The 56,270-nt window shown below is 71.7% G+C and carries 52 protein-coding genes (2 of these 52 cut by a window edge); 33 read left to right on the forward strand and 19 right to left on the reverse strand.

The genetic code is table 11. From position 1 onward, the window contains the following. The 4 genes in view from pgfA to EUA94_RS11675 are tightly spaced (at most 18 nt apart) and all read left to right on the forward strand, a layout consistent with a single transcriptional unit that may run on beyond the window. On the forward strand, positions 1-187 hold the 3' portion of the coding sequence (gene pgfA, locus EUA94_RS11660; RefSeq protein WP_165356869.1) for a cell envelope lipid trafficking protein PgfA. Its footprint begins 713 nt before the window's first position; 187 of the gene's 900 nt are visible here — the last part of the coding sequence; its start codon lies off the left edge, out of view; the stop codon is at positions 185-187. A gap of 18 nt (positions 188-205) precedes the next feature. Then, complete coding sequence (locus EUA94_RS11665; protein WP_129427049.1) at positions 206-1,174, forward strand: AAA family ATPase; 969 nt, start codon at positions 206-208, stop codon at positions 1,172-1,174. Continuing rightward, positions 1,171-2,370 carry a DUF58 domain-containing protein gene (locus tag EUA94_RS11670; protein WP_129427050.1) on the forward strand — a complete coding sequence of 400 codons (1,200 nt, stop codon included), beginning with the start codon at positions 1,171-1,173 and terminating at the stop codon, positions 2,368-2,370. Before EUA94_RS11665 ends, EUA94_RS11670 begins: the two co-directional genes overlap by 4 nt. Continuing rightward, positions 2,370-4,604, forward strand: coding sequence for a transglutaminase TgpA family protein (locus EUA94_RS11675; RefSeq protein WP_129427051.1), 2,235 nt, complete (start codon positions 2,370-2,372; stop codon positions 4,602-4,604). The genes EUA94_RS11670 and EUA94_RS11675 overlap by 1 nt, the downstream gene beginning before the upstream one ends. Here EUA94_RS11675 and EUA94_RS11680 read toward each other — a convergent pair. Together EUA94_RS11680 and EUA94_RS11685 are read right to left on the reverse strand one after the other, a co-directional pair. After that, the gene (locus EUA94_RS11680; RefSeq protein WP_242494816.1) at positions 4,539-5,360 is read right to left on the reverse strand and encodes a class I SAM-dependent methyltransferase; all 822 of its coding nucleotides are present in this window, start codon (positions 5,358-5,360) and stop codon (positions 4,539-4,541) included. The two genes, EUA94_RS11675 and EUA94_RS11680, sit on opposite strands and share 66 nt — an antisense overlap. A 93-nt stretch (positions 5,361-5,453) precedes the next feature. Further along, positions 5,454-7,361 carry an Ig-like domain-containing protein gene (locus tag EUA94_RS11685; RefSeq protein ID WP_129427053.1) on the reverse strand — a complete coding sequence of 636 codons (1,908 nt, stop codon included), beginning with the start codon at positions 7,359-7,361 and terminating at the stop codon, positions 5,454-5,456. A gap of 303 nt (positions 7,362-7,664) precedes the next feature. Between EUA94_RS11685 and EUA94_RS11690 the strand changes: the two genes are divergently transcribed. The 3 genes from EUA94_RS11690 to EUA94_RS11700 all read left to right on the forward strand — a co-directional run bounded on the left by EUA94_RS11690 (position 7,665) and on the right by EUA94_RS11700 (position 11,195). Next, positions 7,665-8,555, forward strand: coding sequence for a phosphotransferase family protein (locus EUA94_RS11690; protein WP_129427054.1), 891 nt, complete (start codon positions 7,665-7,667; stop codon positions 8,553-8,555). Positions 8,556-8,751: 196 nt separating this feature from the next. After that, positions 8,752-10,242 (forward strand): 30S ribosomal protein S1, encoded by a 1,491-nt coding sequence (gene rpsA / locus EUA94_RS11695; protein ID WP_129427055.1) that lies wholly within the window; start codon positions 8,752-8,754, stop codon positions 10,240-10,242. Between the two features lie 110 nt (positions 10,243-10,352). Further along, a complete protein-coding gene (locus EUA94_RS11700; RefSeq protein WP_129427056.1) occupies positions 10,353-11,195 on the forward strand; it encodes a patatin-like phospholipase family protein in 843 nt (280 codons plus the stop codon). An 84-nt stretch (positions 11,196-11,279) separates the two neighbouring features. Here EUA94_RS11700 and EUA94_RS22150 read toward each other — a convergent pair whose 3' ends face one another. Further along, entirely contained in the window at positions 11,280-11,438 is a 159-nt protein-coding gene (locus tag EUA94_RS22150) for a hypothetical protein (protein ID WP_165356870.1), read from the reverse strand. Positions 11,439-11,531: 93 nt separating this feature from the next. Here EUA94_RS22150 and EUA94_RS11705 point away from each other — a divergent pair, with 93 nt between their 5' ends. Both EUA94_RS11705 and EUA94_RS11710 read left to right on the forward strand, forming a co-directional pair. Next, on the forward strand, positions 11,532-12,482 hold the full coding sequence (locus EUA94_RS11705; protein ID WP_129427057.1) for a GlxA family transcriptional regulator: 951 nt from the start codon (positions 11,532-11,534) through the stop codon (positions 12,480-12,482). A gap of 80 nt (positions 12,483-12,562) precedes the next feature. Further along, positions 12,563-13,840 carry an aspartate aminotransferase type Ic gene (locus tag EUA94_RS11710; protein WP_129427058.1) on the forward strand — a complete coding sequence of 426 codons (1,278 nt, stop codon included), beginning with the start codon at positions 12,563-12,565 and terminating at the stop codon, positions 13,838-13,840. A 1-nt stretch (position 13,841) separates the two neighbouring features. Here EUA94_RS11710 and EUA94_RS11715 read toward each other — a convergent pair whose 3' ends face one another. Beyond that, positions 13,842-15,689, reverse strand: coding sequence for an ABC transporter ATP-binding protein (locus EUA94_RS11715; protein ID WP_129427059.1), 1,848 nt, complete (start codon positions 15,687-15,689; stop codon positions 13,842-13,844). A gap of 88 nt (positions 15,690-15,777) precedes the next feature. Here EUA94_RS11715 and EUA94_RS11720 point away from each other — a divergent pair, with 88 nt between their 5' ends. Genes EUA94_RS11720 through EUA94_RS11730 form a run of 3 tightly spaced genes read left to right on the forward strand, consistent with a single transcriptional unit; the run spans position 15,778 to position 18,148 of the window. Beyond that, positions 15,778-16,197: a MarR family winged helix-turn-helix transcriptional regulator gene (locus tag EUA94_RS11720; protein WP_207210511.1), complete on the forward strand. Its 420-nt coding sequence runs from the start codon at positions 15,778-15,780 to the stop codon at positions 16,195-16,197. Beyond that, positions 16,194-16,790: a dephospho-CoA kinase gene (gene coaE / locus EUA94_RS11725; protein ID WP_340640859.1), complete on the forward strand. Its 597-nt coding sequence runs from the start codon at positions 16,194-16,196 to the stop codon at positions 16,788-16,790. The genes EUA94_RS11720 and coaE overlap by 4 nt, the downstream gene beginning before the upstream one ends. 41 nt (positions 16,791-16,831) lie before the next feature. After that, on the forward strand, positions 16,832-18,148 hold the full coding sequence (locus EUA94_RS11730; RefSeq protein WP_129427060.1) for a glycoside hydrolase family 3 N-terminal domain-containing protein: 1,317 nt from the start codon (positions 16,832-16,834) through the stop codon (positions 18,146-18,148). Positions 18,149-18,236: 88 nt separating this feature from the next. Here EUA94_RS11730 and EUA94_RS11735 read toward each other — a convergent pair whose 3' ends face one another. Then, on the reverse strand, positions 18,237-19,199 hold the full coding sequence (locus tag EUA94_RS11735) for a sigma-70 family RNA polymerase sigma factor (protein WP_129427061.1): 963 nt from the start codon (positions 19,197-19,199) through the stop codon (positions 18,237-18,239). A gap of 217 nt (positions 19,200-19,416) precedes the next feature. On the opposite strand from EUA94_RS11735, the gene EUA94_RS11740 reads away from it, so the two are divergent. From EUA94_RS11740 to EUA94_RS11750, 3 genes are all read left to right on the forward strand, one after another. After that, on the forward strand, positions 19,417-20,109 hold the full coding sequence (locus tag EUA94_RS11740) for a 5-oxoprolinase subunit PxpA (protein WP_129427117.1): 693 nt from the start codon (positions 19,417-19,419) through the stop codon (positions 20,107-20,109). A 416-nt stretch (positions 20,110-20,525) separates the two neighbouring features. Continuing rightward, the gene (locus EUA94_RS11745; RefSeq protein WP_129427062.1) at positions 20,526-21,116 is read left to right on the forward strand and encodes a 5-oxoprolinase subunit B family protein; all 591 of its coding nucleotides are present in this window, start codon (positions 20,526-20,528) and stop codon (positions 21,114-21,116) included. After that, positions 21,116-21,958: a 5-oxoprolinase subunit C family protein gene (locus EUA94_RS11750; RefSeq protein ID WP_129427063.1), complete on the forward strand. Its 843-nt coding sequence runs from the start codon at positions 21,116-21,118 to the stop codon at positions 21,956-21,958. The genes EUA94_RS11745 and EUA94_RS11750 overlap by 1 nt, the downstream gene beginning before the upstream one ends. 3 nt (positions 21,959-21,961) lie before the next feature. On the opposite strand, the gene EUA94_RS11755 is transcribed toward EUA94_RS11750, so the two are convergent. Then, positions 21,962-23,266 carry a DNA polymerase IV gene (locus EUA94_RS11755; RefSeq protein ID WP_129427064.1) on the reverse strand — a complete coding sequence of 435 codons (1,305 nt, stop codon included), beginning with the start codon at positions 23,264-23,266 and terminating at the stop codon, positions 21,962-21,964. Positions 23,267-23,431: 165 nt separating this feature from the next. Between EUA94_RS11755 and EUA94_RS11760 the strand changes: the two genes are divergently transcribed. Then, complete coding sequence (locus tag EUA94_RS11760; protein WP_165356871.1) at positions 23,432-24,364, forward strand: DUF4192 domain-containing protein; 933 nt, start codon at positions 23,432-23,434, stop codon at positions 24,362-24,364. Positions 24,365-24,417: 53 nt separating this feature from the next. Beyond that, the gene (locus EUA94_RS11765; RefSeq protein WP_129427066.1) at positions 24,418-25,881 is read left to right on the forward strand and encodes a glutamate-cysteine ligase family protein; all 1,464 of its coding nucleotides are present in this window, start codon (positions 24,418-24,420) and stop codon (positions 25,879-25,881) included. 18 nt (positions 25,882-25,899) lie between these two features. Here the strand turns inward: EUA94_RS11765 and EUA94_RS11770 are convergent, their stop codons facing one another. Continuing rightward, positions 25,900-26,367, reverse strand: a complete 468-nt coding sequence (locus tag EUA94_RS11770; RefSeq protein WP_129427067.1) for a hypothetical protein — start codon at positions 26,365-26,367, stop codon at positions 25,900-25,902. Between the two features lie 125 nt (positions 26,368-26,492). Between EUA94_RS11770 and EUA94_RS11775 the strand changes: the two genes are divergently transcribed. From EUA94_RS11775 to EUA94_RS11790, 4 genes are all read left to right on the forward strand, one after another. Beyond that, complete coding sequence (locus EUA94_RS11775) at positions 26,493-26,894, forward strand: universal stress protein (RefSeq protein WP_129427068.1); 402 nt, start codon at positions 26,493-26,495, stop codon at positions 26,892-26,894. A 29-nt stretch (positions 26,895-26,923) separates the two neighbouring features. After that, entirely contained in the window at positions 26,924-27,490 is a 567-nt protein-coding gene (locus tag EUA94_RS11780; RefSeq protein WP_129427069.1) for an HhH-GPD-type base excision DNA repair protein, read from the forward strand. A 114-nt stretch (positions 27,491-27,604) separates the two neighbouring features. Further along, positions 27,605-29,128, forward strand: coding sequence for an RNA polymerase sigma factor (locus tag EUA94_RS11785; RefSeq protein ID WP_422879897.1), 1,524 nt, complete (start codon positions 27,605-27,607; stop codon positions 29,126-29,128). A gap of 394 nt (positions 29,129-29,522) precedes the next feature. Then, the gene (locus tag EUA94_RS11790) at positions 29,523-30,530 is read left to right on the forward strand and encodes a M28 family metallopeptidase (RefSeq protein ID WP_129427071.1); all 1,008 of its coding nucleotides are present in this window, start codon (positions 29,523-29,525) and stop codon (positions 30,528-30,530) included. A 6-nt stretch (positions 30,531-30,536) separates the two neighbouring features. Here EUA94_RS11790 and EUA94_RS11795 read toward each other — a convergent pair whose 3' ends face one another. Further along, the gene (locus EUA94_RS11795) at positions 30,537-31,694 is read right to left on the reverse strand and encodes a CapA family protein (RefSeq protein ID WP_129427072.1); all 1,158 of its coding nucleotides are present in this window, start codon (positions 31,692-31,694) and stop codon (positions 30,537-30,539) included. Between the two features lie 81 nt (positions 31,695-31,775). On the opposite strand from EUA94_RS11795, the gene EUA94_RS11800 reads away from it, so the two are divergent. Next, the gene (locus EUA94_RS11800; protein ID WP_129427073.1) at positions 31,776-32,318 is read left to right on the forward strand and encodes a hypothetical protein; all 543 of its coding nucleotides are present in this window, start codon (positions 31,776-31,778) and stop codon (positions 32,316-32,318) included. 2 nt (positions 32,319-32,320) lie between these two features. Here EUA94_RS11800 and EUA94_RS11805 read toward each other — a convergent pair whose 3' ends face one another. The 3 genes from EUA94_RS11805 to EUA94_RS11815 form a co-directional block, all read right to left on the reverse strand. Beyond that, positions 32,321-33,148: a DMT family transporter gene (locus EUA94_RS11805; protein WP_129427074.1), complete on the reverse strand. Its 828-nt coding sequence runs from the start codon at positions 33,146-33,148 to the stop codon at positions 32,321-32,323. Then, entirely contained in the window at positions 33,148-33,624 is a 477-nt protein-coding gene (locus EUA94_RS11810; protein ID WP_129427075.1) for a DUF456 domain-containing protein, read from the reverse strand. Before EUA94_RS11810 ends, EUA94_RS11805 begins: the two co-directional genes overlap by 1 nt. Before the next feature lie 100 nt (positions 33,625-33,724). Further along, positions 33,725-33,913 carry a DUF7455 domain-containing protein gene (locus EUA94_RS11815; protein WP_242494826.1) on the reverse strand — a complete coding sequence of 63 codons (189 nt, stop codon included), beginning with the start codon at positions 33,911-33,913 and terminating at the stop codon, positions 33,725-33,727. Positions 33,914-34,191: 278 nt separating this feature from the next. On the opposite strand from EUA94_RS11815, the gene EUA94_RS11820 reads away from it, so the two are divergent. The 5 genes from EUA94_RS11820 (at position 34,192) to EUA94_RS11835 (ending at position 40,083) form a co-directional block, all read left to right on the forward strand. Next, the gene (locus EUA94_RS11820) at positions 34,192-36,288 is read left to right on the forward strand and encodes a DNA gyrase/topoisomerase IV subunit B (protein ID WP_129427118.1); all 2,097 of its coding nucleotides are present in this window, start codon (positions 34,192-34,194) and stop codon (positions 36,286-36,288) included. Beyond that, the gene (locus EUA94_RS11825) at positions 36,288-36,689 is read left to right on the forward strand and encodes a GNAT family N-acetyltransferase (protein ID WP_129427077.1); all 402 of its coding nucleotides are present in this window, start codon (positions 36,288-36,290) and stop codon (positions 36,687-36,689) included. Before EUA94_RS11820 ends, EUA94_RS11825 begins: the two co-directional genes overlap by 1 nt. Beyond that, on the forward strand, positions 36,689-36,814 hold the full coding sequence (locus tag EUA94_RS22935; RefSeq protein WP_277986103.1) for a hypothetical protein: 126 nt from the start codon (positions 36,689-36,691) through the stop codon (positions 36,812-36,814). Before EUA94_RS11825 ends, EUA94_RS22935 begins: the two co-directional genes overlap by 1 nt. 174 nt (positions 36,815-36,988) lie before the next feature. Next, complete coding sequence (locus tag EUA94_RS11830; protein WP_129427078.1) at positions 36,989-38,572, forward strand: GMC family oxidoreductase; 1,584 nt, start codon at positions 36,989-36,991, stop codon at positions 38,570-38,572. Beyond that, a complete protein-coding gene (locus EUA94_RS11835) occupies positions 38,569-40,083 on the forward strand; it encodes an aldehyde dehydrogenase family protein (protein ID WP_129427079.1) in 1,515 nt (504 codons plus the stop codon). Before EUA94_RS11830 ends, EUA94_RS11835 begins: the two co-directional genes overlap by 4 nt. Position 40,084: 1 nt before the next feature. Here EUA94_RS11835 and EUA94_RS11840 read toward each other — a convergent pair whose 3' ends face one another. After that, entirely contained in the window at positions 40,085-40,336 is a 252-nt protein-coding gene (locus EUA94_RS11840; RefSeq protein ID WP_129427080.1) for a DUF4242 domain-containing protein, read from the reverse strand. Between the two features lie 158 nt (positions 40,337-40,494). On the opposite strand from EUA94_RS11840, the gene EUA94_RS11845 reads away from it, so the two are divergent. Next, positions 40,495-40,701 (forward strand): hypothetical protein, encoded by a 207-nt coding sequence (locus EUA94_RS11845; protein ID WP_129427081.1) that lies wholly within the window; start codon positions 40,495-40,497, stop codon positions 40,699-40,701. Positions 40,702-40,779: 78 nt separating this feature from the next. Here EUA94_RS11845 and EUA94_RS11850 read toward each other — a convergent pair whose 3' ends face one another. Further along, on the reverse strand, positions 40,780-41,274 hold the full coding sequence (locus EUA94_RS11850; RefSeq protein WP_129427082.1) for a beta-class carbonic anhydrase: 495 nt from the start codon (positions 41,272-41,274) through the stop codon (positions 40,780-40,782). Positions 41,275-41,329: 55 nt separating this feature from the next. After that, positions 41,330-42,637: a GAF domain-containing protein gene (locus tag EUA94_RS11855; protein WP_207210513.1), complete on the reverse strand. Its 1,308-nt coding sequence runs from the start codon at positions 42,635-42,637 to the stop codon at positions 41,330-41,332. Here EUA94_RS11855 and EUA94_RS11860 point away from each other — a divergent pair. Continuing rightward, positions 42,636-44,471 carry an NAD(P)/FAD-dependent oxidoreductase gene (locus EUA94_RS11860; protein ID WP_129427083.1) on the forward strand — a complete coding sequence of 612 codons (1,836 nt, stop codon included), beginning with the start codon at positions 42,636-42,638 and terminating at the stop codon, positions 44,469-44,471. The genes EUA94_RS11855 and EUA94_RS11860 overlap by 2 nt on opposite strands. Before the next feature lie 27 nt (positions 44,472-44,498). Here EUA94_RS11860 and EUA94_RS11865 read toward each other — a convergent pair whose 3' ends face one another. From EUA94_RS11865 to EUA94_RS11875, 3 genes are read right to left on the reverse strand one after another with little or no spacing between them, the layout of a single operon-like run. Continuing rightward, positions 44,499-46,286 carry an MFS transporter gene (locus EUA94_RS11865; protein ID WP_129427084.1) on the reverse strand — a complete coding sequence of 596 codons (1,788 nt, stop codon included), beginning with the start codon at positions 46,284-46,286 and terminating at the stop codon, positions 44,499-44,501. Continuing rightward, the gene (locus EUA94_RS11870) at positions 46,283-47,005 is read right to left on the reverse strand and encodes an LppX_LprAFG lipoprotein (RefSeq protein WP_129427085.1); all 723 of its coding nucleotides are present in this window, start codon (positions 47,003-47,005) and stop codon (positions 46,283-46,285) included. Before EUA94_RS11870 ends, EUA94_RS11865 begins: the two co-directional genes overlap by 4 nt. Before the next feature lie 4 nt (positions 47,006-47,009). Beyond that, the gene (locus tag EUA94_RS11875; RefSeq protein WP_129427086.1) at positions 47,010-49,496 is read right to left on the reverse strand and encodes a DNA gyrase/topoisomerase IV subunit A; all 2,487 of its coding nucleotides are present in this window, start codon (positions 49,494-49,496) and stop codon (positions 47,010-47,012) included. A 103-nt stretch (positions 49,497-49,599) separates the two neighbouring features. Here EUA94_RS11875 and EUA94_RS11880 point away from each other — a divergent pair, with 103 nt between their 5' ends. From EUA94_RS11880 to EUA94_RS11890, 3 genes are read left to right on the forward strand one after another with little or no spacing between them, the layout of a single operon-like run. Next, on the forward strand, positions 49,600-52,308 hold the full coding sequence (locus EUA94_RS11880) for a bifunctional acetate--CoA ligase family protein/GNAT family N-acetyltransferase (protein ID WP_242494818.1): 2,709 nt from the start codon (positions 49,600-49,602) through the stop codon (positions 52,306-52,308). Positions 52,309-52,346: 38 nt separating this feature from the next. Beyond that, the gene (locus tag EUA94_RS11885; RefSeq protein WP_129427087.1) at positions 52,347-52,928 is read left to right on the forward strand and encodes a DUF5998 family protein; all 582 of its coding nucleotides are present in this window, start codon (positions 52,347-52,349) and stop codon (positions 52,926-52,928) included. After that, positions 52,925-54,052, forward strand: coding sequence for an alkaline phosphatase family protein (locus EUA94_RS11890; RefSeq protein ID WP_242494819.1), 1,128 nt, complete (start codon positions 52,925-52,927; stop codon positions 54,050-54,052). Before EUA94_RS11885 ends, EUA94_RS11890 begins: the two co-directional genes overlap by 4 nt. A 56-nt stretch (positions 54,053-54,108) precedes the next feature. Here the strand turns inward: EUA94_RS11890 and EUA94_RS11895 are convergent, their stop codons facing one another. Beyond that, complete coding sequence (locus EUA94_RS11895) at positions 54,109-54,762, reverse strand: thymidine kinase (protein WP_129427088.1); 654 nt, start codon at positions 54,760-54,762, stop codon at positions 54,109-54,111. A gap of 54 nt (positions 54,763-54,816) precedes the next feature. Here EUA94_RS11895 and EUA94_RS11900 point away from each other — a divergent pair, with 54 nt between their 5' ends. Continuing rightward, positions 54,817-55,968, forward strand: a complete 1,152-nt coding sequence (locus EUA94_RS11900; RefSeq protein WP_340640860.1) for a sulfurtransferase — start codon at positions 54,817-54,819, stop codon at positions 55,966-55,968. Between the two features lie 3 nt (positions 55,969-55,971). On the opposite strand, the gene EUA94_RS11905 is transcribed toward EUA94_RS11900, so the two are convergent. Then, on the reverse strand, positions 55,972-56,270 hold the end of the coding sequence (locus tag EUA94_RS11905) for an MOSC domain-containing protein (RefSeq protein WP_207210514.1). It continues 538 nt past the right edge of the window; only the last 299 of its 837 coding nucleotides appear in the window; its start codon lies off the right edge, out of view; its stop codon occupies positions 55,972-55,974.

Below are 56,270 nucleotides of genomic sequence, written 5' to 3' on the forward strand. Positions count from 1 at the left end.
GCTCGCCTTCACCGACGACCAGGTCGCTGCCAACGCAGCGGACGCCAAGGACAACGGTCGCCTGCTGGGCATGCTGACCACCACGCTGCCGCTCGTGGGCTTCATCGGTGGTGCGATCGCACTCCTGGCCGGCCTGTTCCTGATGCTCGCGTCGCGTCGTCAGCGGGAGCCCGCGACCGCGGAGTGACCGCACCGCATGTCTGACATGACGACCGTCCACGCCGACGACGTCCGGTGGTACGCCGACACGTTGGCCCGGATCGCGGACAACGTCGAGACGGCCGTGCTGGGCAAGCGGCACGTCGTCCGGCTGGCGCTGACGTGCCTGGTCTCGGGTGGCCACCTGCTGCTGGAGGACCTGCCGGGCACCGGCAAGACGATGCTCGCCCGGGCCGTGGCCAGGAGCGTGGACTGCAGCTTCGCCCGCATCCAGTTCACCCCCGACCTCCTTCCCTCCGACGTCACCGGCGTCACGGTCTACGACCAGGGGAGTGGTGAGTTCACCTTCCACCGAGGCCCCATCTTCCACAGCCTCGTGCTGGCCGACGAGATCAACCGTGCGTCGCCGAAGACGCAGTCCGCCCTCCTGGAGGTCATGGAGGAGGGGCACGTCACCGTCGACGGGCACACGCACGGGGTCGGCAGGCCGTTCATGGTGATCGCCACGCAGAACCCGATCGAGCAGGCCGGCACCTACCAGCTCCCCGAGGCGCAGCTGGACCGGTTCCTCATGCGCACCAGCCTGGGTCATCCCGACGCCGCGTCGACCGAGGCGCTGCTCGCGGAGTCCCGGGTGCGCGACCGCGCCGCCGGGCTCGTGCCGGTCGTGAAGGCAGCGGACATCGAGCAGATGGGGCGGATCGCCGATGCGGTCCACGTCGATCCCGCGGTCATCACCTACGTACGCCGTCTCGCCGAGGCGTCGCGCGACGTCCCCGACGTGAGGATCGGAGCGTCCACCCGCGGCTGCTTGGCCTGGATCCGTGCCGCGAAGGCCTGGGCGTTGTCCGAGGGACGCGGTCACGTCGTGCCGGAGGACGTGTCCACGCTGGCGCACCCCGTCCTCGGGCACCGGCTGCTGATGGCGTCGGGCGCGGCGTACGGAGGGACGACGGCCGACGACGTCATCGACACGCTCCTGGCCGACGTGCCGGCCCCCCGCGACCGCGCGTGAGCGACCCGCGCCGCCGGATGTCGTCCGCCGTGCGGACGCTGCTGGCACCCGCGCGGCTGCTGACCCCGCTCGGGCGCGGGCTGGTCGTGACGGCCGTGGCGTCAGCCGTACTGGCTTCGAGGCTCCACTGGCAGGAGTTCACCCAGCTCGCCGGCGTGGCCGTCGGCCTGCTGGTGCTCGGCCTCCTCTGGCAGCTCCTGCCCGGTGCCCCGACGGCGCAGGTGACGCTGCAGCAGCAGCGGATCGCCCAGGGCAGCCGGTCGCCCCGGGCACGCCTCGACGTCCAGGCCGGCGCGGCACCCATGCTGTTCCCCAAGCTCCTCCTGCCGGTCGGTCGGCTGTCGGTGCAGGTGCGGCTGCCCTCGCTCGGCCCGTACGCCCGTCACCACACGCCCGAGCTGCTCCTCCCCGACCTGCCGCGGGGAGTGCACCTGGTGGGGCCGGTGACCTACGAGAAGACCGACCCGGTGGGGGCGATCTCCCGGCGGTTCGAGACCGGTCGGGCCGTCGAGCTGATGGTGACCCCGCAGGTGACGGACCTGCCCGTGTTCGCGGGCGGCGTCTCCAACGACCTCGACGGGGCACCCAGCCAGCAGCTCTCCATGAGCGACCTGGCCTTCCACGCCCTGCGCGAGTACGTCCCGGGTGACGACCTGCGCCACGTCCACTGGAGGTCGTCGGCCAAGGCCGGCGAGCTGCTGGTCCGTCAGTTCAACGAGACCCGACGGGGTCACGTGACGATCCTGCTCGACCCCGCCCGGTCGTCGTACCCGCGCGCACGGGACTTCGAGCTGGCGGTCTCGGTGGCCGCCTCCATCGCGCTGCGGGCCGTGCGGGACGACCTCGACACCTACTTCCGGTGCGGACCGCACCTCGTCCGCAGCCGCGAGCCCGTCGCGATGACCGACATCGCCTGCCGCTTCGCGACCGAGGCCGACGACCACCACACGACGTACGCGGCCTCTGCGGCCGGGGCCGTCGGGGGCACGGGACTCGTCGTCCAGGTCACCGGCGCGGCGCGCGAGGTCGCGCAGCTCGACGAGGCCGCGGTCCAGTTCGGTGCCGGCGCGGAGCGCCTCGTCGTCCGCGCGGACAGCGCGGGTCAGGCGCGGGTGGTGGACCACCGTGCCATGCGGGAGATCCAGGTCCCGGACCTGCCGAGCCTCCAGCAGCTGCTCGAACGGGGGGTGCGGTGATGCGCGCGCGACAGGCGTCGGTCGACGCGCTGGCCGTCGTCGTGCTGATGGGGATCATCCTGTCGATCTTCGACGACACCTTCGCCGACCGCTCCTACCTCGTCGCGGGCATGACGCCCGTCGTGCTCCTGGTGCTGATGGCGCTGTGGGCCAGCCGGCTCCACGAGGGTGGCTGGGTATACACGTTGGGCTGCCTCCTGATCTTCGCGCCCCTGGGCTCGCTCGCCGCGTTGCACGAACCCGGGCCGTACGGCCTGCCCACCGTCAGGACCATGACTCGCCTGCTGGCGTCGACGGTCGATGCTCCCGTCACGCTCGTGAGCACCGTGCCGCCGGTCGAGCCGTCCGGCACCGTGCTGCTGGTCCCGTTCCTGATCGGCTTCCTCGCCACGATGCCCGCGGCGTGGCTCGCCTTCACGACGTCGCGGCCGCTCGCGCCCGCGATGCCGTTGGTGCTCGCCCTCGCCGCCACGATCCCGCTCGGCGTGCTCGAGCCGACCCTGCTGGTGCAGCGCGGAGTGGTGGTCGGTCTCCTCGTCATCGCCTGGATGGTCGTCCGCGACCGGCGCCGGGAGACGAGCACCGGCCCGGCTCGTGGTGCGGCGGGACCGGTGCTCACCGCTGTCGTGACGGTGGCGCTGATGTCCGGTGTGGTGGGCGTCCTCGTGCCCGACGGAAACCAGTCCGACCGCGTGCTGCTGCGGGGGCGGACCGAACCACTCCCGACCCTCGGCGCGGGGATGCCTCGCGTCACCGACGGCGAGACCCGCGAGGACGTCCGACTCCTCCGTGCCACCGGCGTCCCGGACGGAGCACGCCTCCGCTTCGCGGCGCTCGACCTGTACGACGGGAGCGGGTGGGTGCCGGCGGAGGAGTCACCCGGGTCGGGCGGCTACGGCACCTACAAGCGGATCGGTGAGGACGTACGTCCGCTGCACACCGGAGGGACCACGGTCGTCGAGGTGAGGATCCTGCCCGGCTACGACAGCGACTGGCTGCCGATGCTGGGCGAGCTCACGCGGATCGACCTCAAGTTCAACCCGGGGCGGACGGAGGTGTCCGCCGTCCGCTACAACCAGGCCACGTCGAGCGCGCTGGTCATCGGGGGAGTCGACGTCGAGGACGAGTACTCCTTCGAGTCGGTCACGGGGCAGGAGACGTTCAGCAGGCGCGACCGCACCCGGGAGCCCACCGACGAGCAGCGCCAGCCGAGCGGCGCGTTCCTCGACCCCTACCTCGAGCCGTTCGACCGGGACGAGCTGCTGCCGCTCGAACGTGTCCTGCTGCTGGCCCGGTACCTGCGCTCGAACGGCACGGTCCGGCTCGCCGACGGCTTCGACCAGTCGCCGGAGGTCCTGGGGCGACGGATGCTGGGTGCGCGGGGGATGGTGGCGACGCAGTTCCAGTACAGCGCCCTGATGGCGTTGGCGTCGTCCCGCCTCGGCGTGGCAGCCCGTGTCGTCACGGGGGCGGAGCCCGGGCCGCGCGGACTGGTCGACTACGGATCCGTGACGACCTGGGTCGAACTGCAGTTCGCCGATGGCACCTGGCGACCCCTCGACCCGTCGCGCTACGTCGGGTCGCGCATCGCGGCGGAGGGCGAGCCGGCCGCGCTGCCCGAGCCCGGTGACTTCGTCGCCGACCAGCTCGCGCGTGCGACCCGGGGCAAGGACCGCGAGATCCGTCCGCCGGACGGATCGACCAACCCGGACGGATCGCCGACGGTGCAGCAGAGCCCGTTGCGGACGGCGCTCGTCGCGGTGGCCTGGGTCGCCGGCCTGGTGCTGGTGGCGTTCCTGCTGGTGCCGCTGCTCAAGCGGGTGCGCCGCTGGCGTCGACGTCGTACGCCGTCGTGGTCAGGGATCTACGTCAACGCCTGGCAGGAGGTCCTCGACGCGGCGCGTGATCGCGGGACGCCCGTCCCGGACGGCTGGAGCCGGGTGGCCCAGGCGTCCGCCCTCGCCGCCGGCGTCGACCTGGCCCGTCGTGCCGACGCGGCGGTGTTCGCGCCGGGGCCGAGCGCCGACGCGAGCGATGGCCCTGCGTTCTGGGACGACTGCCTGGACCTGCGCCGCGCGCTCCTGCAGGACGCGGACCGGCGGCACCGGTGGTGGGCGCCGTTCAGCCCCGCCTCCCTGCTCGCGGGATGGGCCCGCGCGCGTCACGGCTCAGGCGTCGCGCAGGTGAGCCACGAAGATCGCCGTGCCGGGAGTCAGCAGCCCGCGCGCGCGTGACCAGCCGCCCCACACCCGGTCGTGGTGCTCGGGCCACTCGGGTTCGACGAGGTCGGTGAGCACGAAGCCGTGACCGGCCAACAGGCGCACCCAGTCGCCGAGCGTGCGGTGGTGCTCGACGTAGGCGACGACGCCGGTCGCGTCGTCGACCTCGACGTAGGGGGTGCGGTCCCAGTAGGACTGCGTGGCGGTCAGGCCGGCCTCGCCGGGGTCGTCGGGGAACATCCACCGGGTCGGGTGGGTGATCGAGAACGCGAAGCGTCCTGCGGGGCGCAGCACCCGGGCCACCTCGGCGAGCGCGTGGTCGATGTCGCGCACGAACTGGAGTGCCCCGAAGGAGCAGAAGACGACGTCGAAGCTCGCCGTACGGAACGGCAGGTCGGTCGCGGTGCCGCGCACCGACGGGACGGACACGCCGGTCTCCTCGTCGAGGCGCACCGAGTGCTGGAGCTGGCGGTGGGAGAGGTCGAGCCCGATGCCGCGCCCGCCGTGGGTGCGTACCCACCGCGAGCACTGGCCGGCGCCGCTGCCCACCTCGAGCACGTCGAGCCCGGACACGTCGCCGAGGATCGCGAGTTCGTCCTCGCGGTGGCCCTCGGGGCCCCAGACGAAGCCCGCATCGCCGAGGAAGGCTCCGTGCGTGGCCTGGTACTCGTCGGCGTACCGGTCCCAGTCGGGTCCGTTGGCGCGCCGTGACTCCCGCTCCGAGACGGGGCGCCGCTCGACACGGACGGACTGCGGCAGGTGGTCCTCCACGCACCGGAGCCTAGTGGTGCTCCGGGAACGGCAGGACCGGCGCACCGCGCAGCTCATGCTGCCCGGTGCGCCGGCCCATCAGGGGCGTGAGGTTCAGCCCAGGAAGCGACCGTTGCGCACACCCGGGTCACGCGGGCCCGAGCGCCAGTCGGCCGGGTTGGCCTTGGCGCGGACCTCCGCACCGTCGCGGACACCACCCTTGTCGGTGTCGCACTTGGTCGGGTCGGTCTTGGCCTTGTTGTACTTCTTGTTGGCCTTGCCGGTCACTTCAGCCTTGTCCTTCAGGCCGTCGCGGTCGGTGTCCGCCTTCTTCGGGTTCGAGCGGGTCTTGCCGATCACGAAGGAGCCCTTGCGGGTCTTCACCTTCTGCTTGATCTTGTAGCCCTTGACCTCCTTGCCGTCGCCCAGGCCGTCCTTGTCGGTGTCCTTGACGAGCGGGTTGGTGGTCACGGTGATGGAGTTCTTGACCTTCTTGCCGCAGATCTCGAAGCGCTCGCGGATCTTGACGCCCTTGACCTCCTGGCCGTCGGTGAGGCCGTCGTTGTCGGTGTCGGCGTCCAGCGGGTCGGTGCCGTGGGTGTTGACCTCGGCGCCGTCGAGCAGGCCGTCACCGTCGGTGTCCGGGTTCAGCGGGTCGGTGCCGTGGACGTTGACCTCGGCGCCGTCGGACAGCCCGTCGTCGTCGGAGTCGGGGTCGTTCGGGTTGGTGCCGATCGGACCCTCCTGGCCGGTCGGCAGGCCGTCGCCGTCCGGGTCGCTCGGGTCGACCACGACGGTGAACGTCGTCGTGTCAGCGGCACTCGTCTGGCCGTTCTGCGACTGCGTGGCGGTCACGGTGTGCGGACCTGCGGCCAGCGGTGTACCGGGGTCGCAGCTCCAGGTGCCGTCCTGGCGGACGGTGGCGGTGCAGACGACGGTGCCGCCCTCGCGGACGGTCACCGTGGCGCCGGGGGAGCCGGTGCCGGAGATCGTCGGCGTGGAGTCGGTCACCGTGGCGCCCGTGGCGGGCGAGGTGATGTCGGGAGCGTTGAGCGAGCCCGGCGTGGGACCGCCGTCGCCGCACGTGATGCCGCCGGCCGGCGCGCCTGCGGCGACCGACAGGGGCACGACGTCGACGTTCGCGATCGTGACACCCTGGATCGGGCCGACGGCGCTGGTGGCGAGCTTGAGGTGCAGCAGGGCAGCCTGCGCCGACGCGCTGGTGCCGTCGGCGGCGACCGCCTTGGTCACGGCTCCGAGCGAGAGCTCGACCGTCAGAAGCGGGTTCTCGGGGAGCGCGAAGGTCGCGACCTCGTTGGCCGCGTCCAGGACGTACGGCGACCCGGGGGCGCTGGGAGCGGTGATCGTCACGACGGGCTGGGTGTAGTCGACCGTCGCACCGCCGGGCTTTCCGGACGCCTTGGCGGTGAGGGTGGGCGCGCTGCTGACGCCGACGGTCACCGAGCCGAAGAGGTTCAGGGCAGCGAGGTTGCTGGAGGCACTCGAGACGACCTCGCGGGCGTCGTTCGCGCCGCCGGTCGAGGCGAGGCGGACCTCCTGCTGCGTCTGGACCGTGCCGGGTGCCTTGACGAGGGGACCGGTGACGGGAACGTCGAGGACGGTCGCGTCCAGCGTGGACACGGAGGACGAGCTCGCAGGCGTCGACGGGGCCAGGCAGCTGCCGTCGTTGAACTGGGCGTGCGCCGTGGAGGTGGAGATGCCTGCAGTGAGCAGTGGAGCGGCCGGGATGGCGCCGCTCTGGACCACGGTCGGGGACGCGTTCGTGGGCGGGGCCGTCTGCGCCGCCTCCGAGAGGAGCGGCGGCAGGGTCTGGTTGAGCAGGACGCCGCCGATGTTGGCCGCCCGTGCGCCGACGCGGGGCGAGCCGGCCTGCAGCGTGCCCGACACGGGTGCGACGTCGACCGAGGCCGCGCTGAAGCTGCCGATCCCCGGGAGCGTCCCCGCGAGGACGTCGACGCCGAGCAGGCCGGCGGACGTGGAGCCGGTGGCGCTGGTCGGCACGGGTGCCGCCGACGCTGAGGTCTGTGTTGTGGCCAGGAACGTTCCTGGCAACGCGAGGGCCACGGCGACTGCCGCCCCCCGGGTGAACCGGTTGCTCAACCGGTGCTGTTCCTTGGAACCCATCTGTCGTACCCCCATTGGTGTTGGCCGCCCATAGATCCTCAGACGATCTACGGTGTGGCTACTGGTGATCTAACAGAGTCAACGACAGAACCACGAAGAGGTAACACAGACTTTACCCAAAGGGATGAGTTCTGGCTCCGCGGTCCGATCGTGAGGCGCACGCATGCCACCATGCGGCCCATGATCGGACCCGATGGCGCGCTGACCCCGCTCGCCGGCGGCCATTCCGGCCGTACGTTCCTGAGCGAGGTCGCGGGGGAGCGCACGGTCCTGCGGATCTACCCTCCCGGTGACGCGCGCGGGGCCGACGCCCCGCAGGTCGACGAGGCCGTGCTGCACCTCGTACGCGGCCTGCTGCCCGTGCCGGAGGTCCTGGAGGTACGACGCGGGGAGGTCGAGTCCGGACAGCCGGGGATCCTCGTCACGTCGTGGATGCCGGGGAAGCCGGCCGACCGGGTGGTCGACGGCCTCGACGACGCCGGTCTCGCCCGCCTGGGCGCCGCGATGGGAGCCGCGGCGGCCATCCTCGCGGGGATGGCGATGCTGCGTCCGGGCCTGTTCGTCGACGCCGATCTGCGCCTCGGCGCCTTCCCCGTCGACGGGCTGCCGGAGTGGGTCGAGGAGCGCCTCGCGCACTGGGCCCCGGAGGAGCGTGCAGCGCTGGTCGCCGTCGCCGAGGGGGCGCAGGACCTGCTCGACACGGTCGGCCGGGCCTGCCTGGTGCACAGCGACCTCAACCCCAAGAACGTGCTCGTCGACCCCGGCACGCTGCAGCTCACGGCGATCCTCGACTGGGAGTTCGCCCACGCCGGCCACCCGTGGACGGACGTGGGCAACCTGGTCCGCTTCGAGCGGCACCCGGCGTACGTCGAAGCGGTGCTCCGCGCCTGGACGGACCTGCGTGGCGGGTCGGTCGAGACGCTCCTCGAGGGAGCCCGCGCGGCGGACCTCTGGGCGCTCGTCGACCTGGCCACGCGGGCGGGGGCGAACCCGGTCGTCGACCACGCCGACGTGCTGCTCCGGACCGTCGCCGCCGAGGGAGACCTGCACGCATGGCCGGCCCACTGGTGAGCGTGGCCTGAGCGTGCTCCCCGGTTGGACGTCGAGCGTGGTCCACGCGTAGTCTTGGGAGCTGCGCCAGTCGTCTGCCCGGCTTCCATACCGAGCGAAGCGAGGCTCGCCGTGCCGCCGTCCCTGACGGAGGCCAGTGAAACAGGCCGCTGCGTGCGTCCGTACGACTCCACCCATCCAAGGAATCACTTCCCATATGACAGCCCTGCTCTCCGCTCTTCCGGACTACGACGCCCCCCAGGTGGCGATCAACGACATCGGGTCCGAAGAGGACTTCCTCGCGGCAATTGACGCGACCATCAAGTACTTCAACGACGGCGACATCGTCGAGGGCACCATCGTCAAGGTGGACCGCGACGAGGTTCTCCTCGACATCGGCTACAAGACCGAGGGCGTCATCCCCTCGCGCGAGCTGTCCATCAAGCACGACGTCGACCCCAACGAGGTCGTTTCCGTGGGCGACAAGGTCGAGGCCCTCGTTCTCCAGAAGGAGGACAAGGAAGGTCGTCTGATCCTGTCCAAGAAGCGCGCCCAGTACGAGCGCGCCTGGGGCACCATCGAGCAGGTCAAGGAGGAGGACGGCGTCGTCGAGGGCACCGTCATCGAGGTCGTCAAGGGCGGCCTCATCCTCGACATCGGCCTCCGCGGCTTCCTGCCGGCCTCCCTCGTGGAGATGCGTCGCGTCCGCGACCTGCAGCCCTACGTCGGCCAGGTCCTCGAGGCGAAGATCATCGAGCTCGACAAGAACCGCAACAACGTGGTCCTGTCGCGCCGCGCCTGGCTCGAGCAGACCCAGTCCGAGGTGCGCCACGGCTTCCTGACCCAGCTCCAGAAGGGTCAGATCCGCAAGGGTGTCGTCTCCTCGATCGTCAACTTCGGTGCGTTCGTGGACCTCGGCGGCGTCGACGGTCTCGTCCACGTCTCGGAGCTGTCCTGGAAGCACATCGACCACCCGTCCGAGGTCGTCGCCGTCGGCGACGAGGTCACCGTCGAGGTCCTCGACGTGGACATGGACCGCGAGCGTGTCTCCCTGTCGCTGAAGGCGACGCAGGAGGACCCGTGGCAGCACTTCGCCCGCACCCACCAGATCGGCCAGATCGTGCCGGGCAAGGTCACCAAGCTGGTGCCCTTCGGTTCGTTCGTCCGTGTCGAGGAGGGCATCGAGGGCCTGGTGCACATCTCCGAGCTCGCCGAGCGTCACGTCGAGATCCCCGAGCAGGTCGTCCAGGTCAACGACGACGTCATGGTCAAGATCATCGACATCGACCTCGAGCGTCGCCGGATCTCGCTGTCGCTCAAGCAGGCCAACGAGACCGCTGCTGCCGCTGACGTGGAGGAGTTCGACCCCACGCTCTACGGCATGACGGCCACGTACGACGAGCAGGGCAACTACGTCTACCCCGAGGGCTTCGACCCCGAGACGGGCGAGTGGCTCGAGGGCTTCGACGACCAGCGCGCGGTCTGGGAGGACCAGTACGCCAAGGCGCACACCCGCTGGGAGCAGCACGTCAAGCAGCAGGCCGACGCCAAGGTCGCCGAGGCCGAGGCCAGCGAGGCCACCTCGTACTCCTCGGGTGGCGACGTTGCCACGGAAGGCGACGAGACCGGTGGCGACACCGGCGGTTCGCTCGCCTCCGACGAGGCGCTGCAGGCGCTGCGCGAGAAGCTCACCGGTGGCCAGGCCTGATCGCCTGAGCACCTGAACAGCACCACCACGACGGCCCGCCGGGATTCCCGGCGGGCCGTCGTCGTACATCCGGACCCTCCGGGCCAGGGCGCGTCCGCTAGAACTGGCGCATGACTGATCGCGGCACGTCCGCCCTCGTCCTCGGCGGCGGCGGCATCACCGGCATCGCCTGGGAGCTCGGGATCCTGCACGGGCTCGCGGAGGTCGGCATCGACCTCACCGAGGCCGACACGGTCGTCGGTACGTCGGCGGGATCGGTGGTGGGCGCGCAGCTGGGCAGCGGGCTCTCGCTCGCCGACCTCTACGCCTCGCAGCTCGAGCCGCCCGACGCCGAGCTGGGCGGTCGGCTGTCACGCATCGCCGCGCTCAAGCTGGTGCCGCCGTACGTCCTGCCCGGCAGCGGGCGCGACAAGCTCGCCCGGGTCGGTCGGGTCGCGCGGGCCGCGCACGCACCGGGCAGCATCGACCGCGAGGGCGTGATCCGCTCCCGGCTGCCGGTGCACGACTGGCCGGACCGGGACCTCCGGATCACCGCCGTGGACACCGAGAGCGGCGAGTTCACCGTCTTCACGCGCGACTCCGGGGTGGATCTGGTGTCGGCCGTGGCCGCGAGCTGCGCGGTGCCCACGGTCTGGCCACCGGTCGAGATCGCGGGTCGCACCTACATGGACGGCGGGATGCGCTCCACCGCCAACGTCGACGTGGCGAAGGGCGCCGAGCGGGTCGTGGTGCTCGCCCCGCTGCCGCGATCGGTCAGCAGGAAGGCGTCCATCCGGTCACAGATGGAGCGGGTGTCGCCGCGGGCGTGGTCGGTGATCACACCGGACGCCGAAGCGCTTGCGGCGTTCGGTCGCAACCTGCTCGACCCGGCCAAGCGCCGCGTCGCTGCCGAGACGGGACTGCGCCAGTCCCGCGACCTGGCCGACCAGGTACGCGGGGTCTGGGAGGCGTAGCGGCGGCGGTCGCCGTGCGTCCGCTCGCGCGACAGTGGAGCCGGGGGACGAACCTAGCGTCGCCGGGCTCCACTGTCGCGTCGATCAGGTGCGGGGGACGAGGTGGCGACGCTCCTCGACGAGGCCGAGCTCGTCGAACGGGTGCGTCGTGGACGAGGGGCCGGCGAAGCGGTCGTGGCGGGCGTAGCTGACGAGCAGCGTGGCGAGGGCGGTGAGGACGATGAGTGCGAGGATGGTGGTCATGGCAGTAAGTCTCCGCCCATCTGGTTCCTGCCACCAGTGGCAGGAATGACAGTAGTAGTTGATTTACTGCCACTGGTGGTGCACGCTGATCCCATGAAGAAGGTGGCGGTCGTCGTGCAGGACGGAGCGGAGCCGTTCGGGCTCGGCTCGATGTGCGAGGTGTGGGGTGAGCCCTACCACCCCGACGACGACAACCCGGTCTTCGACTTCGTCGTCACCACGCCTCGCCCCGGCCGGGTCGCCGGCGCGACCGGCTACGACCTCCACGTCGACCACTCGCTGGCCGACGCCGCCGACGCCGACCTGGTCTGCCTCATCCCCAAGCGCGGCTACCGCGACCCGTCACCCGAGGTCGTGGAGCTGGTGCAGGCCGTCCACGCCCGGGGCGCGCTGGTGTTCGCCCACTGCACGGCAGCGTTCATGCTCGGTGAGGCGGGCCTGCTCGACGGCCGTCGGGCCACCACGCACTGGCGCCACGTCGACGAGCTCGCCGCCCTGTACCCCGAAGCGTCCATCGATGGCAACGTGCTGTACGTCCAGGACGGCTCGATGGTCACCGGCGCCGGCTCCGCCGCCGGGCTCGACGCGGCCCTTCACGTCATGCGCCAGCACTTCGGCGCGAAGGTCGCGGCCACTACCGCGCGCCGGATGGTCGTACCGCCGCACCGCGACGGCGGCCAGGCGCAGTACGTCGCGCGTCCCGTGCCGGTCTGCGAGTCGGAGGCGCTGGCCCCGCTGCTGGCGTGGATCAGCGAGAACCTGGGCGACGACCTCGACGTCGAGACCCTCGCGCGGCACATGCACATGTCCGCGCGCACCTTCGCCCGCCGCTTCAAGGAGGAGACCGGCACCACGCCCTACAGCTGGATCCTGGGGGAGCGCGTACGAGCCGCTGAGGAGCTGCTCGAGCAGACCGACCACTCGATCGACTGGGTCGCCGGTGAGGTCGGCTTCGGCAACGGCGCGACCCTGCGCCACCACTTCGGCCGCTCCCGCGGCGTCAGCCCGCAGGAGTACCGGCGTACGTTCCGGATGCCCGCCTGACCCTTCCGAGCGCCGCTGGCCGTCCCGCTCCGTGGGTACGACCTCCGGAGGCCCGGCCGAGCCTCGGTAGCCTTGTCCGCGTGAACGCGACTGCGCTGGCCGACCTGTCCGCCGACGACCTCGCCACCCTGCTCGAGGAGCAGCGGGCGGCGTACGAGGAGCTCAAGACTCGTGGCCTGAAGCTCGACCTCACGCGGGGCAAGCCCTCGGCGCAGCAGCTCGACCTGGCAGACGACCTGCTCCGCCTCCCGACGACGACGAAGGACGCGTACGGCGTCGACGTCCGCAACTACGGCGGCCTCGAGGGCCTGCGCGAGCTGCGGGAGATGTTCGCCGACCTGCTGTGGGTGGAGCCCGACCAGGTGGTGGCCGGTGGAAGTTCGAGCCTCACCATCATGCGCGACTGCCTCTTCTACCTGATGCTCTTCGGCGGCGTGGACTCCGAGCGGCCGTGGGGCAAGGAGGAGAAGGTCCGCTTCGTGTGCCCCGTGCCGGGATACGACCGCCACTTCACCCTCCTCGAGAGCCTCGGCATCGAGATGGTGACCGTCCCCATGCACGATGACGGACCCGACGTCGACGCCGTCGCCGCGCTGGTTGCCGACGACCCGACCATCAAGGGCATCTGGATCGTGCCGACGTACGCCAACCCGTCGGGCTCCATCGTCAGCCAGGACGTCGCCGCCCGGCTCGCGGCGATGCCGACGGCCGCGCCCGACTTCAAAATCTTCTGGGACAACGCCTACGCGCTGCACCACCTGACCGAGGACGAGGCCAAGAGCGCCGACATCCTCACCCTCGCCTCCGCGGCGGACCACCCGCACCGGCCGATCATGTTCGCGTCGACGTCGAAGATCACGTACGCGGGTGCGGGCGTCGCGTTCCTGGCGGCCTCGACGGCCAACATCGCGTGGTACCTGGGGCACCTCGGCAACGGCTCGATCGGCCCCGACAAGGTCAACCACCTGCGCCACGTCGAGTTCTTCGGGAGCCCGCAGGGCGTACGCGACCACATGGCCAAGCACCGCGAGATCATCGCGCCGAAGTTCGCCGAGGTGGACCGCGTGCTCACCGAGCGGCTGGACGGTCGTGGTGTCGCCACCTGGAACACGCCGTCGGGTGGCTACTTCGTCAACCTCGACGTCGTCCCCGGCACCGCGTCGCGCGTGGTCGCCCTCGCCAAGGAGGCCGGCATCGCGCTGACCCCGGCGGGGTCGTCGTACCCCTACAAGCAGGACCCGGACGACACCAACATCCGGCTCGCGCCGACCATGCCGCCGCTCGCCGAGGTCACCGCGGCGATGGAGGCCGTGGCCACCTGCGTGCTGCTCGCGGCAGCCGAGCAGGCGTCTGCCTGAGTCACGCCGCCACGCGCTCCGCGCCGAGACCGCCGCGGACCAGGTCGGCGTACCTGCCACCGAGGAGCAGCAGCTCCTCGTGGGTGCCGAGCTCGACGACACGACCGCGGTGGAGCACCGCGATCTGGTCGGCGTTGCGGACCGTCGAGAGCCGGTGCGCGATGGTGATCGTCGTACGGGTGCGCGCCATCGCGTCGAAGGTGGCGAGGACGGCTCGCTCGGTCTCGTTGTCCAGTGCGCTCGTCGCCTCGTCGAGCACCAGCACCGCGGGGTCGCGCAGCAGCGTGCGAGCGATCGCGAGCCGCTGCTGCTCGCCACCGGAGAACCGGTGGCCGCGGGAGCCGACGACAGTGTCGTAGCCGTCGGGCAGGGTGCTGATGAGGTCGTGGATGCGGGCCTCGCGGCAGGCCTGCTCGATCTCGGCGTCGGTGGCGTCGGGACGGGCGTGGCGCAGGTTGTCGCGCACGCTCGCGTGCATCAGGTAGGTCTCCTGGGTGACGACGCCGACGAGGTCGGCGAGGTCGGTGAGCGCGAGGTCGCGTACGTCCACGCCGTCGATGCTGACCCTCCCGCTCGACACGTCGTTGAGCCGCGGCAGGAGCGAGGCGAGCGTGGACTTGCCGCTGCCGGTCTCGCCGACCAGTGCGAGCGTGCCGCCGGCCGGGACGTGGAGGTCGATGTCGGTGAGGACCGGGCGGTCCGGGTCGTACGCGAAGCCGACGCGGTCGAGGCGGACCTCGCCGCGGACGGTGGCGCGGTCGAGCCGGGTCGGCTCGACGGGGTCATCGATCTCGACGGGGAGGTCGGCGTAGTCGAAGATGCGGCTGAACAGGGCCAGCGACGCGGTGAGGTCGACGCCGACGTTGAGCAGCCCCATGAGCGGTCGGAACAGGTTGCCCTGCAGGGCGATGAACGCGACAAGGGTGCCGATCGTCATCCCGCCCGACGTGGCCGGGAAGCCCGCGGTGAGGTAGATGGTGGCGGGGACGGCCGCGAAGACGATGTTCATGGTGGCCATCCGCCAGCGCCCGGCGAGCCGGGAGCGGATCTCCAGCCCGACGAGGTCGGCGGAGGTGTCCTCGAACCTGGCGGTGAGGCGCGGGGAAGCGCCGAGGGTCTTGGTGAGCATCACGCCGCTCACCGAGAGGCCCTCCTCGATCTGCACGTGCAGGTCGGCGAGGCGCTGCTGGCGTTCGGCGGTGACGCGGTGCCGCATCCGGGCGACCTGTCGGGTGAGGAGGACGGCCGGTGGCAGCACGACGAGGGACAGCAGCGCGAGGCGCCAGCTGAGGGCGACCATGGCCACGGCGGTGCCGACGACGACGGTGACGTTGGCGGCGATCGAGGTCGCGGTCTGGGTCACGACGCCCTGCATGCTGCCGATGTCGTTGACGAGCCGGGACTGCACCTCGCCACCGCGCGTTCGGGTGAAGAAGCCGAGTGACTGGCGCTGCAGGTGCGCGAAGAGGTCGCTGCGCAGCCGGTGCATCACCTTCTGGCCGACGGCGGTCGACAGCCAAGTCTGCACCACGCCGATCACGGCGGTGGCGACGGCGACGCCGAGCATCGCGGCGACCAGCAGCAGGAGGAGGCGTGCGTCCTGGCGCGGGAGCGCCTCGTCGATGACGTGGCGCACGAGGAACGGCTGGGCCAGGCCGACAGCCGAGCTCAGCACGATGAGCGCGACGACGACGGTCAGGGGCGCGCGGTGGGGCGCGAAGAGGCGAGCGATGCGGCGTAGGGACACGGGGGAGTCCGACAGCTGGCGCACGTCGGCCGGGTCGGGTCGGGTGCCGCGCGAGCCGCGGCGGCCGGGGGAGTCGAGGGTTGATCCGGAGTGGTCAGCCATGCGACCAGCTCCTCTCTGTGGTGGGACGTCAGTAGGTGAGGTAACCTCACTATGAGGTAACAACCGGAGCAGGGACGGAGATATTCCCGTGGACCCACACACCACTGGCGACCTGGTCATGGCCCTGGCTCGCCGGATCCGGCGCGCGCACGTCGAGGCGCTGTCCGCGTGGCACGTGACGCCCTCGCAGTCGCGAGCGCTCCGGGTGATCTCCCTCGACGAGGACGGGGTGCGCCCCTCCGTGCTCGCCGAGCAGCTGCGGATTGCTCCACGCTCGGCGACCGACGTGGTCGACACGCTCGAGGAGCGCGGCTGGGTGCGCCGTGCGCCCGACCCGACGGACCGGCGGGCCACCACCCTGTCCCTGACCGACTCCGGTCGTGAGCTGGTCGCGGCGATCGACGACGTACGCCGCCGCGCCTCCGAGGAGGTGCTGGACGTGCTGTCGGACGCCCAGAGTCGTACGCTCCACGAGATCCTGAGCGTCGTCGTGGGGGAGGACCAGTGACCGTGCGTGTGGGCCTGACCGGCGGTGTCGCCTCCGGCAAGAGCACCGTCTCGACGATCCTCGCCGAGCTGGGTGCCGTCGTCATCGACGCCGACCTCATCGCGCGCGAGGTGGTCGCGCGCGGCACGCCCGGGCTCGACGCGGTCGTCGCGGAGTTCGGGCCCGAGCTGCTGACGCCCGACGGGGACCTCGACCGCCCTGCGATGGGTGCCCTGGTCTTCGGTGATCCCGACGCGCGCAAGCGGCTCGAGGCGATCATCCACCCGCTCGTCCACCGCCGCAGCGCCGAGCTCGAGGAGCAGGCCGGCGACAGCGCGGTCGTGGTGCACGACATCCCGCTGCTCGCCGAGGTCGGCCGGGCCGGGTCGTTCGACGCGGTCATCGTGGTGGACGCCCCGCCCGAGCTGCAGGTCAGCCGCATGGTCGAGGACCGCGGGTGGACGCGCGAGGACGCGGAGTCGCGGATCGCCGCGCAGGCGACGCGTGACGACCGGCTGGCGATCGCGACGTACGTCGTCGACAACACCGGGACGCGCGACGAGCTGCGCGCGCAGGTCGAGGAGATCTACGCCGTGCTCGCCGCGCGGGCGTGACGTTTCCCGGTCCTCGTGGTCCGGCCGGTAGCCTCCCCGGCGTGTCCTCGCCCCGTTCCCGACTGACCCTGGTCGCGGCAGGCGTGCTGCTGGTCAGTGGCTGCGCGAGCCTCGGGGCCGACGGTGGCGACACAGCTCCTGCCACTTCGTCCGCCAGCCCCTCGGCGTCCGGATCGCCCTCACCGACGGCGAGCGCGAGTGCAGAACCCGAGGATCCCGACACCCCCACGTCGTGGGGTCCGACGGTCGGCGAGCTGGCCGAGGCGCGCGCCCTCGTCGCGACGTGGACGCCCGAGCAGCTGGCCGGCGGTGTGATCGTCGGACGCTTCCACGGCACCGACCCCGCCGAGCCCGCCGCCATGGTGCGCGACCTGCACCTCGCCGGCGTCTCGGTCACCATGGACAACATCGTGGACCGCGACCAGGTGGTCGCGATGACCTCGGCCCTCGCAGATGCCGCGGTCGACGACGGCCGCGACTTCCCGCCCGTGATCGGGGTCGACCAGGAGGGTGGCTACGTCTCCCACCTGCGCGGCGTCGCCACCGACTTCCCGCACTTCCAGTCCGCCGGGCTCGCGATCCAGGCAGACGCGCAAGCGGGCCGGCGCGTGACCCGCGAGGCCGCGCTGACCACCGGGCTCGAGCTCCGCGGCCTCGGGTTCACCTGGGTCTTCGCCCCCGTCGCCGACGTGACCATCGGCGCCGCAGACCCCACGATCGGCGCCCGCTCACCGTCGGAGGACCCTCTGGTGGCGGCGCAGGCGATCGGCGCTGCGATCAAGGGGTACGACGACGCCGGCATCGTCTCGACGGTGAAGCACTTCCCGGGGCACGGCACGGCCACCACCGACAGTCACGACACCCTTCCCGTCGTGGACTCGACGCTGGCCGAGATCGAGGCGCACGACCTGCCGCCCTTCGCGTCCGCCATCGCCCACCGGGCCCCCGCCGTGATGATGAGCCACCTCGACCTGACGTCCATCGCGCCGGACGTGCCGGCCAGCATGGCGCCCGAGGTCTACGACCTCCTCCGCGACGACCTCGGCTTCGAGGGCGTCACGATCACCGACTCGCTCGGCATGGGCGCCGTCGCCGGCCGACCCACGCCGGCGCTCCAGGCGCTGGAGGCCGGTGCCGACCTGCTGCTGATGCCCGTCGACACCGCCGTCACCCACCAGATCGTGGTGGACGCGATCGAGTCGGGTGCCGTCTCGCGCGAGCGCGTCGAGGAGGCGGCCTCCCGGGTGGTCGCCCTGCAGATGTGGCAGGCGCGCCTCGCAGCCCAACGGCCCGTCCCCGCCGACGTGGCCGTACGCGCCCAGGCCGCGAGCGCGGACCTGGAGTCCGCGGCGTACTGACCCTTCTCACGCACCGCTCCGGCGGCCGGACATGCCAAGACCGCCGGACACCAGTCCGGCGGTCTCGGGTGAAGCGTGGTGCGTGCGCTCAGGCAGCCAGGTCGGGGTCGCCGGCCCTGCGGAGCTTCTGGAGCGCCTCCCGCTCCAGCTGGCGTACGCGCTCGGCGGAGATGCCGTGCCGGGCGCCGATGTCGGCGAGCTTGTGCTGGCGGCCGTCGGCCAGGCCGTAGCGGGCCCGGACGATGTCCGCGGAGCGGTCGTCGAGGATGCCGACCAGGTCCTCGAGCCTCTGGCGCGCCTCGCCGTCGAGGAAGCTGAGATCCGGACCGGGCGCGGTCTCCTGGGCCATCAGGTCACCCAGCGAGGTGTCGCCGTCCTCGTCGACCGGGGTGTCCAGCGAGACGTGCTCGCGGCCCCAGCTCATCAGGTCGAGCACCCGGTCGATGTCCATCCCGAGCTCGGTGGCGATCTCGTGAGGCTCCGGGTCGCGGCCGAGCTGGCGCTCGAGCGTGCGCCGGGCGCTGCCGACCTGGTTGAGCTCCTCCACGACGTGGACCGGGAGGCGTACGACGCGGGCCTGCTGCGCGATGCCGCGGGTGATCGCCTGGCGCACCCACCACGTGGCGTACGTCGAGAACTTGTAGCCCTTGGTGTAGTCGAACTTCTCGACCGCGCGGATCAGGCCGGTGTTGCCCTCCTGGATCAGGTCGAGCATCGGCATCTGGGAACGGCCGTACTTGCGGGCGATGGAGACCACGAGCCGGAGGTTGGCCTCGATGAACCGGTCGACGGCGAGCCGACCCTGCTCAGCGAGCCACTCGAGCTCCTCCTCGTTGGCGGTCATCGGGGCGCCGCCCTTGCGGCGTCCGACCCGGCCGGTGTCGAGGAGGTGCTGGGCCAGGAGGCCGGCCTCGATGGCCTTGGACAGCTCTACCTCGGTCTCGGCGTCGAGGAGCGGGGTGCGGGCGATCTCGTCCAGGTAAAGACCGACGCTGTCGCGGCCTTCGATCTCACGGGTGGTGCTGGTGCGCTTGGCCTGTGCAGTGCTCATGTTCGTCCTCCTGCTTCTCGTGCGACCACCCCTGTGCCGCACATCTGGTCCAACACCCGTGTCCGTTGCGAGATTCCCTTGCGGATTTCGTCCTGGCGAACTTTCGGTGCCTTCACCTGCCTTGACGAGCCAGTCGCCTCCGGAGTTGCACGATCGGCCAACTCTCAGGGACTTCTCAGGGGGTTCCCCGCAGCGGTGAGAACATGCGGGCATGGCCGTGCCTGTGGTGGACCTCAATGCCGACCTAGGTGAGGAGATCACCGACGACGCCGGCCTCCTCGAGGTCGTGACCAGTGCCAACGTGGCGTGCGGCTTCCATGCCGGCTCCCGCGCGACGATGCAAGCCGTCTGCGCCGAAGCCGTACGCCGCGGGGTGGCGATCGGCGCGCAGGTGTCGTACGCCGATCGGGAGAACTTCGGCCGGGTGGCCCTCGACGTGCCGGCCGCCGTGCTCCGGGACCAGGTGGCGGAGCAGGTGGGGGTGCTGGCCGAGATCGCCGCGGCCGAGGGCGGCCGGGTGGTGTACCTCAAGCCGCACGGCGCGCTCTACCACCGCGTCGCCACCGACGAGGAACAGGCCGTAGCGGTGCTCGACGGCTCCGGCGACCTGCCGGTGCTCGGGATGCCGGGATCGCTGCTCCTCACCCTGGCGGGTGGGCGGGGCAGGGGAGTGCGCCTCGAGGGGTTCCCCGACCGCGGCTACACCGACGACGCCCGGTTGGTGTCGCGCGACCAGCCGGGCGCCCTGGTCACCGACCGCGCCCTCATCGCCGGGCGGGCGGTCGAGCTGGCCGACGGGGTCGACTCCGTCTGCGTGCACGGCGACTCACCGGGTGCCGTCGCGGCCGCGACGGCCGTATGTCGCGCCCTCGAGGCGGCCGGGTTCGACGTCAGGTCGTGCTGGTCCTGAGGGCGCATCCCGGTGCCCCGGACCGGTGGACAATCTGTGGATGGACGGCCCGATCCCTGTGGAGCACGGGACGACTTCTGTGGGGAACCCTGTGGGACCGGAAGTTTGTCGGCGAAACCCTTGCGGCGGTGTGCCCGGCCGACATAGAACTCTCCCTACCGGAAGCGCTTCGGCGGGACCGGGGATCGGATCAGAGGAACAGTTCCACCCGGCGAGCTTGCTCGCCGCGCAGGCCCGGTGACGGGGTCGGCGGGGACTGGGAGGCTGGTGCGGTGGCTCGGACGTCACCCAGCCGGGCAAACCGAGGGGCTCCTGATGCTCATACCATCTGGAGCCCCTCGACCCATTTGCTGCGCCACAAGGCTGCCCGTCGCCGCCTGCCCGACGCAACTCCGGCGCGGTGAACAATGGGCGCCATGAGAGTCGTCCCGGTCGGTGAGCGCGCGTGCCTCGTCGAGGTCCGGGACGCGGTCGCTGCCGCGTCCCTCGCCGTGTGGGCGAGGTCGGCGGGCCTGGCGGCGGACGACATCGTGCCCGCGGCCGCCACGGTCCTGTTCGACGGCGTCGACCCGGCCGACGTGGCGGCCGCCCTGCCGGGCTGGACGGCTGGTTCCGCGGCACCGCCCGGCCCCGTGGTCCGGGTCCCGGTCACCTATGACGGCCCGGACCTCGAGCGGGTTGCCGAGCACTGGCGCTGTCAGGTCGGCGACGTCGTCGACCTGCACACCTCGACCGAGTTCACCGCGCTGTTCTGCGGCTTCGCGCCGGGCTTCTCCTACCTCGCCGGGCTGCCGGCCGACCGTACGGTCCCGCGCCTGGCCACGCCCCGGAGCCGAGTCGCCCCCGGTTCGGTGGCACTCGCCGACGGCTGGTGCGGGATCTACCCGACGGCCTCGCCCGGTGGCTGGCTGGTGATCGGCACGACCGACGCGCCTCTGTGGGACGCCGACCGCGAGACCCCCGCCCTCCTCCCGCCCGGCACGCGCGTGCGCTTCGAGGCCTGCTGATGTCCGTCGAGGTGCTCGACCCCGGCCCGCTGTCCACGCTGCAGGACCTCGGCCGGCCCGGCTGGGCGCACCTGGGGGTCGCGCGCGCGGGTGCTCTGGACCGAGGTGCCGCAGCGCTCGCCCGGCGTCTCGTCGGCGGCGCGGTGGACGACGCGGTCGTCGAGACGACGCTCGGTGGCATCGTCCTCCGTACGGGCCGGGCGGCCACCCTTGCCGTGACAGGTGCGGCGTGCGAGGTGCGGGTCGATGGTCACGCGGTGGGGCACGGCACGCCCGTCACGGTGCCCGCGGGGGCCGTGGTCATCATCGGTCCGGCCCGGACCGGCGTGCGGTCGTACGTCGCATTCGCCGGCGGCATCGCCGCCGAGCCGGTGCTCGGCTCGCGTGCGACCGACACCCTCGCCTGGGTGGGGCCACCCCGGCTCGCCGCCGGTCAGGTGCTGGCCCTCGGAAGGCCAGGCCAGTGGCCTGAGCCGCCCGCAGCGGTCGTCGTACGCCCCCGGGAGCCGGTGATGCGACTCCGACCGGGCCCGCGCGCCGACTGGCTCGCCGAGGGAGCGTGGGCGGCGCTCGACGGGACGAGGTACGCGGTCGCGCCGGACAGCGACCGCATCGGGCTGCGGCTCGACGGACCCCGCGTGGAGCGCCGGGCGGGGGAGCTGCCGAGCGAGGGGATGGTGATCGGGGCGGTGCAGCTGCCGCCGTCGGGGCAGCCGGTGGTCTTCCTGGCCGACCACCCGCCGACGGGTGGCTATCCGGTGGTGGCGCTCGTGGCGGACGACGACCTCGACCTGTGCGCCCAGCTGCGGCCCGGTGACCGGGTGGTGCTGCGTACCGGGTGAGGCTCAGTCCTCGACCGGAGGCTCCCACCGGTGCAGGGCCGGGTCGTCGACCCGGTAGCTCCGCACCGGACCGGGCGGCGTGTCGGCGGTCTCGAAGCGCACCGTCACCACTCCCGAGCCCGACCCCCACACCCAGCCGGCCCCCATCTCGTCGTGCACCACGTCGGCGCCCGGCGGCCAGCTGCGCCGCGGCGGCTCGGGGAGGGTGACCTCCATGTCGTCGTCCTCCTCGTCGCTCTCGCCGAAGAGGTCCTCCTGCACCCAGTCGGCCAGGCCGGACACGCCGACCCCGAGCAGCCGTACGCCACCCGTCGTGTCGAGGTCGCGCAGCAGCGCCCGGGCGACGCGGCCGATCGTGGACCCGTCGTCGGTGGGGCTGGACAGCGTGCTCGAGCGGTTGAGGGTGGTGAAGTCGTGGAGCCGCACCTTGATGGTGACCGTGCGACCGGACGAGCCGTTCTTGCGCATCCGGGTGCCGACCTCCTTGGCCTGCCGGGTCAGCAGTCCCTCCATCAGCTTCCGGTCGTTGATGTCGGTGTCGTACGTGCCCTCGACGCTGATCGACTTCGCCTCGCGCTCTGCGTTGACGGGGCGCGAGTCCTGCGCGCGGGCCAGCTGCCACAGGCCGTGGCCCTGCGCCTGGCCTAGCAGCCGGACGAGCTCGTCCTCGCTGACCAGCTCGAGCTCGGCGACGGTGTGGATGCCGGCCCGTCGCAGCCGCTCGGTCGTGGCCGGACCGACGCCGGGGATGACGGTGACCCGCATCGGGCGCAGCAGGTCGAGCTCGGTGCCGGGCGGCACGACCGTCATGCCGTCGGGCTTGTCGATCTCGCTCGCGACCTTGGCGAGGAACTTGGACGACGCGATGCCGACGGTCGCCGTCAGCCCGCCGGTGACCTCGTGCACCCGGCTGCGGAGCTGCTCGCCGACCTCGGTCACCGTCGCGACGTCGAGGTCCGGGAGCCCGGCGGCGGCGAGGTCGACGAAGGCCTCGTCCAGCGACAGCGGCTCGACCAGCGGGGAGAGCTCGCGCAGCACCTGCATCACCTGCTTGCTCGTGTCGCGGTAGGCGTGGAACCGCCCGCTGAGGAACGCGGCGTGCGGACAGCGGGCACGGGCCTCGCGTCCCGACATCGCCGAGCCCACGCCGTAGCGACGGGCCTCGTACGACGCGGTCGACACGACGCCCCGTCCTCCGGTGCCGCCGACGATAACGGGCTTGCCACGCAGCGACGGTTTGTCGCGCTGCTCGACCGCGGCGAAGAAGGCGTCCAGGTCGAGGTGGAGGATCGACGCGGTCTGACGCACGTCGCCATCCTCGCAGCCCACCTGTCGTCCACAGGTGCCACCCACGCGGGGTTGTCCACAGGGTTCGACGATGGCAGGCGTACGACGTCGGTGGCCGCGGGAAGCGTCCTCGGCATGGACCCCACAGAACGCACTTCCGGCCCCCCGACCAGCTCACCGACCCGGATGAGGGCGCGCACCCCCGACGACATCGCCGCCTTCGTGCCGCTCTCCCTCGGCTTCGTGCCGCAACGGTCGGTGGTGATGCTCGGCGTCGGCTCGGGCGGCATGAGTGCCCGCGTCGACCTGCCCCACGACCCCGACGACGTCGACGACGTGGTCGAGGCGCTGCTCCGCCCCGCCCTCCGCAACGGCGTACGCGAGGTGGTGGTGGTCGTCTACGACGACGACACGACCGTCGCCGACGAGGCCGCGTGGAGCGTCCACGAGGAGTTTACCGCCGCGGGGATCCACGTCCACGAGGTGCTGCGCGTGCACGACGAGCACTGGTTCGCCGTGCTCCCGGGAGCGCCGCTCGCGGCTTACCAAGGGGTTCCCTTCACCCTGGCCGAGCACCCGTTCACCGCCCAGGGCGTCTTCGACGGGCGGGTGACCCACGCCAGCCGGGAGGCCCTGCGGGACACCCTCGCACCCGACGTCGACGCGGCTCGCGCGGTCGAGCCGCACCTCGCCGCGGCCACGGTCCTTCCTGCCGGAGCCCTCGCCGACCTGCTCCGTCGCCACCGCGAGCCCGGCACGACCTTCTCGCGTGCCGATCTCGCCGCCGCCGCGGTCACCGTCACCTCGGGCGCACGTCGCGACGAGGCCTGGGTGACGCTGACGCGCGGCGAGGCACGCCGCGCCGTCGACCTCTGGTCCGACGCCGTACGCCGGCTGCCACCGAGCCACGTCGCCGGGGCGGCCGCCGTGCTCGCGTTCGCCGCGTGGCTCGTGGGGGACGGTGCCCTGTCGTGGTGTGCCGTCGACCGCTGCCGCGACGTGGAGCCGACCCACTCGCTGGCCTCGCTCGTCGCCCAGCTCCTCGACTCGGCGACGTCGCCCGACCTGTGGGAGGAGCTGCGTCCCCGGCTCGGCAGCACGGCCGACCCCGCCGCGTGAGATCCCCCCTCGGGACGGTTCCCGGCACCGTGGCGCGTGACTAGGGTTCGGGCATGGGAGAAGAGGTCGACCAACAGGAGTTCAGCCGCGCGGACCGGACGCGGCACCGGGAGAAGGTGCGCCGCAACCTCGACGTGTTCGCCCGCATGCTCCGCGAGGCGCGCTTCGACACCGACGACCCGATGACGGGGCTCGAGATGGAGCTCAACCTCATCGACGAGGCGGGTGACCCGGCCCTGAAGAACGCCGAGGTGCTCGAGGCCATCGCCGACCCCGACTTCCAGACCGAGCTCGGCCAGTTCAACATCGAGATCAACCTCGCGCCCGCCAAGCTCCGCGAGGGCGGCCTGACGACCTTCGAGGACAGCCTGCGGCGCTCGCTCAACGACGCGGAGGAGAAGGCCGCCAAGGTCGGGGCGCACCAGGTGATGATCGGCATCCTGCCGACCCTCGCCGAGGGCCACATGACCCTCGACTCGCTGAGCGCCAACCCGCGCTACAAGCTGCTCTCCGAGCAGATCCTCAACGCGCGGGGCGAGGACATCACGATCAGCATCTCCGGACGGGAGCGGCTCGCCACCACGGCCGACTCGATCGTGCCGGAGGCGGCCTGCACCAGCACGCAGTTCCACGTGCAGACGTCGCCCGACCAGTTCGCGGCCTACTGGAACGCCGCGCAGTGCATCGCCGGCGTGCAGCTCGCGGTGTCGGCCAACTCGCCGTTCCTGCTCGGCCGCGAGCTGTGGCGCGAGACCCGCATCCCGCTCTTCGAGCAGGCCACCGACACCCGCAGCGAGGAGCTCAAGGCTCAGGGCGTACGCCCGCGCGTCTGGTTCGGCGAGCGCTGGATCACCTCCGTCTTCGACCTGTTCGAGGAGAACGTGCGCTACTTCCCGGCCCTCCTGCCCGTCACCGACGAGGAGGACCCGCTCGAGGTGCTGGAGTCCGGCGGCACCCCGCTGCTCCCGGAGCTCCGATTGCACAACGGCACGATCTACCGCTGGAACCGGCCCGTGTACGACGTCGCCGACGGTGTGCCCCACCTACGCGTCGAGAACCGGCTGCTCGCGGCCGGCCCGACCGTCGCCGACACCATCGCCAACGCGGCGCTGTGGTTCGGCCTGGTCCGCTACCTGGCCGAGAGCGAGCGCCCGCTGTGGTCGCAGATGTCGTTCTCCGCCGCCGAGGAGAACTTCCACGTCGCGGCCCAGCTGGGCTCCGACGCGCAGGTCTACTGGCCCGGCCTGGGCCAGGTGCGGGCCACCGAGCTCGTGCTGCGCCGGCTCCTGCCGATGGCTCGCGCCGGGCTCGACGCCTGGGGCGTGCCGGGGGAGGAGAGCGACCGCTACCTCGGGATCATCGAGCAGCGCTGCCTCACCGAGAGCAGCGGTGCCGCCTGGTTCGTCGAGCGGGTGCGCGAGCGTGGGGGAGAGGACCGCTACGACGCGCTCCGCGCCACCCTGCTCGACTACACCGAGCGCATGCACACCAACGAGCCGGTCCACACCTGGGACTGACCCAGCTCGTCGACGGCCTCATCGAGGACGCCGCCGGAGCCGGCGCCACTCCCGGCGTACGTCGCTCACCGGGTCGAACCACCCGCGCCGGGTCACCACGACGAGCCCGACCGGCATGGCGAGGCTGCCGCTCGCCCAGGCGACCGGACCGATCCACCGCAGGTCGTCGTCGTGCGGGCTCAGCTCGCCGGGACGGGTCAGCCACAGGGCAGGGCGCGTCGAGCACACCCGCGCGGCGCGTAGGAGCGCCAGGGCGACGTCGGCGCGGAGACCCGCGTCGGCCAGTGGCGGGTCCTCGACGTGACGCACGCTGCGGCCAGGCGCACCGGCGTGCATCACCGTGGGGAAGTGGCGTTGCGCCTCGTTCTCGACCAGCTCGAGCACCGCTGCGCGCAGCACCTGATGGGTGTGCCGGTCGATCGGGGACCGGAGGGCGAGGTGCGGAGCCGCACCGGGCGAAGGGTGGCGAGCCACGTCGTGGGCCATGGCCTCACCCTGCCGGAGGTACGCCCCCCGCGCGTGGCTCTCCACAGGCTGCCCAACCCCGTCCGTTTCCGTTACGGTGCCCACAGGCCGGCCGCGACGCGCGGACGGCGCCGAGAGGAGACACCATGGGCACCGTTGTCGTCGGGTACGTCCCCAAGCCGGAGGGCGAAGCCGCCCTCGCAGCCGGTATCAACGAGGCGAAGCTGCGTGGCAGCAAGCTCGTCGTGGTGAACTCCCACCGCGGCGGCCAGGAGTTCGACGGGCCCAAGGCCCGGGCCGCCGAGGACGACATGTCCGGCATCAAGAGCCGGCTCGAGGAGGCGGGGATCGAGCACGACATCCGGCAGCTCGTACGCGGGTTCGAGCCCGCTGAGGACCTGATCAGCATCGCCGAGGCCAACAACGCCGAGCTCCTCGTCATCGGACTGCGCCGCCGCTCGCCGGTCGGCAAGCTCATCCTCGGCAGCAACGCCCAGCGCGTCCTCCTCGACGCCCCCTGCCCGGTCCTGGCGGTCAAGGCCCAGTAGCTCGGGCCGCCGTGCGCGATGATGGGCGCATGGGCTTCCAGATCACCGGCGATCCTGCCGCCGACAAGGTTCTCGACGACTCCGCGTTCGCACTGCTGGCCGGGATGATGCTCGATCAGCAGTACCCCATGGAGCACGCCTTCCGTGGGCCGGCGAAGGTGCTCGACCGGCTCGGGACCTTCGCGCCCGACGCGATCGCCTCGGCCGATCCCGGGGAGTTCGCGGCGATGGCGTCGACGCCGCCGGCGATTCACCGCTTCCCGGGCTCGATGGCCGCGCGCCTGCAGGAGCTGGCCCGCATCGTCGAGGAGACGTACGGCGGTGACGCGTCCCGCCTGTGGACCGATGCCGCCGATGGCAAGGACCTGCTCAAGCGGGTGATGGCGCTGCCGGGGTTCGGCAAGCAGAAGGCGCAGATCTTCGTGGCGCTGCTGGCCAAGCAGCTCGGCGTACGCCCCGAGGGCTGGGAGGCGGCCGTGGGCGACTATGCGCTGGAGGGGCACCGCTCGGTCGCCGACGTGGTCGACGCGGAGTCACTGCAGAAGGTCCGCGACTTCAAGAAGGCGAAGAAGGCTGCGGCGCGCTCGTCCGACTGACATCCGACGGGCACCGCCGTTCGGTCCCTCAGGTCGGCCGTGGCAGAATGACGATGCGGCTCTTGACGTCACCGGGTCTCGCCGCGCCCCGAAGTCGTTTCACGAGAGGTGTTCGTGTCCCAACACGCACGCAAGCTGCTTCCCGCAGAGGTGCTCGCGCACCCGTCCATCGCGACCCTGGTCGCCGCCGGAACCCCGAGCGGCACGGTGTCTCCCGAGGCAGTCCGACGGGCCAGTGACGAGGCCGGCGTCGCGCCCCGGCACCTGAAGGCGCTCCTGGTGCACCTCGGCGCGCTCGGCATCTCGGTGCAGGTCGACGCGACGGGCATGCGTGCCGTCGCTGCGACGGGCACAGGCAAGCGGGCTGCGACCTCCGCCACCGCGAAGAAGGCGCCTGCCAAGAAGGCGGCGACCGCCACGGCCGAGGCTCCCGCCAAGAAGGCAGCGGCGAAGAAGGCCGCGCCCGCCGAGGCACCCGCCAAGAAGGCTGCGGCGAAGAAGACCACCGCCAAGAAGGCCGCCTCCTCCGACGAGGTCGTCGACCTCGGCGCCGTCGCGGCACCCGCCGTCGGAGCCGACGGCAAGAAGCTGCTCCCGGACATCCCGGACGAGGTCTTCGAGAAGGACGTCGCCAAGGACCCGACGATCAAGGAGGACGAGAAGCAGGCCTTCACCGTCTCCGCGGCCGACGAGACCGATGAGCCCGAGCAGCAGGTCATGGTGGCCGGCGCCACCGCCGACCCGGTCAAGGACTACCTCAAGCAGATCGGCAAGGTGCCCCTCCTCAACGCCGAGATGGAGGTCGAGCTCGCCAAGCGGATCGAGGCCGGCCTCTTCTCCGAGGAGAAGCTCGCCAAGGGCGGCCGGATCAGCCCGAAGATGCTCGAGGAGTACGAGTGGATCTCGGAGGACGGCCGTCGCGCCAAGAACCACCTCCTCGAGGCCAACCTGCGACTCGTCGTCTCCCTGGCCAAGCGCTACACCGGTCGCGGGATGCTCTTCCTCGACCTCATCCAGGAGGGCAACCTCGGCCTGATCCGTGCGGTCGAGAAGTTCGACTACACCAAGGGCTACAAGTTCTCGACGTACGCCACGTGGTGGATCCGCCAGGCGATCACCCGGGCCATGGCCGACCAGGCGCGCACCATCCGCATCCCGGTCCACATGGTCGAGGTCATCAACAAGCTCGCGCGCGTCCAGCGCCAGATGCTCCAGGACCTGGGCCGCGAGCCCACGCCGGAGGAGCTGGCCAAGGAGCTCGACATGACCCCCGAGAAGGTCATCGAGGTCCAGAAGTACGGCCGCGAGCCCATCTCGCTCCACACCCCGCTCGGTGAGGACGGCGACTCCGAGTTCGGCGACCTGATCGAGGACTCCGAGGCGATCGTCCCGGCCGACGCGGTGTCGTTCACGCTCCTGCAGGAGCAACTGCACGCCGTGCTCGACACGCTGTCCGAGCGGGAGGCCGGCGTGGTCTCGATGCGCTTCGGTCTGACCGACGGCCAGCCGAAGACGCTCGACGAGATCGGCAAGGTCTACGGCGTGACCCGTGAGCGGATCCGCCAGATCGAGTCGAAGACGATGTCGAAGCTGCGCCACCCGAGTCGCTCGCAGGTCCTGCGCGACTACCTGGACTGACCCAGCAACGACCGAGCAGCGCCGCCCTCCGGGGCGGCGCTGTTCGTCATTTCGCCGAATCAGCTGGTCCGGACCGTGGATAGGCTGGCTCGTGTGTCGGACAGCCCAGCGAACGCGAATCCCGCCCTGTGGGGCGCCGTTGCAGCCCTGTCGCTCCTGGCGGGGACCGCCCTCATCATGTGGGGTGAGCTGACGAGACCGAGCGGCGGTCTCACCGCGCCGGTCGGGGGCGCACTGGTCGCATTCGGCGTGTGGTCCGGCCTTCGCGCTCGGCTCTTCGCCCGGTCGGACAATGGCTCGCCTCCCGCCCCCTGAACACGACTGTCGTCGAAGCAGAACGGCTCGATCGAGCTGATGCTCCGGGCCTATCTCTCGGCCCGACTACGGTGACCGCATGGCCCGTCGACGCTGCCTCGCCCTCGCGTCGGCGGCACTCGTCCTGACGGCGTGCTCCACCGAGCCGGTCGACGGCCCGGCCTCCGGGTCACCGCAGCAGTCGGCCGAGCCCGAGCAGACGGCCTCGCCGTCGTCCGAGCCGACCGCCGAGCCGTCGACCCCGGCTGAGCCCGAGCCGGAGCCCGAGCCCGTCTCTTCCGACGACCTCGACACCGGGACGGCCGTCGCGGCGGTCCAGCACCTCGCGGGTCGGATCGGGCCGCGGGAGGCGACGAGCCGCGCGTTCCACCGCGCCGCGGACTGGGTGGCGGCCGGCTTCGAGCGCGCGGGCTACGACGTCGAGCGGCAGGGCGTACGGGCGCCAGCAGGCGTGTCGTGGGACGGCGTGCCCGTCCCCGCCGGTCGCTCCGAGAACGTCGTCGCGACACCGCCCGGATTCGACCCGACCGAGCCGCACCTCGTCGTCGGCGCGCACCTCGACACGGTGCCGCAGGCGCCCGGTGCGGAGGACAACGCGTCCGGGGTCGGGGTGATGCTCGCGGTGGCCGACGCCGCGGCGGGACGGCGTACGCGCCTGCCGGTCGTCTTCGTGGCATTCGGGGCGGAGGAGCCGCGTGGCGCACCGGAGGACCACCACTACGGCTCGCGCCGCTACGTGGAGCTGATGTCAGCTCGTGAGCGGTCCGCGGTCCGCGGCATGGTGTCGATGGACCGCGTCGGCGTCGGGGTGGCCGTGCCGATCGGCTCCGCCGGCGATGGCGACCCACTGCAACGGGCGCTGCTCGCGGCGGCCCGGCGCCTCGGCGTGCCGGCCGTGCCCGATCCCGGCCAGCGCAGCAGCGACCACTGGTCGTTCGTCCGCGCCGGCATGCCCGGGGCGCGGCTCGGATCGACGCCGTACGCGGCCTACCACGACGCGAGCGACGTGCCGGCGGTCGTGTCGCCTGCCCAGCTCCGGCGGGTGGGCCGAATCGTCCTGGCGTGGTTGGCGCCCGCGCCGCGCTAGCGAGGCTCAGTCGGTCAGTCCCGCGCAGGCGCGGAGCGACTCGCGGTCGGAGCGGAAGTCGGTGGCGTCCGCCGGGGTGGTCGTCGCCGGCAACCCGTCCGCGCCGATGCGCTCGGGCCCCCAGATGGCCCGGACGACGTACGGAGGACGCGGACCGTTCGCGCGCGGCCGGACGGTGAGGTGCAGCACGCCCGTACGCGACGTGGCGGCGTCGCCGGGGGAGTACCACGCGTAGTTGCCGAGCCCGTAGGCCACGTAGCCGTTGCCCAACCGGCCGTCGCCCTGCAGCTGGTGGGCGTGCGAGCCGGCCACGATGTCGGCCCCGGCGTCGACCAGGGCCGCGGCCAGCGAGCGCTGGTCGTCGCTCGGGCAGCGCTGGCCCTGGATGCCCCAGTGCAGGTAGACCACGACCACGTCGGCGGCCCGCCGGGTGCGGCGTACGGCCGCGAGGAGCCGGGCGGGGTCGAGCGCGTCCGCGATCCCGCCGCGCTCGTCGGTGGCCGCCCAGCGGCCCGTCGGGTCAGCCGTCGGGTCCTGGTCGGCGACCGACGCTGCGAGGGTCGCGACGAGGGTGCCGCGTACGTCGACGAAAGCGGGCGCGAACGCCTCCTCGGCGCTGCGGCCGAGGCCGATCACCGAAAGCGGCGGGTCGGCAGCCGCGGCCGCGTACACCGCCCGCAGCGTGCTGGGGAGGCGGGCCCGGCCGAAGTCCAGCGCGTGGTTGTTCGCCATCGTGGCGACGTCGACACCGGCCGCCGCCAGCGCCTCGAACGCCTCAGGTCCTGCTGAGAAGGTGAACCGCTTGCCGGGCTCGGGACGGCCGCCGGTGCCGACCGAGGTCTCCAGGTTGACGATCGTGATGTCGGCGGAGCCGAGGGCGGCGGACGCCGGTGTGAGAGCGGTGGCCGGGTCCCGGAGCCGGGAGGCCAGGACACCCTCGAAGTGCACGTCGCCGGCCAGCGCGATCCGGACCGGGCCGGGGTCGGGCGGCTCCGGGGCCGGCGAGGTGGCGGAGGTCGACGGTTCGCCCGACGGGGGCGTCGAGGGCGTCGGCGACGCTTCCGTCGGTGCCTGGGCCGGGGTCGTGCACGCCGTCAGTGCGAGGGCGAGGAGGGCCGCGGCCGCGCCGGTCCGGCCTACGCGCCCATCGCCCCCCGCAGCCATGTCGCCATCGTGCCACCGGGTGCCTGTCCACCCTCGGAAGTAGGTGGACGGAGAGGGGGTGGGTGGTGCCACACTCGGGACATGAGATCTCGGATCGCCCTGGCTGCCGGCTCCGCGTTCGTCCTGGCCGGCCTCACGGCTGGGCCTGCGCACGCGGAGTTCTGGAGCATCGACGACCCGGACGACGCGAGCGCCTCGCTCAGCGACGTCTACGGCGTCGAGGCCAACCACGGGTCCGACAACCTGCGGGTGAAGGTCTACTTCAACGAGCTGATGCGCTCGAGCGCGGCCGGCCTCTCGATCTTCATCGACACCGACCGCGAGCTGATGGGTCCCGAGTACGTCCTCAGCAGCGGGCTCGGCGACGGCACCGACTACGTGCTCACCGAGGCGGAGGCGTGGCGCGGCAGCGACAACCGGGTCACCTGCGACTACGCGGCGCGGCCGAGGTGGGGCAAGGACGTCTTCCGCGCCGTGATCAGTCGCGACTGCCTCGACGGGGCCTCGTCGGTGCGCGTCTCGGTGAAGATGGTCGACCAGGCGGACGGCTCGCACCCGGTCGTCGACTGGGTGCCGAAGCGGCACCGCTGGAGCCTGCCGATCGCCGCGGGCCTCGGCGCCTGATCTCAGGCTGCGGCGACGAGCCCGACGGCGAGCCCGCAGAGAAGCAGACCGACGCCCTGCGAGGCATGGATCCGCTCGCGCAGCACGAGCGCCGCGAGAGCGATCGTGACCGCGGGGTAGAGCGAGGTGACCACCGAGGCCACGGTGAGCAGCCCGGTCTGGGTGGCGAGCAGGAAGGCCACGACAGCGGTCGTGGCGAGCAGCCCGGCGACGATGCCCCACGCGTGCGAGCGGTGGTGCGGGATCCAGCGGCCACCCAGCGCGGCAGCGGTCAGGGCGACAGCGACCGTGCCGACGGCCTGGCCGACCGCGAGCGGCGCGAAGCCGGCCTCCTCCGGGATCTGGCCCGTCGCGGCGAACAGGAGCCCGAAACCGAGGCCGGCCAGCACGCCGTCGAGGATCCCCGCGGCGATGTCGCCCGACCCTCCGGGCTCGCGGCTCACCAGCCAGATCCCCGGCACCGCAGCGGCGATCCCGACCCAGATGAGCACCGCCGGGCGCTCGCCGGTCGCGACCCCGACGCACACCGGCACGAGGGCAGCGCCGACCGCAGAGATCGGCGCCACCACTCCCATCCGGCCGGCCGCCAGGCCGCGGTAGAGGAAGGCGCCGCCGACGCCCGAGCCGATCCCGGCCAGCGCGCCCCACGCGAGGTCGGTCCGGGTCGGTGACCCCTCGGTGAGCAACGTGAGCACGATCGCGCCGGCACATGCGGCGACCACGCCGGTGAACGCGACCGGCCAGGCCGACGTACGACGCGAGGCGAGGCCACCGACAAAGTCCGAGAGCCCGTAGGCCACCGCGGCCACGAGCGCGAGCAGGACAGCCATCAGGTGACGACCACGCCGATCACCCAGGTGGCGACGGCGAGGAAGGCCGCCACCAGCTCGATGAGGATCGACACACCGACCGCCCGGAGCGCGGCCTTGGTCGACGGCCACGCGCCGGCAGCGCCGACGCGGGCTCGCTCGGCGACGTACACGCCGAGCACGAAGCCGATGAACATGCCGACCACCGGCACGACGAAGAAGCCGACGAAGGCGAGGACGCCTCCCGCCACCAGCGTCCGCGTGGGCACCCCGGACGCCTTGAGCTGTCGGCCCGGCACGAGGTACTTCACGATGGTGCCGAGGACGAGGAAGGTCGTCGCGAACGCGAACACCAGCCAGGCGCTGGACGTCCCGACCTCGAGGGCCCAGACGAGGATCGCCCCCAGCACGAGCAGGGTGCCGGGCAGGACCGGGATGATGATGCCGGCGACGCCGACGGCGATCAGGACGGCGACGAGGATCTCGGTGGCGCTCACGGGTCAACCCTCCCAGATGTGCTGGGCGGCCCGGGTCCGGACGCACGAAGGCCCCGGAGAGCGTGTCCGGGGCCGTCGTGGAAGTCGGTGGAGGTGGTGCTCAGGCGTCGCTGTCCGCAGCCGGGGTGGCGGGGTCGAGCTTGTGCGTCTCGTCGTGGACGGTCGCGGCGACCTGGCGCAGCTTCTCGCCGTGCTCGCGGGCGTGGTGGGCGCAGAAGAGCAGCTCACCGCCGCTCTGGAGCTCCACTCGGAGGTAGGCCTGGGCGCCGCAGCGGTCGCAGCGGTCCATGGCCGTCAGCACGGCCTGCGAGGGTGCGGTGGCAGTGGTCACGTCAGCCTCTTTTCCTTGTTCATCGGTGTACTGGCCAAACGTAGCCAGTGGGGCAAAGATTCCCCGCTGGCGTTTCCGGTTCGAGAACTCTTGAAGTCAATCACGTCACACTCTCCGCCGCTGGCGTTGTCCGCATCCGTGGACGAGCCGTTGCCGAAGTGATACCTGACCCCGTACCCCACGCTAGTGCCGGCCACACGCCCTCGGGGGCAGGCGTGCCTCCGTCGACGTACGGCGTGTCGCGGGTAGGTTCTTCCTTTGTGGCAGCACCGGCGGACAACACCTACAACGCGGCACACCTCCTGGTCCTCGAGGGCCTCGATGCCGTGCGCAAGCGGCCCGGCATGTACATCGGGTCCACCGACACGCGCGGCCTCATGCACTGCCTCTGGGAGATCATCGACAACGGCGTGGACGAGGCCCTGGCCGGCGTCGCGCACCTCGTCGAGATCACGCTGCACGACGACGGCTCGGTCGAGGTGTTCGACGACGGGCGCGGCATCCCGACCGACAAGGAGCCCAAGACCGGGCTGCCCGGCGTCGAGGTCGTGGCGACCAAGCTGCACGCGGGTGGCAAGTTCGGCGGCGGCTCGTACGTCGCGACCGGCGGCCTGCACGGCGTCGGCCTGTCGGTCGTCAACGCGCTGTCGTCGCGGATGGACATCGACGTCGACCGCTCACCCAGCCAGCAGGGCCTGTCGTTCCAGCGCGGCGTGCCCGGCGTCTTCGACGGCGACGGCCCCACTGCCTCCTTCACGCCCCGGTCCGGGCTGACCCGCAAGGGCAAGCGCGTGGCGAAGGGCAGGACGGGCACCCGGATCCGGTTCTGGCCGGACCGCCAGATCTTCACCAAGGACGCTGGCTTCGAGATGGAGGGCCTCATCGGCCGCGCGCGGCAGACGTCGTACATCGTCCCGGGGCTCGAGCTGCTGATCCGCGACCAGCGCACCGGCGACGTGGCCGAGGAGAGGTTCCGCCACGACGGCGGGATCGCGGAGTTCGTCGAGTTCCTCTCCCACGGCGAGCCCGTCACCGACATCCTGCGGCTGCAGGGCACCGACACGTTCACCGAGACGGTGCCGCTCCTCGACGACAAGGGCCACATGACGCCCCAGGAGATCGAGCGCGAGCTGACCGTCGACGTCGCCGTGCGGTGGGACACCGCGTACGACACCGAGGTGCGCTCGTTCGTCAACGTGATCGCGACGCCGAAGGGCGGCACCCACGTCAGCGGCTTCGACGCCGCGCTGACCAAGACGTTCAACGACGCGATGCGCGGCGCCAAGGTGCTCAAGACCGCGGACACCGACGTGATCAAGGATGACGTGATGGAGGGGCTCACCGCGGTCGTGACCGTGCGCCTCGCCGAGCCGCAGTTCGAGGGCCAGACCAAGGAGATCCTCGGCACGCCAGCCGCACGCAGCGTCGTACGCAAGGTGGTGGCCTCCGAGCTCAAGTCGTTCCTCACCTCGACCAAGCGCGCCGAGAAGGCGCAGGCCAAGCTCCTCATGGAGAAGGTCGCCGGCGCGTCGAAGACCCGCCTCGCAGCCCGTCAGCACAAGGAGAACCAGCGTCGCAAGACGGCCCTCGAGTCGTCGGCGCTGCCCGCCAAGCTCTTCGACTGCCGCAGCACCGACACCGAGCGCACCGAGCTCTTCATCGTCGAGGGCGACTCGGCGATGGGCACCGCCAAGGCGGCGCGCAGCAGCGAGTTCCAGGCGCTGCTGCCGATCCGCGGCAAGATCCTCAACGTCCAGAAGGCCACCGTCGGCGACATGCTCAAGAACACCGAGTGCGCCTCGATCATCCAGGTCGTCGGGGCCGGCTCCGGGCGTACGTTCGAGCTCGAGGCCGCGCGCTACGGCCGGATCATCCTCATGGCCGACGCCGACTCCGACGGCGCCCACATCCGGTGCCTGCTGGCGACGCTGTTCTTCAAGTACATGCCCGAGCTGGTGGCCGACGGGCGGCTCTACTCGGCCGTGCCGCCGCTCCACCGCATCGAGCTGTCGAACCCCAAGAAGGGGATGGACAAGTACATCTACACCTACTCCGACGGCGAGCTGCAGCGCCGGCTGGCGGAGCTGAAGAAGAAGAACGTGCGCTGGAAGGAGCCGATCCAGCGCTACAAGGGCCTCGGCGAGATGGACGCCGACCAGCTGGCCGAGACCACCATGGACCCCCGCCACCGCACGCTCCGCAAGCTCACGATCGACGACGTCGACGAGGCCAGCCGGGTCTTCGAGCTGCTGATGGGCTCCGACGTGGCCCCCCGCAAGGAGTTCATCGTGCAGGGGGCGTATGAGGTCGACGTCGACACCATCGACGCCTGATGGCCGACCTCGACGTCCATGTCGTCGACGAGGTTGCGGAGGCCGTCGTACGCGATGAGTTGTGGCCGCTCTACCGCGAGGTCTTCGAGGACTTCAACGACGTTGACTCGTGGCACGAGCAGATCTGGGACCGCCACTCGAGGCGGTCGGGCTTCCGTCTGGCGCTCGGCCGCACGGACGGTCGACTCGTCGGTCTCGCGTACGGCTACACCGGCGAGCGGGGCCAGTGGTGGACGGACCGCGCTGCGACCGCGCTGCACCCTGACGTCGCCTCCGACTGGCTTGGCGGTCACTTCGAGCTGGTGAGCTTCGGGGTCGAGGAGCCGGGACGGGGCGCTGGCATCGGTCGCCAGCTCCTGGCGGCGCTCACGGACGGGTTGCCCAGTCCCGCTGGATGCTGATGACGTCAGCAGACCCCGAGGACCCTGCCCGACGCCTGTACCGGTCGGCCGGCTGGGCCGTCATCGGTCCGGGCCTGTCCCCGGCGCAGGTCATCATGGGGCGTACGCGGCCGCTCGACTCCTGACCCGGCGCGTCGGACGACCACAAGTCGTCCCGGCGCCGGAGTCTGAGCGTGACTGCTCGAGCGGATCGGGACTTCTGGTCGTCGGACGCGCCGGTTGACCGTGACAGTGGTTGTGTCGCCATCTCGCCGTCAGTAGGTTTGTGGCCCGCGTCACAGCAGGTCGAGAGGGAGTCCATGCCCGACGAGAAGTTCGACTACATCGTCATCGGATCGGGCAGTGCCGGCGGTGTGGTCGCCGCCCGACTGACCGAGGATCCGGACGTCTCCGTGCTGCTGCTCGAGGCGGGTCCGGCGGACGACGACGACAACATCCACATCCCGCTGGCGTTCTCGATGCTGTTCAAGACGAAGTGGGACTGGAACTACGAGACGACGCCGCAGAAGCACCTCGACGGACGCCGGGCCTACTGGCCGCGGATGAAGGCCCTCGGCGGCTGCTCGTCGATGAACGCGATGATCTACATCCGCGGCAACCACGGCGACTACGACGAGTGGCGCGACGCCTATGGGGCGACCGGCTGGGGCTTCGACGACGTTCTGCCCTACTTCGTCAAGGCCGAGGGCAACACCCGGCTCGCCGGCCGCTTCCACGGCACCGACGGCCCGCTCCACGTCGAGGACCGCACGTACAACCACGAGCTCAGCACGTCGTTCATCGAGGCCGGTGTCGCGGCCGGGCTCAAGCGCAACGACGACTTCAACGGTGCCGAGCAGGAGGGCATCGGCCCGTACCAGGTGACGTGCAAGAAGGGCCGGCGCTGGTCCGTCGCCGACGCCTACATCCACCCCGCGGCCAAGCGCTCCAACCTCACCGTCCGCACCGAGTCCTTCGTCACGCGGATCGTCATGGAGGGCAACCGGGCGGTCGGGGTCGCGTACGTCCGCGGCGGCGAGCACCACGTCGTACGCGCGGACGCCGAGGTCGTCCTCAGCGGGGGCGCGATCAACAGTCCGCAACTGCTGATGCTCTCCGGCATCGGTCCCGGCGCCCACCTGCGCGACCTGGGCATCGACGTCGCCGTCGAGTCGGCCGGCGTCGGCCAGAAGCTGCAGGACCACCCCGTGTCCGGAGTCCTCAGCTACACCAAGGACACCACCGACGTCGCCGAGATGCTCGGAGTCGGCAACCTGATCAAGTGGAAGGCGACCGGCAAGGGTCCGCTGAGCTCCAACGTCGCGGAGACTGGCGCGTTCTACACCTCGCGCGACGACCTGGACCTGCCCGACATCCAGCTCCACGTCGCGCCGACCGGCTTCTACGACAACGGCATGCACGAGCCCGTACGCCGGGCGCTGACGACGGCCGTCACGCTCGTCAACGTCCAGAGCTCGGGCCACGTCAAGCTGCGCTCGGCCGACCCGACCTGGCACCCGGAGATCGACCCCGGCTACTTCGACGACCGCGCCGACCTCGAGGCGATGATCGGCGGGTTCCGCACCGCGCTGGAGATCCTGCGCCAGGGCCCGATCGCGAAGTACGTCGACGAGCCCTGGATCCCTGCCTCGTCCGACCCGAGCGACGACGAGATCATCGAGGGCATCGGCCGGCTCGGCCAGACGCTCTACCACCCCGTCGGGACCTGCGCGATGGGCACGATCGAGGGCAGTGTCGTCGACCCGGAGCTCAAGGTCCACGGCGTCGAGGGCCTCCGGGTCGCTGACGCCTCGGTCATGCCACGCGTCCCGCGCGGCAACACCAATGCCCCCACCGTCATGATCGGCGAGAAGTGCGCCGACCTCATCAAGGAGTCACGATGACAGCCACCCTCGAGCCGATCGCAGCCTCGGACGCGACGGAGACCTTCGACTCACTCGACCCGGCCACCGGTGACCTGGTCGGCACCCATCCCGTCATGGGCGCCGACGAGGTCGATGCCGCCGTGGCCCGCGCCCGCGACGCGGTCGACTGGTGGGGGAACCTGTCGTTCGACGAGCGCGCCGACTTCCTGCTGACCTGGCGCAGCGTGATCACCCGCCGCATCGCCCAGCTGGCCGACCTCTCCCACCGCGAGACCGGCAAGCCGCACGGCGACGCGCAGCTCGAGATCGTCCTCGCCATCGACCACATCGCGTGGGCGGCCAAGAACGCCAAGAAGGTGCTCGGGGCGCGCAAGGTCTCGTCCGGCCTGCTGATGGCCAACCAGTCCGCGACGGTGGCCTACCACCCGCTCGGCGTCGTCGGCGTCATCGGCCCGTGGAACTACCCGGTCTTCACCCCGATGGGATCCATCGCGTACGCCCTCGCCGCCGGCAACGCCGTGGTGTTCAAGCCCAGCGAGTACACCCCGGGCGTCGGCCAGTGGCTCGCCGACAGTTTCCGCGAGGTGGTGCACGGCCGCGACGTGCTGCAGGTGGTCACCGGCCTCGGCGACACCGGCAACGCGCTGTGCCGCGCCCGGATCGACAAGCTCGCCTTCACCGGGTCGGGGCGCACCGGCAAGAAGGTGATGGCGGCCTGCGCCGAGAACCTCACCCCCGTCGTCATCGAGGCCGGCGGCAAGGACTCGCTGATCGTCGACGAGGACGCCGACCTGGCAAAGGCCGCCGAGGCAGCCCTGTGGGGCGGGATGGCCAACGCCGGGCAGACCTGCATCGGCACCGAGCGTGTCTACGTCCACGAGAACGTCTTCGACGCCTTCATGACCGAGATCCTCGGCCAGGCCGAGGGCCTGCGTGCCGGCACCGACTCGGGCGCCAAGATCGGGCCGATCACCATGCCGTCACAGCTCGGCGTGATCAGGAGCCACATCGACGACGCCATCGCCAAGGGCGCCCGCGTGGCGCTCGGTGGCCCGGACGCGGTGGGGGAGCGGTTCGTCCAGCCGACGATCCTGACCCACGTGCCCGAGGACTCCACGGAGATCACCGAGGAGACCTTCGGCCCGACGCTGGCGATCAACCCGGTCGCGAGCATGGACGAGGCCGTACGCCTGACGAACGCGACCGAGTACGGCCTCGCCGGTGCGGTGTTCTCGAAGGCCAACGGCCTGTCGATCGCGCGCCGGATCCGCTCCGGGATGACGTCGGTCAACTCGGTCATCGCCTTCGCCGCCGTGCCTGGCCTGCCCTTCGGTGGCGTCGGACAGTCCGGCTTCGGACGCATCCACGGCCCCGACGGCCTCCGCGAGTTCACGTACGCCAAGGCCATCACGCGGCAGAAGTTCGCGCCGGTGATGAACCTGACGTCCTTCGCGCGCGACGCCGCGACCGACGGCAAGGTCGCGCAGCTGATCACGCTGCTGCACGGGGGCAAGCAGACGCTGCGGTGAGTCAGGCGCCCTCGCTTACCTCGTAGATCTCGTCGGCCACCAGGCCGTGGGCCTCGCGGTGCACCGTGTTCGCGGACTCGGCGTCGGGGGCGTCGACCAGGCAGAAGATCCTGCCCTCGGCCTCGTTGACCCAGTACTTCAGGTAGTTGACGCCGTGCTGCGACTGCTCCTGGAGGTCGGCCATGTGGGCCGCCGCCACGTCGCTGACGGCGACGCCTCCATCCATGTGGTGGACGTCCATGAACAAGGGCATCGCGCCACCTCCTTCTGGTGTTGTTCCCCGTTCCGGACAACGCTCCACTCTGCTCCTCCCGGCGGCGCTCGGGGAGCCCGGTCTGGACCTGCTCGCTACCGGACAGTCGTGTCGCAGAGCAACGGATCGACGACACGACTGTCCGGTAGCGTTCGCCCATGCTGGACATCGGGCTCTTCGAGCTGCTGGTCTTCTCCGTGCCCATCCTCGTGACGTTGACGGTCGCCTACTGGGTCATCCGGCTCGCAGTACGCCATGGCACGTTGGACGCGTACCGGATCGACCGCGTCGACCAGCGCATCGCCGGCATGCAGGCCGCCACCCGACGTACGCAGAAGACCTACGGGGGCTCCGAGCCCGAGTGAGCGGTGGCTGACCCACCTTCCGGGGTCTGCAGAACGTGGCTGGACCACCGCCCGAGCGGTGGCCGAGTGGGGCCTCGATCAGACCTGGCGGTCGAGCAGTCCGGTGTCGACGTCGTAGACGAAGCCGCCGACGAGCGCGCGGTCGCCGATGAGGGGATGGGCACGCACCTTGGCGACGTCCTGGCGCAGCTGCTCGAGCTGGTCGGTGACGACGCCGAACGACTGCCAGCTGGCGTCGACGCCGGCGGACTCGCCGACGCGGACGCGCAGCTCCTCCTCGGTGGCCGAGGCCATCGCGCAGCGGGTGTGCGGGACGACGAGGATGCGCTCCACCCCGAGGAGGTGGACGCCGAGGACGAGTGCCTCGAGCGCCTGCGGGGTCACGCGGCCACCGGGGTTGCGGAAGATCTTGGCGTCGCCCTGCTTGAGCCCGAGCATGCGCAGCGGGTCGATGCGCGAGTCCATGCACGTCACGAGCGCGATACCGGCATGCGCCCTGCCGTCGAAGCCGCCGAGGTCGAAGTCGTCGGCGAAGGCACGGTTCGCCCGGATCAGGTCGTCGAAGTCGTCCACGTCCGTGAGGCTATCGAAGGCAGCGCCCGAGGGTGGCCGGGGCTCGACCGACGGACTACCCGGCCGAGACGACCGGCGCGCTCGAGCCTGCGATGGCCGGGCCGTCGGCGGGGAGCAGCACGGTCGCGCGTACGGCGGGGGCGATGCGGTAGGGCTGCGCCTCGAGGACCGAGCCGAGCGTGCGGCGCAGGCGCGACATCTCGGCGCGCACGGTCACCACGCGCGTTGCGTCGGCGAAGAGGTCCTCGGCGAGCTGCGCCGCGGTGCGCCCCTCCGGTGAGCCGATCAGCGCCAGCAGGATCTCCGCGTGCCGGGGACTGGGCCGGTGCTCCCAGGAGTGGCTGGGCGTGCTGACCCGCAGCACGGGCCGCCCGCGCAGGTCGAGCTCAAGGTCACTGGCGGTCGCCGTGTCGGCGCCGAGGCGTACGAGCCAGCCGCCCGGCAGGGGCTCGACGCTGACGGCGCCCAGCGTGGGCAGCCAGGTCGAGTCGGCCGAGAGGTCGGCCGGGAGCACCAGCCGGTCGGGTGCCGTGAAGCCGGTGACCGCTGCGATGTGGCCGGCCGGGTCCACCGCGAGCGCTCGCCCGCCCATCCGTGCCACGACCGGCGCGGCGTAAGCCCGGAGGGCATCGAGCGCGCGGGAGTGCTCGGCGCGCACCTCGGCCTCGGCCAGCCGGGCGCTCACGCCGACGAGGGCGAGCACCGAGCGCTGCACCGACCGGGCCGGGCCGCTGATGTCGATCGCACCGAGCGTCCGTCCGGTCCAGGGGTCGTGCACCGGCGCCGCCGCGCAGCTCCAGCGGGTGTGGGACTCGACGTAGTGCTCGGGGCCGCGAATGTGGACGGGCTCGCCGACGACGAGGCAGGTGCCGATCGCGTTGGTGCCCACGTTGGCCTCCGTCCACGCCGATCCCGCCACGAAGCCGAGGCGATCGGCGAGGCGGCGTACGCCGGTGCGCCCGCGCTGCCACAGGACCCGGCCGTCGGTGTCGGTCACCACGAGGAGCAGGCCATCGTCGACGACGGGCTCGAGGGAGGCGGTGATGCTCGGCAGGAGCGGAGCGAGCTCGCTGGCGGTCCGGCGGGACTCGATCTCGACCTCGGACAGTGGCGCGACCTCGGGCTCGGCCCCCGGTGCGAGGCCGCCGGCGCGGACCCGGCGCCACGAGGCGCTGATCTCGGGACGGGCGGCGGTGGCCGAGTCGCTGCCACCGAGCGCCTGCTCGCGGGCCAGGCGCGCGGTGCGTACGTCCTCGCCCATCACGCCTCCCCGGCCGGCACACCTGTCGTTGCAACCCCGTGCAACCCTGCCGCCGATGGTACGACCGGGTGTGTCGTGGGTCACGTCGGAAGGAGACCCCATGACCCAGACCCTCGACCCAGCCACCGCCACAAGCACCCACCAGCCGAGCGACATCGCCACTGCCTGGCTCGATGCCTTCGAGGCAGCCCTCGCCGCACGCGACATCCCGGCAGCGTCGGCCATGTTCGCGACCGAGTCCTACTGGCGTGACCTCGTGTCCTTCAGCTGGAACATCACCACGGTCGAAGGCCCCGCGGGCGTCGGCGACCTGCTGACGAGCACCCTCGACGGGACGGACCCGTCCGGGTTCGGGATCGACGAGCCCGCCGACGAGGCCGACGGCGTGGTGACGGCGTGGTTCCTCTTCGAGACCGGTATCGGTCGCGGCCGCGGCCTGCTCCGGCTGGTGGAGGAGGACAGCGAGCGCAAGGCGTTCACCTTCCTGACCACCCTCTACGAGCTCAAGGGCCACGAGGAGCCGCGCAACGAGCACCGCCCGCGCGGCGCCGAGCACGGCGCGGACAAGCAGCGCCAGACCTGGCTCGAGCGCCAGCAGGAGGAGGCCGAGACCCTGGGCAGCACGACCCAGCCGTACGTCCTCGTGATCGGCGGCGGCCAGGGCGGGATCGCCCTCGGCGCGCGCCTGCGCCAGCTCGGGGTCCCGAGCCTGGTGATCGACAAGCACCCGCGACCCGGCGACCAGTGGCGCAACCGCTACAAGTCGCTCTGCCTCCACGACCCGGTCTGGTACGACCACCTGCCCTACCTGAAGTTCCCGGACAACTGGCCGGTCTTCGCGCCCAAGGACAAGATCGGCGACTGGCTCGAGTCCTACACGAAGATCATGGAGGTGCCCTACTGGTCGAGCACGACGGCGACCAGCGCGTCGTACTCCGAAGAGACAGGGGAGTGGACGGTCGAGGTGGAGCGGGAGGGCAAGCCGCTGACCCTGCGCCCGACCCAGCTCGTCTTCGCGACCGGGATGTCCGGCAAGGCCAACGTCCCCGACGTGCCGGGGATGGACGTCTTCACGGGCGACCTGCACCACTCCTCGGCGCACCCGGGACCGGATGCCTACCGCGACAAGTTGGTCGTCGTCATCGGCAGCAACAACTCGGCCTTCGACATCTGCGGTGCGCTGTGGGAGAACGACGTCGACGTGACGATGGTGCAGCGCAGCTCGACGCACATCGTGAAGAGCGACAGCCTGATGGAGATCGGCCTCGGCGACCTCTACTCCGAGCGCGCCGTTGCCGCCGGCGTGACGACCGAGAAGGCCGACCTGATCTTCGCGTCACTGCCCTACCGGATCCTGCACACCTTCCAGATCCCGGCCTACGAGGCGATGGCGGAGAAGGACAAGGACTTCTACGAGCGGCTCGAGGCGTCGGGCTTCGACCACGACTGGGGCGACGACGGGTCGGGGCTGTTCATGAAGTACCTGCGCCGCGGTTCGGGCTACTACATCGACGTCGGCGCTGCCGACCTCGTGGCGAACGGTGACGTGACGCTGGTCAACGGGCAGATCGACCACCTCACCGAGGACGCCGTCGTCCTCGCGGACGGGACCGAGCTGCCGGCGGACGTGGTGGTGTTCGCTACCGGCTACGGCTCCATGAACGGCTGGGTGTCGGACCTCATCGACCAGGACACCGCGGACCGGCTCGGCAAGGTGTGGGGGCTCGGCTCCGACACCACCAAGGACCCGGGCCCGTGGGAGGGCGAGCAGCGCAACATGTGGAAGCCGACGCAGATCGAGCACCTCTGGATGCACGGCGGCAACCTCCACCAGTCGCGCCACTACTCGCTCTACCTCGCCCTCCAGCTGAAGGCGCGGTTCGAGGGGATCGAGACACCGGTGTACGCCCTCCAGGAGGTGCACCACACGTCCTGACCGCGGCCCGATGGGGTCGGCTGCAGCTCAGTGGGTCGAGAGGACCTCGCGGGTGCTGACCCCGTCGGCGCGTACGCCCCGGAACACGACGAGGGCCAGGACCGCGGCCACGACGGCGCAGCCGGCGGCGCCCCAGAAGACGGCGTGCTCCTGCGCGATGCCCGCGACGCGGAGCAGGTCGGAGAACTCCTTGCACCTGCTCTTGCCGTCGCACACCTCCTGCACGGGAGGTACGGCCTTCTGCTCGGCGTAGTAGCGGCGCAGGCCGATCGTCGTGAGTGCCGAGATGCCGATCAGCATGCCGACCATGCGTGACACGACGACGAAGGCCGTGGCCACGCCGTGGACGTCGTCGTCGGTGTGCGCGAGGAGGGCCGCGTTGACCGGTGCGAGGGCGAGGCCGAAGCCGAGTCCGCCCGTGATGAGCGCGAGGTTGGCGATCGGCTCCTCGATCGTGGTGAGCCCCCAGCGGGTCATCAGCACGAAACCGGCCGCCGCCATCAGCATCCCGACCGCCGTGACGACCCCGGGGGAGAAGCGGCGGATCAGGAAGCCGCCCGCGACCGCACCCACCGGCAGCGCCAGCAGGAAGCGCACCAGCACCAGGGCGGCGGGCAGCTGGTCGTCGGGGTAGACGGTCGTCCGCGCGAAGAGCGGGATGTCGATGAGGGCGGCGATCAGCGCGGCGCCGACGAAGAAGCTGACCAGCAGCGCTCCCCAGGCCGGCGTACGCCGGAGGGCGCCGCGCGGCACGAGCGGGTTCTCGGCGCGGCGTACGTGCCAGGTGAAGGCGGCCGCCGCGAGGATCGCACCGAGGAGGTACCACCGGCCGCGGGGCGAGAAGACCTCGATCTTGGGATCGGCCGTGGCGAAGGCGAGGATCACGCCGCCCAGGGCGAGGGCCAGCAGCAGCGCGCCGACGAGGTCGGCCTCGACCAGCACGCGGACCCAGCCGCGCAGGTCGAGCACGGGCCGCGGACCGAACCAGCACCGCGCGACGAGCAGTACCAGGACGGCGACGGTGACGGCGCCGATCGGGGTCAGCCAACGTCCGTCCCCGGCGAACGGGATGAAGAGCTGGCCCCACGTGAGGTCGCGCATGAGGCCGGAGGGCCGGAGGAACACGATGGCGCCGCCGGAGAAGGTGGCGAGCAGGAGCAGCACGCCAACGACGTCGACGTGCGGTCTGGAGGTTCGCTGAGCTCCGACGTCGGCCACCGGCGAACGCGGGGCCAGGGTGCGGATGGCCGCCGCGAGGACAAGCCCGACGGCGAGGTTGATCGCGAAGATCGCTCGCCAGTCGGAGACCGCGAGGACGGCCGCGCCGAAGAGCGGCCCGAGCACCGACCCGATCTCCTGCACCGCCGAGACGACCCCGAGCGGGACGCCGCGGCGCTCGACGGGGTAGAGATCGGCGACGAGCGCGAGGGTGGCGGGCACCAGCCCGCCGCCGCCGACACCCTGGAGGAATCGGCCCGCCACGATGCTGGGCATGTCGTAGGCGAGGGTGGTGACGAGCGAGCCCACCGCGAAGAGCACCAGTGCCATCACGAGCACCGGCACCCGCCCGCGCAGGTCGGCGATCCGACCGATGAGCGGGAGCATCGCGACGTAGCCGAGCAGGAAGCCGCTGACGATCGGGGCAGCCCGCTGGAGCTGGTCGATCGGCACGCCGACGCCGGTCATCATGTCGGGCAGCGCCAGCACCACGACGTACGTGTCAGCGGCGGCGAACGCGACGGCGACCGCCGCCAGTGCCAGTAGCAGGCGCGAGGTGCGCGTGACCGGCGCAGGGTCGGCCGCGGGCGCGCTCACGGCGCGGTGATGTCCAACTCGGTGCCGTAGTCGGCGAACTCCACGGTGTAGGTCATCGGGTCGGTGTGAGGGTAGAAGACGCCCGTCATGGTGGCCTTGGTCAGCTCGCCGTCGTCGTTGACCTGCCACTCGACGTCGAACGAGTCACCGGAGGACGACGGGATGATCGCGTCCATCGCGTCGCCGGGCACGGTCCCCGAGTACGTGGTGAGGATCTCGGAGTTGTCCGCGCCGCCGCGCACGCTCTCGCCCGCCTCGGGGTCCTCGGTGAGCTTGAGCAGGCCCGGGAAACCGTCGGCGCCGACGAGCGAGGAGGGGTCGGGGGCGCCGTACTCCTTCGGGTTGACCTTGTCCCACGCACCGTTGGTGAACGGCAGCTGGGCGTAGACCTTGCCGTCCACGGCGATGACCGGGACGTCCACGGTCTGTCCGGCGAAGACGACGGAGATCGACCCGTCGAAGGCCGGTGCCTTGATCAGCGTGCCGGCGGCCTTGGCGATCCCGGAGACACCCTCGGGCAGCTGGTCCGCGGTCAGCGTGAGCTGGACGCCGCTGGTCTCGGTGAGCTTGCTCGAGGCCTCGGCGAGCACCTCGCCGGGGGCCTTGGCCTCCGAAGCGGCAGGCCCGTCGTCCGAGCAGGCGGCGAGGGCGGGCACGGCGAGGAGCGCGCCCGTCAGGGCAGCGACGAGGCGGCGGGAGGTCCGCTGGCGAGCGAGCATGGGGTCAGCCTTCCACAGGGTCGGGTGCGCGGCCGGCGACCTGGGTCGCGACGGGGGAGGCGATCGCAGCGATCGGCTGCGGTGCGGGCATGCCGGAGCCGTCGCGCCGGCCGTCGGCCGCGGGCAGGTCGACGGGGGCACCGCTCGCCGCCGCTGCCCGGGCGGGCGCCGGTCCGGCCCAGGCAGCGACGAGGATGTCCTCACCCTTGAGGAAGCGGTGGCTGCGCACCCCGCCAGTGGCACGTCCCTTGCCGGGGTACTCCGAGAAGGGCGTGACCTTGACGGCACCGGCCTCGGTGCCGGGCAGGGCCGTCGACGAGCCGGACGCGGTGACGACGACGGCGTCGGCGGGGTCGAAGGCGCCGAAGAAGGCGACCTGCTGACCTGCGCCGAGCTTGATGCCGGCCATACCGCCACCGGACCGGCCCTGGGCTCGGACGCCCGAGGCGGGGAAGTGGAGGAGTTGGGCGTCGGTCGAGATGAAGCAGAGCTCCTCCTCGCCGGTCACGAGCTCGACGGCGCCGACGACCTCGTCACCGTCCCTGAGGCCGATGACCTCCCACTCGTCGCGAGCGAGCACCTCGGGGTTGACCCGCTTGACGATCCCGTCGCGGGTGCCGAGGGCGAGGCCCGGCCCCTCGGTCGCGAGCGACGTCAGCGCGAGCGCACGCTCGCCGGCGTCGAGGGAGAGGATCTCGCTGAGCGGCAGGCCGCCCTGGAGGTTGGGGTCGTTGGCGGAGTCGGGCAGCTCGGGCATGTCCAGCACGCCCACCTTGAGCAGCCGTCCGCGGCTCGTGAGCACGCCGACCTCGCCGCGGGCCGTCGTCTGTACGGCGCTCGTCACCACGTCGTGGTTGGCGCGGCCCTCGCCCTGTCCGGGCGCGGCCGCGGACGTCGTACGCGCGAGCAGGCCGCTGGACGACAGGAGCGCGAAGCAGGGGTCGTCGGCCACCTCGAGCGGGGTCGCGGAGGCCGCGGTGACGGTCGTGCCGGCGGAGGCCAGCAGCACCGTGCGGCGCGGGGTGCCGTGCTCCTTGGCGACCTCGGTGAGCTCGTCGGAGACGACCTTCCGCAGCAGCTTCTCGTCGCCGAGGATCGCGTCGAGGTACTCGATCGTGCGCTCGAGCTCCTCCTTCTCCTTGTCGAGCTCCAGCTTGGAGAACTTCGTCAGGCGGCGCAGCGGCATGTCGAGGATGTAGTCGGCCTGAGCGTCCGAGAGCTCGAAGACCGAGATCAGGCGCTCCTTGGCCGCGGCAGCGTTGTCGGAGGAGCGGATGACCTGGATGACCTCGTCGATGTCGAGGATCGCGATCAGCAGCCCGTCGACGAGGTGCAGCCGGTCGGCGGCCTTGGCGCGGCGGTGGGAGGAGCGCCGGCGTACGACGTCGAAGCGGTGGCCGAGGAAGACGTCGAGCATCTCCCTGAGGCCGAGCGTGCGCGGCTGGCCGTCGACCAGCGCGACCGCGTTGATGCCGAAAGTGTCCTCCAGCGCCGTCTGCCGGTAGAGCTGCTCGAGGATCGCCTCGGGCACGAAGCCGTTCTTGATCTCGACGACGAGGCGCAGGCCCTGGTGGCGGTCGCCGAGCTGCTTGATGTCGGCGATGCCCTGGAGCTTCTTGGCGAGCACCAGCTTCTTGATCTGCTCGACGACGCGCTCCTCGCCGACGCCGTAGGGCAGCTCGGTGACGACGATGCCCTTGCGCCGGGGCGTCACGGACTCGATCCGCGCGGTCGCGCGCATCCGGAACGTGCCGCGGCCCGACTCGTACGCGTCGCGGATCCCGTCGAGGCCGACGATCTTGCCGCCGGTCGGCAGGTCGGGACCCGGGATGAACCGCATCAGGTCGTCGAGCGTGGCCTTCGGGTGGGTCACGAGGTGCTTGAGTGCCTGTACGACCTCGATGAGGTTGTGTGGGGCGATGTTGGTCGCCATGCCGACGGCGATGCCGGCGGCGCCGTTGACGAGCAGGTGGGGGATGGCTGCAGGCAGGACGACCGGCTCCGTCTCGCGGGAGTCGTAGTTGGGCTTGAAGTCGACCGTGTCCTCGTGGATGGACGCCGTCATGGCGACGGCCGCCGGCGCCATCCGGCACTCGGTGTAGCGCATCGCGGCCGGCGGGTCGTCGGGCGAGCCGAAGTTGCCGTGGCCGTCGATGGTGGGCAGCCGCATCGACCAGTGCTGCGCCATCCGGACGAGGGCGTCGTAGATCGCGCCGTCGCCGTGCGGGTGCAACCGGCCCATCACCTCACCGACGACGCGCGCGCTCTTGACGTGGCCGCGGTCGGGCCGCAGCGACATGTCGTCCATCGTGTAGAGGATCCGGCGCTGCACCGGCTTGAGGCCGTCGCGCGCGTCGGGCAGCGCCCGGGAGTAGATGACGGAGTAGGCGTACTCGAGGAACGAGGTCTGCATCTCGTCGCGGATGTCGGTGTCGAGGATGTGCTCCTCGAAGTCGTCCGGGACGGGTTCCTTCGTCGTACGTCGAGCCATGAGCGCCATTCTCCCCGGTGCCCGGGCTCCGCGGGTCGGGGGCTCGCCGGTAAGGACGGACGGATGGCGCGTGGGACTGCTCCGGGGCCGATAGATTGGCTCCGTGACCGATGTCGAGGCCGAGCAGGCGCAGCCGCCCCGCCATTGGGAGGCGGACGTGCTGCTGCGCGACGGGCGGACGGCGCACATCCGGCCGATGCAGCCGGAGGACCGCGAGCTGCTGGTCGACTTCTACGGCCGGGTCTCCGACCAGTCGAAGTACTACCGGTTCTTCTCGCCGATGCCCGAGCTGTCGGACCGCGACCTCGACCGGTTCACCCAGGTCGACCATCGCGACCGTGTCGCACTGATCCTGCTGGTCGCCGGGCACATGATCGCAGTGGGCCGCTACGACACGATCCGTCCGGGCTACGCCGAGGTGGCGTTCCTCGTCGAGGACAAGCACCAGGGCCGCGGGATCGGGCAGCTGCTGCTCGAGCACCTGGCGCAGGCCGGACGCGAGCGCGGCGTCGAGGAGTTCGTCGCCGAGGTGCTGCCGGACAACCAGGCGATGATCCACACCTTCCGCGACGCCGGGTACAAGGTGAAGAGCGCCTTCGAGGACGGCGTGATGGAGCTGGTCTTCCGGATCGACCCGACTGACACGGCCATCGGCGTGATGGAGCAGCGCGAGCACCGGGCGGAGTACGCCTCGATCGAGCGCTTCTTCTCGCCGAAGTCGGTCGCGATCATCGGCGCCAGCCGCCGCCAGGACACGATCGGCCGGGCCCTCGTACGCCACATGGTGCTCGGCAACTTCGCCGGCCGCATCCACGTGGTCAACCCCAGCGCCGACTCCGTCGCAGGCATGCCCGCGTGGAAGACGGTCGCCGAGATCCCCGGCGACGTCGACGTGGCGATCGTCGCGGTCCCGGCCGAGGCCGTGCAGGACGTCGTGCTCGACTGCGCTGCCAAGGGCGTCCACGGCCTCGTGGTCATCTCGTCGGGCTTCGCCGAGACGGGCGAGGAGGGCCGGATGCGGCAGCGTCGCCTCGTCGGCCTCTCACGGTCGTACGGGCTGCGCCTGATCGGCCCCAACGCGCTCGGGATCATCAACACCGACCCCGATGTCTCGCTCAACGCGTCCCTCTCGTCGGTGATGCCGCCGCGCGGCCGCGCCGGCTTCTTCTGCCAGTCCGGCGCGCTCGGCTCGGCGATCCTGGAGAAGGTGCAGAACCGCGGCCTCGGCCTGACGACGTTCGTCAGTGCGGGCAACCGTGCCGACGTCTCCGGCAACGACCTCCTGCAGTACTGGGAGGAGGACGACGCCACCGAGGTCGTGCTGCTCTACCTCGAGTCCATCGGCAACCCGCGCAAGTTCTCCCGCGTCGCCCGTCGCGTCAGCCGCCGCAAGCCGATCGTCGCGGTGCGCTCGGGGCGCAGCTCGCAGGGCGTGCCGATGGGTCACGCGGTGCGCAAGATCGCCGCGCCCGCGCAGGCGGTCGACGCGATGTTCCGCCAGGCCGGGATCATCCAGGTCGAGTCGCTGGAGGAGATGTTCGACGTCGCCCAGCTGCTCGCCCACCAGCCGCTCCCTCGCGGACGCCGGGTCGCGATCGTCGGCAACTCCGACGCGCTCGGGCTCCTCGCCGCCGATGCCGCCAACTCCGTCGGGCTGGTCGTCAACAAGCAGGTCCCGCTGGGCGCGGACGCCACGGCCGAGGACTTCGAAGACGCCCTCGACGGCGCGATCGACGACGAGGAGGTCGACGCGGTCGTCGCGATCTTCATCCCGCCGCTCAACGTCGCCGGCGCGCGCGAGGACGTCGCCAACGTGCTGGCCGCGGTCGGCGAGCAGTCCGACAAACCGATCGTCTCCACCTTCCTCGGCACCGAGGGCGTCCCGGAGCTGCTGCGGGTGCCCGACGTCGCCGGGTCGTCGGCGGGCCGCGGGTCCGTGCCGTCGTACCCCGCCGTCGAGGCCGCTGTACGAGCGCTCGCGCACGTCGTCGAGTACGCCGTGTGGCTGCGGGTCCCGCAGTCGACCTTCACCGACCTCGTCCCTGCCGACCTCGACGCCGCACGCCACCTCGTCAACGAGGTCCTGATGAATCACCCGGAGGGCCGCGACCTCGACTTCGAGGAGCAGCACGTGCTGCTGCGCGCCTACGGCATCGACCTCTGGGACACGTACGCCGTCCAGACCCTCGACGAGGCGACGACCGCGGGGGAGAGGCTCGGCTGGGACGTCGTGCTCAAGGCGACCGCCGAGCACCTCCGCGACCGTCCGGACCTCGCCCACGTCTGGCGCAACATCGACGACGCGGACGACATGGCCGGCGCCTGGCGCTCGCTCAACGAGCTCATCACCGACCCCGAGCGGGCGGGATTCGTGGTGCAGCGCAACGCGCCGCCGGGTGTCCCGATCACGATCGCGACGATGGAGGACCCGCTCTTCGGGCCCGTGCTGTCGTTCGGGATCGGCGGCCCGCTCACCGAGCTGCTGGGGGACCGGTCCTACCGGATCCCGCCGCTGGCGGACCACGACGCCCAGGACATGGTGCGCGAGATCAAGGCGTCGCCGCTGCTCTTCGGCTACCGCGGCAGCGAGATCGTCGACGTCGAGGAGATCGAGCGGTTGGTGCGCCAGGTGGCGCAGCTCCAGCACGACCTGCCGCAGGTGCGGGCGCTGCAGCTGCCGCTGGTGCTCGCCGGCGCCGCGGGCGCGACCGTCCTCGGCGCCAGCGTGCGCGTCGAGCCGGTGAAGGATCCTCGGTCGGACTGGTTCGTACGTCGGCTCAGCACGATGCCGGGCGACACGATCCCCGACTGACCGGAGACCGCCGCGGTCGCGCGTGACAGACTGGGCGCATGCCCCGCTCGACCCGTGACGCGGACGTCTCCCACGACCTCCGTCAGGCGATCCACCGCACCGGCTACTACCCCGAGGTCGTCGCCGACGGCGTCTTCGCCGCGGCGGGTGGCGAAGAGGTCCTCTCCTACTTCGTGCACCACGAGACGACGTTCGACCACGAGGAGGTACGCCGGCACCTGACGGCGCTCCTCCTGACGTCGACCCGGCTCGTGATCGCCCACACCGACGAGCACCCGGGCGACGACATGCTGCCCGAGCCCTACACCTCCACCACGACGGAGGCGGTCACCCTGACGTCGATCCGCACCGTGGTCGTGACCCGGATGATCGCCAACCCGACGGCGGGAGTCGCCCCGCCGGCCGAGGCCGTGCTGACCATCGGGTGGGGTGGCGTCGGCCGCGTCGACCTCGAGCCCGCCGCCTGCTCGGACCCCGAGTGCGACGCCGACCACGGCTACACCGGCACGATCGCCGGCGACGACTACACCCTGCGGGTCTCCGCCGCCGCCGAGGGCGCCGACGCCGTCGCCGCGCTGCTCGCCTTCGCCGACGCCCTGTCTGCCCGCACCCGCGGGTGAACAGCCCGCTGGCCTTCACGGAGCCGGCCTACGGCGACCGGTCGCTGGCCGACGTCGTGCCCTCCGTCGCCCGGGCGCTGGGCGTGCCGCTCGACGGTCACCCCGCCGGGTTCGTGCTGCCGGACGCGTCGTCGTACGTCGTGTTCCTCGTCGACGGCCTCGGGGCGGAGCTGCTCGCCCGCTACGGCCACGTCGCGCCGTACCTGTCCTCGCTCGTCGCGGGCGGGTCGACCGGTACGGCCGGGGTGCCGTCGACGACCGCGACGTCACTGACCTCCCTGGGCACCGGCCTGACACCGGGCGCGCACGGGCTCGTCGGCTTCACCGCCCGCATCCCCGGCACCGACCGGCTGCTCAACCACCTCTGGTGGGACAAGGACATCGACCCGCTCGAGTGGCAGCCGCACCCGACGGCACTCGGGCGGCTCTCGCGCGCGGGCGTCCACGTCACGGCGGTGAACAAGCGCGACTTCGACGGCTCGGGCCTGACCCTCGCCTCGCAGCGCGGGGCGACGTACGTCGGCGCGGACCGCGTCGGCGAGCGCATCGCGGCTACCGTGAGCGCGTCGGCGCACCACCCGTCCCTGACCTACGTCTACGACTCCGACCTCGACTGGACCGGCCACAAGTTCGGCGTCGCCTCGACCCAGTGGCTGCAGCAGCTCGCGATGGTCGACGCCGAGGCCGAGCAGATGCGCGAGGCCCTGCCCGCGTCGACCCGGCTGCTCGTGGTCGCCGACCACGGGATGATCGACAGCCCGCGCGAGGCCCGGATCGACGTCGACGAGGTCCACGGGATGCGCGACGGCGTCTCGCTTCTGGGCGGCGAGGCCCGATTCCGGCACCTCTACTGCTCGGCCCGCGCGGTGCCCGACGTGGTGGACACCTGGCGCGAGGTGCTGGGCGACCGCGCCACGGTCCTCACGCGGGAGGACGCGATCGCGCGCGGCTGGTTCGGGGCGGTGCAGCCGAGCGTGCTGCCCCGGCTCGGCGACGTGATGGTGGCGTGCCAGGGCGACACGGCAGTGATGTCGTCGCGCGACTTCGCCTACGAGGACACCCTGGTCGGGCTGCACGGATCGCTGACCTCGACAGAGATGCTGATCCCCATCCTGGTCGGCTGAGGCCGGTCGCCGACGGGCGTCCTTGCCCTTGAGTCTCTGGGAGACTCGAGGTCGAGTCACCCGAAGGGGAGCGGCTCTGGGGCCAGGCTGACGGCCTTGGCGCGCGCCGCGGTGAGCCGGCGCCGGTGGTGCTGGCGGCAGAGCACCTCGTACGCCACGTCGGCCGGCGGCTCGTCGGCCTGGTCGACGTCGCCCACGACGATGACCTCGCCCTCGACGACCATCGCGCCGTTCTCGGTGCGGGCGTTGTGGGTGGCGCGCTTGCCGCACCAGCACAGCGCCTCGACCTGGAGCACGTTCATCCGGTCGGCGAGCTCCACAAGGCGAGCGCTGCCCGGGAACAGGTGCGAGCGGAAGTCGGTGAGGATGCCGAACGCGAAGACGTCGATCTGGAGCTCGTCGACGACCTTGGCGAGCTGGTCGATCTGGTCGGCGGCGTAGAACTGGGCCTCGTCGCAGATGAGGTAGTCGATGCGTCCGCCGCGGGTCAGGGTGTCGACGACGTAGCGCCAGAAGTCGAAGTCCGCGTCGACCTCAAGGGCATCGTGGGTCAGGCCGAGCCGGCTCGACACCTTCGCGGTGCCGGAGCGGTCGTGGGTGGTGAAGATCCGGCCGACGCGCCCGCGGGCCGCATGGTTGTGGTTGGTCTGGAGCGCCAGCGTCGACTTGCCGGAGTCCATCGTGCCCGTGAAGAAGTGCAGTTCAGCCATGACCGGGCGATCTTGCCACAGGGTTCGGGTCACCCGGCGGCTACCGTGCCGGGCATGGACGACGCCCGTGAAAAAGATGACGGCGCCCGGATCGACGCGATCGCCGGTGAGATCGCCGCCGAGCGCCGCCGGCAGGTGACCCGCTGGGGGCGGCAGGACCACCCGTCGATCGGTCCGGCCGGGTCCGAGCCGTTCGGCAGGATCGCCGACCGGTGGAAGGCGATCAACGACGCCCGGATGGAGACCGGCGCCCACTCCTGGGACGCGATCCTGCTCGAGGAGGTCTTCGAGGCGCTGGCCGAGTCCGATCCTGCGCGTCGTCGCGCCGAGCTCGTCCAGCTCGCGGCCGTCGCCGCCGCGGAGATCGAGGCCATCGACCGCTTCGGGGTCCTGCGCCGCGGACCGCTGATCAGCCCGCGCGAGCTCGCCGGGAACCTCGACCGGTTCACGGTCATCGACGTGCGCTACCTGATGGGCGGCCCGCTCGGTGGGGAGCAGCACGCGGCCGGGCACGTCGCCGGCGCGGCGTACGTCGACATGGACCGCGACCTGGCCGACCCGCCCGGCGCGGGTGGCCGCCACCCCCTGCCCGAGGAGACCCGCTTCGAGGAGGCGATGCGTCGCGCCGGCGTGCGCGCCGACCGGCCCGTGGTGGCGTACGACGACTGGCAGGGTCGCGGGGCGGCGCGGGCCTGGTGGCTGCTGCGGTTCCACGGCCACCCGGACGTCCGGGTGCTCGACGGCGGCTGGTCGGCCTGGCTGGCCGACGGGCTACCGGTCGAGTCGGGCGCTGTGCACGCGGAGCCGGGCGACTTCACGGTGTCGCCCGACAAGGGGATGCCGGTGGTGGAGGCCGACGACGTGCTCGGCGTGGAGGTCCTCGTCGACGCCCGTGCCGCGGAACGCTTCAGCGGGGCTACGGAGCCGGTCGACCCCGTCGCCGGTCGCATCCCGGGCGCGGTCAACGTGCCGACCACCGCCAACCTCGACGAGTACGGCCGATTTCTGCCAGCGCACCGGCTACGCGAGGCGTACGCCCGCGTCGGCGCCGACGCGTCGGACTCGGTGGCTGCCTACTGCGGGTCGGGCGTCACGGCCACCCACGACCTGCTCGCGATGGAGGTGGCCGGAATCAGGGGGGCGCTCTACCCCGGCAGCTGGAGCGGCTGGATCACCGACCCGGACCGGCCGATCGAGACCGGCTGACGCTCACTCGCCGCGGACGTCGTCGCCGACGGCGATCCGGCCCTCGTCGAGCGGCACCAGGTGCGCAGCGAACATCGTCTTGCCGTCGACCAGCCGGTGCCGCGCCAGGGTGCGGATCGGCTCCTTGGCCGTCTCGAGCGTCTGCGGGTGGATGGTGGTCATCACGCAGCGGTCGACCGGCTTCGTCACCCGGAACCGCACGCCACCGACGGTGAGCACCCGCCACCGGTCCTCGGCGAAGGGCTCGTCGCCGTCGACGACCAGGTTGGCGCGGAACCGCTCGATCGGCAGCGGGTCACGGG

Origin of the sequence: Nocardioides zhouii (assembly GCF_004137345.1) — a bacterium.
GTDB classification, from domain to species: domain Bacteria; phylum Actinomycetota; class Actinomycetes; order Propionibacteriales; family Nocardioidaceae; genus Nocardioides; species Nocardioides zhouii.

Excerpts from the sequence above, each read along its gene's own strand:
- EUA94_RS11765 (WP_129427066.1), top strand. The coding sequence starts at position 24,418 with ATGGGAGAAGAGGTCGACCAACAGGAGTTCAGCCGCGCGGACCGGACG.
- EUA94_RS11840 (WP_129427080.1), bottom strand. The coding sequence starts at position 40,336 with ATGCCCTTGTTCATGGACGTCCACCACATGGATGGAGGCGTCGCCGTC.
- EUA94_RS11665 (WP_129427049.1), top strand. The coding sequence starts at position 206 with ATGACGACCGTCCACGCCGACGACGTCCGGTGGTACGCCGACACGTTG.
- EUA94_RS11845 (WP_129427081.1), top strand. The coding sequence starts at position 40,495 with ATGCTGGACATCGGGCTCTTCGAGCTGCTGGTCTTCTCCGTGCCCATC.
- EUA94_RS11860 (WP_129427083.1), top strand. The coding sequence starts at position 42,636 with ATGACCCAGACCCTCGACCCAGCCACCGCCACAAGCACCCACCAGCCG.
- EUA94_RS11760 (WP_165356871.1), top strand. The coding sequence starts at position 23,432 with ATGAGGGCGCGCACCCCCGACGACATCGCCGCCTTCGTGCCGCTCTCC.
- EUA94_RS11675 (WP_129427051.1), top strand. The coding sequence starts at position 2,370 with ATGCGCGCGCGACAGGCGTCGGTCGACGCGCTGGCCGTCGTCGTGCTG.
- EUA94_RS11855 (WP_207210513.1), bottom strand. The coding sequence starts at position 42,637 with ATGGGGTCTCCTTCCGACGTGACCCACGACACACCCGGTCGTACCATC.
- EUA94_RS11900 (WP_340640860.1), top strand. The coding sequence starts at position 54,817 with ATGGACGACGCCCGTGAAAAAGATGACGGCGCCCGGATCGACGCGATC.
- EUA94_RS11745 (WP_129427062.1), top strand. The coding sequence starts at position 20,526 with ATGAGAGTCGTCCCGGTCGGTGAGCGCGCGTGCCTCGTCGAGGTCCGG.
- EUA94_RS11800 (WP_129427073.1), top strand. The coding sequence starts at position 31,776 with ATGAGATCTCGGATCGCCCTGGCTGCCGGCTCCGCGTTCGTCCTGGCC.
- EUA94_RS11770 (WP_129427067.1), bottom strand. The coding sequence starts at position 26,367 with ATGGCCCACGACGTGGCTCGCCACCCTTCGCCCGGTGCGGCTCCGCAC.
- EUA94_RS11875 (WP_129427086.1), bottom strand. The coding sequence starts at position 49,496 with ATGGCTCGACGTACGACGAAGGAACCCGTCCCGGACGACTTCGAGGAG.
- EUA94_RS11805 (WP_129427074.1), bottom strand. The coding sequence starts at position 33,148 with ATGGCTGTCCTGCTCGCGCTCGTGGCCGCGGTGGCCTACGGGCTCTCG.
- EUA94_RS11870 (WP_129427085.1), bottom strand. The coding sequence starts at position 47,005 with ATGCTCGCTCGCCAGCGGACCTCCCGCCGCCTCGTCGCTGCCCTGACG.
- EUA94_RS11750 (WP_129427063.1), top strand. The coding sequence starts at position 21,116 with ATGTCCGTCGAGGTGCTCGACCCCGGCCCGCTGTCCACGCTGCAGGAC.
- EUA94_RS11690 (WP_129427054.1), top strand. The coding sequence starts at position 7,665 with ATGATCGGACCCGATGGCGCGCTGACCCCGCTCGCCGGCGGCCATTCC.
- EUA94_RS11790 (WP_129427071.1), top strand. The coding sequence starts at position 29,523 with ATGGCCCGTCGACGCTGCCTCGCCCTCGCGTCGGCGGCACTCGTCCTG.
- EUA94_RS11705 (WP_129427057.1), top strand. The coding sequence starts at position 11,532 with ATGAAGAAGGTGGCGGTCGTCGTGCAGGACGGAGCGGAGCCGTTCGGG.
- EUA94_RS11715 (WP_129427059.1), bottom strand. The coding sequence starts at position 15,689 with ATGGCTGACCACTCCGGATCAACCCTCGACTCCCCCGGCCGCCGCGGC.
- EUA94_RS11835 (WP_129427079.1), top strand. The coding sequence starts at position 38,569 with ATGACAGCCACCCTCGAGCCGATCGCAGCCTCGGACGCGACGGAGACC.
- EUA94_RS11895 (WP_129427088.1), bottom strand. The coding sequence starts at position 54,762 with ATGGCTGAACTGCACTTCTTCACGGGCACGATGGACTCCGGCAAGTCG.
- EUA94_RS11780 (WP_129427069.1), top strand. The coding sequence starts at position 26,924 with ATGGGCTTCCAGATCACCGGCGATCCTGCCGCCGACAAGGTTCTCGAC.
- EUA94_RS11885 (WP_129427087.1), top strand. The coding sequence starts at position 52,347 with ATGCCCCGCTCGACCCGTGACGCGGACGTCTCCCACGACCTCCGTCAG.
- EUA94_RS11795 (WP_129427072.1), bottom strand. The coding sequence starts at position 31,694 with ATGGCTGCGGGGGGCGATGGGCGCGTAGGCCGGACCGGCGCGGCCGCG.
- EUA94_RS11700 (WP_129427056.1), top strand. The coding sequence starts at position 10,353 with ATGACTGATCGCGGCACGTCCGCCCTCGTCCTCGGCGGCGGCGGCATC.
- EUA94_RS11825 (WP_129427077.1), top strand. The coding sequence starts at position 36,288 with ATGGCCGACCTCGACGTCCATGTCGTCGACGAGGTTGCGGAGGCCGTC.
- EUA94_RS11775 (WP_129427068.1), top strand. The coding sequence starts at position 26,493 with ATGGGCACCGTTGTCGTCGGGTACGTCCCCAAGCCGGAGGGCGAAGCC.
- EUA94_RS11815 (WP_242494826.1), bottom strand. The coding sequence starts at position 33,913 with ATGGACCGCTGCGACCGCTGCGGCGCCCAGGCCTACCTCCGAGTGGAG.
- EUA94_RS22150 (WP_165356870.1), bottom strand. The coding sequence starts at position 11,438 with ATGACCACCATCCTCGCACTCATCGTCCTCACCGCCCTCGCCACGCTG.
- EUA94_RS22935 (WP_277986103.1), top strand. The coding sequence starts at position 36,689 with ATGACGTCAGCAGACCCCGAGGACCCTGCCCGACGCCTGTACCGGTCG.
- EUA94_RS11735 (WP_129427061.1), bottom strand. The coding sequence starts at position 19,199 with ATGAGCACTGCACAGGCCAAGCGCACCAGCACCACCCGTGAGATCGAA.
- EUA94_RS11830 (WP_129427078.1), top strand. The coding sequence starts at position 36,989 with ATGCCCGACGAGAAGTTCGACTACATCGTCATCGGATCGGGCAGTGCC.
- rpsA (WP_129427055.1), top strand. The coding sequence starts at position 8,752 with ATGACAGCCCTGCTCTCCGCTCTTCCGGACTACGACGCCCCCCAGGTG.